This window comes from Brevundimonas nasdae, from assembly GCF_019395145.1.
Lineage (GTDB): Bacteria > Pseudomonadota > Alphaproteobacteria > Caulobacterales > Caulobacteraceae > Brevundimonas > Brevundimonas nasdae.
The window spans coordinates 1,630,106-1,687,776 of the sequence record NZ_CP080034.1; the positions used below are offsets into that span (position 1 = coordinate 1,630,106).

At 65.1% G+C, this 57,671-nt stretch carries 47 protein-coding genes, 1 pseudogene, 1 riboswitch and 1 other annotated feature (1 of these 50 cut by a window edge); of the genes and pseudogenes, 25 read left to right on the top strand and 23 right to left on the bottom strand.

The annotated features are described in order from the left end of the window. Positions 1-13 precede the first annotated feature (13 nt). Positions 14-1,285: an acyl-CoA dehydrogenase family protein gene (locus tag KWG56_RS07965; RefSeq protein WP_219354378.1), complete on the bottom strand. Its 1,272-nt coding sequence runs from the start codon at positions 1,283-1,285 to the stop codon at positions 14-16. A 347-nt stretch (positions 1,286-1,632) separates the two neighbouring features. Between KWG56_RS07965 and KWG56_RS07970 the strand changes: the two genes are divergently transcribed. From KWG56_RS07970 to KWG56_RS07990, 6 genes are all read left to right on the top strand, one after another. Next, the gene (locus KWG56_RS07970) at positions 1,633-3,408 is read left to right on the top strand and encodes a class I adenylate-forming enzyme family protein (protein ID WP_308384590.1); all 1,776 of its coding nucleotides are present in this window, start codon (positions 1,633-1,635) and stop codon (positions 3,406-3,408) included. A gap of 212 nt (positions 3,409-3,620) precedes the next feature. Next, the gene (locus KWG56_RS07975) at positions 3,621-4,220 is read left to right on the top strand and encodes a TetR/AcrR family transcriptional regulator (protein ID WP_201100223.1); all 600 of its coding nucleotides are present in this window, start codon (positions 3,621-3,623) and stop codon (positions 4,218-4,220) included. Between the two features lie 113 nt (positions 4,221-4,333). Next, the gene (locus KWG56_RS07980) at positions 4,334-4,945 is read left to right on the top strand and encodes a glutathione S-transferase family protein (RefSeq protein WP_219354379.1); all 612 of its coding nucleotides are present in this window, start codon (positions 4,334-4,336) and stop codon (positions 4,943-4,945) included. A gap of 229 nt (positions 4,946-5,174) precedes the next feature. Continuing rightward, entirely contained in the window at positions 5,175-6,194 is a 1,020-nt protein-coding gene (locus tag KWG56_RS18755; RefSeq protein WP_244999694.1) for a TonB-dependent receptor plug domain-containing protein, read from the top strand. Continuing rightward, positions 6,118-7,530: a TonB-dependent receptor gene (locus KWG56_RS07985; RefSeq protein WP_244999736.1), complete on the top strand. Its 1,413-nt coding sequence runs from the start codon at positions 6,118-6,120 to the stop codon at positions 7,528-7,530. Before KWG56_RS18755 ends, KWG56_RS07985 begins: the two co-directional genes overlap by 77 nt. A 46-nt stretch (positions 7,531-7,576) precedes the next feature. Further along, positions 7,577-8,374: a glutathione S-transferase family protein gene (locus tag KWG56_RS07990; protein ID WP_219354381.1), complete on the top strand. Its 798-nt coding sequence runs from the start codon at positions 7,577-7,579 to the stop codon at positions 8,372-8,374. A 74-nt stretch (positions 8,375-8,448) separates the two neighbouring features. On the opposite strand, the gene KWG56_RS07995 is transcribed toward KWG56_RS07990, so the two are convergent. Genes KWG56_RS07995 through KWG56_RS08015 form a run of 5 tightly spaced genes read right to left on the bottom strand, consistent with a single transcriptional unit; the run spans position 8,449 to position 16,574 of the window. Next, positions 8,449-10,512: a heavy metal translocating P-type ATPase gene (locus KWG56_RS07995; protein ID WP_219354382.1), complete on the bottom strand. Its 2,064-nt coding sequence runs from the start codon at positions 10,510-10,512 to the stop codon at positions 8,449-8,451. 46 nt (positions 10,513-10,558) lie between these two features. After that, positions 10,559-13,780: an efflux RND transporter permease subunit gene (locus KWG56_RS08000; RefSeq protein ID WP_219354383.1), complete on the bottom strand. Its 3,222-nt coding sequence runs from the start codon at positions 13,778-13,780 to the stop codon at positions 10,559-10,561. An 11-nt stretch (positions 13,781-13,791) separates the two neighbouring features. Next, the gene (locus KWG56_RS08005; protein ID WP_219354384.1) at positions 13,792-14,961 is read right to left on the bottom strand and encodes an efflux RND transporter periplasmic adaptor subunit; all 1,170 of its coding nucleotides are present in this window, start codon (positions 14,959-14,961) and stop codon (positions 13,792-13,794) included. Beyond that, on the bottom strand, positions 14,961-16,214 hold the full coding sequence (locus tag KWG56_RS08010) for a TolC family protein (RefSeq protein ID WP_219354385.1): 1,254 nt from the start codon (positions 16,212-16,214) through the stop codon (positions 14,961-14,963). The genes KWG56_RS08005 and KWG56_RS08010 overlap by 1 nt, the downstream gene beginning before the upstream one ends. Positions 16,215-16,271: 57 nt before the next feature. After that, positions 16,272-16,574, bottom strand: a complete 303-nt coding sequence (locus KWG56_RS08015) for a hypothetical protein (RefSeq protein ID WP_244999695.1) — start codon at positions 16,572-16,574, stop codon at positions 16,272-16,274. Positions 16,575-16,754: 180 nt separating this feature from the next. Here KWG56_RS08015 and ligD point away from each other — a divergent pair, with 180 nt between their 5' ends. After that, positions 16,755-19,331: a DNA ligase D gene (gene ligD, locus KWG56_RS08020; protein ID WP_219354386.1), complete on the top strand. Its 2,577-nt coding sequence runs from the start codon at positions 16,755-16,757 to the stop codon at positions 19,329-19,331. A gap of 27 nt (positions 19,332-19,358) precedes the next feature. Here ligD and ku read toward each other — a convergent pair whose 3' ends face one another. Next, positions 19,359-20,207 carry a non-homologous end joining protein Ku gene (gene ku, locus KWG56_RS08025; RefSeq protein ID WP_219354387.1) on the bottom strand — a complete coding sequence of 283 codons (849 nt, stop codon included), beginning with the start codon at positions 20,205-20,207 and terminating at the stop codon, positions 19,359-19,361. Positions 20,208-20,328: 121 nt separating this feature from the next. After that, positions 20,329-20,536, top strand: a riboswitch (cobalamin riboswitch). Between the two features lie 108 nt (positions 20,537-20,644). Between ku and KWG56_RS08030 the strand changes: the two genes are divergently transcribed. The 3 genes from KWG56_RS08030 to KWG56_RS08040 all read left to right on the top strand — a co-directional run bounded on the left by KWG56_RS08030 (position 20,645) and on the right by KWG56_RS08040 (position 23,292). Beyond that, positions 20,645-21,631 (top strand): DUF1852 domain-containing protein, encoded by a 987-nt coding sequence (locus KWG56_RS08030; protein ID WP_219354388.1) that lies wholly within the window; start codon positions 20,645-20,647, stop codon positions 21,629-21,631. Positions 21,632-21,659: 28 nt separating this feature from the next. Then, positions 21,660-22,688 carry a methionine synthase gene (locus tag KWG56_RS08035; RefSeq protein WP_219354389.1) on the top strand — a complete coding sequence of 343 codons (1,029 nt, stop codon included), beginning with the start codon at positions 21,660-21,662 and terminating at the stop codon, positions 22,686-22,688. 91 nt (positions 22,689-22,779) lie between these two features. Beyond that, complete coding sequence (locus tag KWG56_RS08040) at positions 22,780-23,292, top strand: flavin reductase family protein (RefSeq protein ID WP_219354390.1); 513 nt, start codon at positions 22,780-22,782, stop codon at positions 23,290-23,292. An 8-nt stretch (positions 23,293-23,300) separates the two neighbouring features. Here the strand turns inward: KWG56_RS08040 and KWG56_RS08045 are convergent, their stop codons facing one another. From KWG56_RS08045 to KWG56_RS08055, 3 genes are read right to left on the bottom strand one after another with little or no spacing between them, the layout of a single operon-like run. Beyond that, a complete protein-coding gene (locus KWG56_RS08045) occupies positions 23,301-24,527 on the bottom strand; it encodes an SAM-dependent methyltransferase (protein ID WP_219354391.1) in 1,227 nt (408 codons plus the stop codon). Positions 24,528-24,561: 34 nt separating this feature from the next. Beyond that, positions 24,562-25,365: a DUF1365 domain-containing protein gene (locus KWG56_RS08050; protein WP_219354392.1), complete on the bottom strand. Its 804-nt coding sequence runs from the start codon at positions 25,363-25,365 to the stop codon at positions 24,562-24,564. Further along, positions 25,362-26,699: an NAD(P)/FAD-dependent oxidoreductase gene (locus tag KWG56_RS08055; RefSeq protein WP_219354393.1), complete on the bottom strand. Its 1,338-nt coding sequence runs from the start codon at positions 26,697-26,699 to the stop codon at positions 25,362-25,364. Before KWG56_RS08055 ends, KWG56_RS08050 begins: the two co-directional genes overlap by 4 nt. 163 nt (positions 26,700-26,862) lie before the next feature. Between KWG56_RS08055 and KWG56_RS08060 the strand changes: the two genes are divergently transcribed. From KWG56_RS08060 to KWG56_RS08085, 6 genes are all read left to right on the top strand, one after another. Next, positions 26,863-27,441: a sigma-70 family RNA polymerase sigma factor gene (locus KWG56_RS08060; protein WP_244999696.1), complete on the top strand. Its 579-nt coding sequence runs from the start codon at positions 26,863-26,865 to the stop codon at positions 27,439-27,441. Further along, positions 27,438-28,079: a cadmium/peroxide/UV radiation responsive anti-sigma factor ChrR gene (gene chrR, locus KWG56_RS08065; protein WP_219354395.1), complete on the top strand. Its 642-nt coding sequence runs from the start codon at positions 27,438-27,440 to the stop codon at positions 28,077-28,079. Before KWG56_RS08060 ends, chrR begins: the two co-directional genes overlap by 4 nt. A 5-nt stretch (positions 28,080-28,084) precedes the next feature. Continuing rightward, positions 28,085-28,879: a DUF1295 domain-containing protein gene (locus KWG56_RS08070; protein WP_244999697.1), complete on the top strand. Its 795-nt coding sequence runs from the start codon at positions 28,085-28,087 to the stop codon at positions 28,877-28,879. 851 nt (positions 28,880-29,730) lie between these two features. Next, positions 29,731-31,620 carry a BCCT family transporter gene (locus KWG56_RS08075; protein ID WP_244999698.1) on the top strand — a complete coding sequence of 630 codons (1,890 nt, stop codon included), beginning with the start codon at positions 29,731-29,733 and terminating at the stop codon, positions 31,618-31,620. A 73-nt stretch (positions 31,621-31,693) separates the two neighbouring features. Continuing rightward, positions 31,694-32,071 carry a DUF1622 domain-containing protein gene (locus KWG56_RS08080; protein WP_219354397.1) on the top strand — a complete coding sequence of 126 codons (378 nt, stop codon included), beginning with the start codon at positions 31,694-31,696 and terminating at the stop codon, positions 32,069-32,071. A 139-nt stretch (positions 32,072-32,210) separates the two neighbouring features. After that, positions 32,211-32,276, top strand: a sequence feature (sul1 is cis-regulatory element that is thought to sense ions involved in sulfur or methionine metabolism; They are found in Alphaproteobacteria). A 7-nt stretch (positions 32,277-32,283) separates the two neighbouring features. After that, complete coding sequence (locus KWG56_RS08085; RefSeq protein ID WP_425331942.1) at positions 32,284-33,792, top strand: SulP family inorganic anion transporter; 1,509 nt, start codon at positions 32,284-32,286, stop codon at positions 33,790-33,792. A gap of 88 nt (positions 33,793-33,880) precedes the next feature. On the opposite strand, the gene KWG56_RS08090 is transcribed toward KWG56_RS08085, so the two are convergent. From KWG56_RS08090 to KWG56_RS08105, 4 genes are all read right to left on the bottom strand, one after another. After that, positions 33,881-35,194 (bottom strand): DUF2254 domain-containing protein, encoded by a 1,314-nt coding sequence (locus KWG56_RS08090; protein WP_219354398.1) that lies wholly within the window; start codon positions 35,192-35,194, stop codon positions 33,881-33,883. Continuing rightward, positions 35,195-36,025, bottom strand: a complete 831-nt coding sequence (locus tag KWG56_RS08095) for a mechanosensitive ion channel family protein (RefSeq protein WP_244999699.1) — start codon at positions 36,023-36,025, stop codon at positions 35,195-35,197. Between the two features lie 243 nt (positions 36,026-36,268). Next, on the bottom strand, positions 36,269-36,910 hold the full coding sequence (locus KWG56_RS08100; protein WP_219354399.1) for a response regulator: 642 nt from the start codon (positions 36,908-36,910) through the stop codon (positions 36,269-36,271). 256 nt (positions 36,911-37,166) lie between these two features. Beyond that, positions 37,167-38,441 (bottom strand): cation:proton antiporter, encoded by a 1,275-nt coding sequence (locus KWG56_RS08105; protein ID WP_219354400.1) that lies wholly within the window; start codon positions 38,439-38,441, stop codon positions 37,167-37,169. Between the two features lie 195 nt (positions 38,442-38,636). Between KWG56_RS08105 and nhaA the strand changes: the two genes are divergently transcribed. Then, entirely contained in the window at positions 38,637-39,953 is a 1,317-nt protein-coding gene (nhaA, locus tag KWG56_RS08110; RefSeq protein WP_308384591.1) for a Na+/H+ antiporter NhaA, read from the top strand. A 13-nt stretch (positions 39,954-39,966) separates the two neighbouring features. Here the strand turns inward: nhaA and KWG56_RS08115 are convergent, their stop codons facing one another. From KWG56_RS08115 to KWG56_RS08130, 4 genes are all read right to left on the bottom strand, one after another. After that, entirely contained in the window at positions 39,967-41,277 is a 1,311-nt protein-coding gene (locus tag KWG56_RS08115) for a cation:proton antiporter (RefSeq protein ID WP_219354401.1), read from the bottom strand. 81 nt (positions 41,278-41,358) lie between these two features. Then, positions 41,359-41,838, bottom strand: coding sequence for a DUF421 domain-containing protein (locus tag KWG56_RS08120; RefSeq protein WP_219354402.1), 480 nt, complete (start codon positions 41,836-41,838; stop codon positions 41,359-41,361). Positions 41,839-41,843: 5 nt separating this feature from the next. Then, on the bottom strand, positions 41,844-42,323 hold the full coding sequence (locus tag KWG56_RS08125; protein WP_244999700.1) for a DUF421 domain-containing protein: 480 nt from the start codon (positions 42,321-42,323) through the stop codon (positions 41,844-41,846). A 66-nt stretch (positions 42,324-42,389) separates the two neighbouring features. Continuing rightward, the gene (locus KWG56_RS08130) at positions 42,390-43,265 is read right to left on the bottom strand and encodes a hypothetical protein (protein WP_219354403.1); all 876 of its coding nucleotides are present in this window, start codon (positions 43,263-43,265) and stop codon (positions 42,390-42,392) included. 87 nt (positions 43,266-43,352) lie between these two features. Here KWG56_RS08130 and KWG56_RS08135 point away from each other — a divergent pair, with 87 nt between their 5' ends. Then, complete coding sequence (locus KWG56_RS08135; RefSeq protein ID WP_219354404.1) at positions 43,353-44,651, top strand: SLC13 family permease; 1,299 nt, start codon at positions 43,353-43,355, stop codon at positions 44,649-44,651. Between the two features lie 50 nt (positions 44,652-44,701). On the opposite strand, the gene KWG56_RS08140 is transcribed toward KWG56_RS08135, so the two are convergent. Beyond that, positions 44,702-45,706 (bottom strand): potassium channel family protein, encoded by a 1,005-nt coding sequence (locus KWG56_RS08140; protein WP_342393754.1) that lies wholly within the window; start codon positions 45,704-45,706, stop codon positions 44,702-44,704. Beyond that, positions 45,613-46,002: a hypothetical protein gene (locus KWG56_RS08145; RefSeq protein ID WP_219354405.1), complete on the bottom strand. Its 390-nt coding sequence runs from the start codon at positions 46,000-46,002 to the stop codon at positions 45,613-45,615. Before KWG56_RS08145 ends, KWG56_RS08140 begins: the two co-directional genes overlap by 94 nt. A gap of 356 nt (positions 46,003-46,358) precedes the next feature. Between KWG56_RS08145 and KWG56_RS08150 the strand changes: the two genes are divergently transcribed. Both KWG56_RS08150 and KWG56_RS08155 read left to right on the top strand, forming a co-directional pair. Then, a complete protein-coding gene (locus KWG56_RS08150) occupies positions 46,359-46,754 on the top strand; it encodes a PRC-barrel domain-containing protein (protein ID WP_219354406.1) in 396 nt (131 codons plus the stop codon). A gap of 100 nt (positions 46,755-46,854) precedes the next feature. Then, positions 46,855-47,490, top strand: coding sequence for a DUF4168 domain-containing protein (locus tag KWG56_RS08155; protein WP_219354407.1), 636 nt, complete (start codon positions 46,855-46,857; stop codon positions 47,488-47,490). A 51-nt stretch (positions 47,491-47,541) separates the two neighbouring features. On the opposite strand, the gene KWG56_RS08160 is transcribed toward KWG56_RS08155, so the two are convergent. Genes KWG56_RS08160 through KWG56_RS08170 form a run of 3 tightly spaced genes read right to left on the bottom strand, consistent with a single transcriptional unit; the run spans position 47,542 to position 52,229 of the window. Further along, positions 47,542-48,684: an osmoprotectant NAGGN system M42 family peptidase gene (locus KWG56_RS08160; protein WP_219354408.1), complete on the bottom strand. Its 1,143-nt coding sequence runs from the start codon at positions 48,682-48,684 to the stop codon at positions 47,542-47,544. Between the two features lie 10 nt (positions 48,685-48,694). Then, positions 48,695-50,464, bottom strand: coding sequence for an N-acetylglutaminylglutamine synthetase (gene ngg, locus KWG56_RS08165; protein WP_219354409.1), 1,770 nt, complete (start codon positions 50,462-50,464; stop codon positions 48,695-48,697). Continuing rightward, positions 50,454-52,229 carry an N-acetylglutaminylglutamine amidotransferase gene (locus tag KWG56_RS08170; RefSeq protein WP_219354410.1) on the bottom strand — a complete coding sequence of 592 codons (1,776 nt, stop codon included), beginning with the start codon at positions 52,227-52,229 and terminating at the stop codon, positions 50,454-50,456. The genes ngg and KWG56_RS08170 overlap by 11 nt, the downstream gene beginning before the upstream one ends. A 64-nt stretch (positions 52,230-52,293) precedes the next feature. On the opposite strand from KWG56_RS08170, the gene KWG56_RS08175 reads away from it, so the two are divergent. The 5 genes and pseudogenes from KWG56_RS08175 to KWG56_RS08195 form a co-directional block, all read left to right on the top strand. Further along, positions 52,294-52,779 (top strand): MarR family winged helix-turn-helix transcriptional regulator, encoded by a 486-nt coding sequence (locus tag KWG56_RS08175; protein ID WP_219354411.1) that lies wholly within the window; start codon positions 52,294-52,296, stop codon positions 52,777-52,779. A 634-nt stretch (positions 52,780-53,413) separates the two neighbouring features. Further along, a complete protein-coding gene (locus KWG56_RS08180) occupies positions 53,414-53,581 on the top strand; it encodes a TonB-dependent receptor (protein ID WP_219354412.1) in 168 nt (55 codons plus the stop codon). A 158-nt stretch (positions 53,582-53,739) separates the two neighbouring features. Beyond that, positions 53,740-55,902 carry a TonB-dependent receptor gene (locus KWG56_RS08185; protein WP_219354413.1) on the top strand — a complete coding sequence of 721 codons (2,163 nt, stop codon included), beginning with the start codon at positions 53,740-53,742 and terminating at the stop codon, positions 55,900-55,902. A 26-nt stretch (positions 55,903-55,928) separates the two neighbouring features. After that, positions 55,929-56,813: pseudogene (locus KWG56_RS19055) on the top strand (ABC transporter substrate-binding protein); the annotation flags it as partial. A gap of 113 nt (positions 56,814-56,926) precedes the next feature. Continuing rightward, a protein-coding gene (locus KWG56_RS08195) for a tannase/feruloyl esterase family alpha/beta hydrolase (protein ID WP_219354414.1) crosses the window boundary here: on the top strand, positions 56,927-57,671 show its 5' portion. It continues 257 nt past the right edge of the window; only the first 745 of its 1,002 coding nucleotides appear in the window; it begins with the start codon at positions 56,927-56,929; its stop codon lies beyond the right edge, outside the window.

Below are 57,671 nucleotides of genomic sequence, written 5' to 3' on the forward strand. Positions count from 1 at the left end.
ATGGCGGCGGCTGTTAGCGGTGGGTCCACTCTGGACGCGGCGCGGCGACGTCCTCGTACTTGCCCAGTTCGGCGCGGGCGATGGCGCGGTTGTGCACCTCGTCCGGACCGTCGGCGAAGCGCAGGGTGCGGATGCCCGCCCAGGCCGCCGCCAACTCGAAATCCCCCGACACACCACCGCCGCCGTGCGCCTGAATGGCGTCGTCCAGAATTTTCAGCGCCATGGTCGGCGCCTGCACCTTGATCAGGGCGATCTCCAGCTGGGCCGACTTGTTGCCCGCCCGATCCATCATGTCGGCGGCCTTCAGACACAGCAGGCGGCTGCATTCGATATCGATGCGGGCGCGGGCGATCCGCTCTTCCCAGACGTTATTGTCGCTGATCCGCTTGCCGAAGGCGACGCGGCTGACCAGTCGACGGCACATGGCCTCCAGCGCCATTTCGGCGGCGCCGATGGTGCGCATGCAGTGATGGATGCGGCCCGGGCCAAGCCGTCCTTGCGAAATCTCGAAACCACGCCCCTCGCCCAGCACCAGATTCTCGACCGGCACCCGCACATTCTCCAGCGCGATTTCGGCATGGCCGTGCGGTGCGTGGTCATAGCCATAGACCGACAGCATCCGCTCGATGCGGACACCGGGGGTCGAGAGGTCGACCAGAATCTGCGCCTGCTGCTGGTGACGCGCCGCCTCGGGATTGGTGCGGCCCATGACAATGGCCAGTTTGCAGCGCGGATCGCCCGCGCCCGACGACCACCATTTGCGGCCGTTGATGACATAGTGGTCGCCGTCCCGCTCGATCCGGGTCTGGATGTTGGTGGCGTCGGACGAAGCGACTTCCGGTTCGGTCATCAGGAAGGCCGAGCGGATTTCGCCGTTCATCAGCGGACGCAGCCAGCGCTCCTTCTGCTCCAGCGTGCCGTATCGATTCAGCACTTCCATATTGCCGGTGTCGGGCGCGGAGCAGTTGAACACCTCGGACGCCCATTCGACCTTGCCCATCTCTTCGGCGCACAGGGCGTATTCCAGATTGGACAGTTGCGTACCCTCGAACACGAAGCTGTCGTCCACATGGGGCGCGCCGCTGGTCGGAGGCATGAACAGGTTCCACAGCCCCTCGGCCTTCGCGTGGACCTTCATCTCCTCGATCACCGGAATGACCTTCCAGCGTTCGCCCTCGCGCTGCTGGGCCAGATAATCGGCGTGGCGCGGACGGATGCGGGTGTCGATGAACGCCTTCACCCGATCGCGGAAATGCGTCTCCCTGTCCGAAAGCTGAAAGTCCACGCGCGTCTCCTGAGGTTGAAGCGCCGCTGCGCTTCGGTTGCCATACCAAATATTCGATATTTGGAGTATCGGCTGCGGACGACGGACGCAAGCCCCGGATATGCGGCCTGAAACCCGGCGCCGTCACCCCGGTTCAATTCTCTTGTATCAATATTTTCAGCGCCTATGGCCCCGATGTGCGGTCTGCGTCCTGGGGCTTGGAACGGATTGGCTTGACTCCAATCTCGATCATACCTCAAGTTCGAAACTACAGCACATCCGGTCGCGGCCGCCATCGCTTCCGGGGAGGCTGTGCGTTCAAAATACTCAAGAGCCCGGCAAACGGGCCAGCAGTAGAGGAAACGACCGTGACGACCCAAAGCGCCCAATCCGCCTCGCCGTCAGGGTCCGCCCCCGCATGGCCAGCGATGAGCCTGCAGCAGGCGCACAGCCTGCTGACCCAGCCTGGCTCTCCGTTCGAAATCGAGGACGTCCAGATCGACGGCCGCACGGTCAAGTGGTGGAAAAACGCCCCTTCGACCCTGCGCCAGACCTTCCAGGTCGCTGCGTCTCACGGCGACAAGACCTTTCTGGTCTATGAGCAAGACCGGGTCAGTTTTGACGCCTTCAAACGCGCCGCCCTGGCCTTGGCGGCCGAGCTTCAGGCCCAGGGCGTCCAGCCGGGCGACCGCGTGGCTGTCATCATGCGCAACCTGCCGGAATGGCCGGTGGCCTTCTTCGCCGGCGCCCTGATCGGCGCGATCGTCGCGCCGCTGAACGCCTGGTGGTCGAGCGCCGAACTGCTGCATGGTCTGAACGACAGCGGCGCCACGACCGCGATCGTCGACCCCGAGCGTCTGGCGGCCATCCTGCCCCTGCTGGACCAGACCCCGGCCCTGAAGCGTGTCTATGCCTGCCGCACGGACGCCCTGCCGGAGGACGCGCGCGTCACGGCGCTTGAGGCCGTCATCGGCGCCCCGGTCCAATGGCCTGCCCTGCCCGAAGGCCTGATGCCCGATGTCGAACTGACGCCAGAGACCCCCGCCACCCTGTTCTACACCTCGGGCACCAGCGGTCGGGCCAAGGGTGCGCTGGGCACGCATCGCAACGCCGGATGCGGCCTGATGGCCATCCAGTTCTCGATCGTGCGCACCATGCTGCGTCGGGGCGAGACGCCCAAGCCGCCCGCCCCGGATGCGCCCCAGGGCGCCGGGCTGGCCTCCATCCCCTTCTTCCACACCACCGGGTGCAACGCCGTCCTGCTGGTCGCGATGGCCATTGGGCAGAAGCTGGTCTGCCAGCGCCGCTTCGATGCGGGCGAGGCCCTGGCCCTGATCGAGCGGGAACGCATCACCTCGGCGGGCGGCGTGCCAGCCGTAGCCATCGCCCTGATGACCCATCCCGACCGCGACCGCTACGACCTGTCGTCGCTGGAGTTGATGAGCTACGGCGGCGCCGCCGCGCCCACAGAACTGGTCCGCCGCATCGACGGCGACACGCCCCATGCCGCCCCCGGCTCGGGCTGGGGCATGACCGAGACCAGCGCCGCCCACACCCACCACGCGGGTCAGGACTATTCCCGACGCCCCGCCAGCTGCGGCCCCGCCCTTCCGGTCGGCGAGGTCAAGGTGGTGGATGAGGAAGGCCGCACCCTGCCCGTCGGCGAGCAGGGCGAGCTGCTGGTCTATGGCCCCAATATCGTGACCGGCTACTGGAACCGGCCCGAAGACACCGCCGAAACCTTTGTCGACGGCTGGGTCCGCACCGGCGACATCGCCCGCATCGACGAAGAAGGCTTCGTCTTCATCGTCGACCGCAAGAAGGACATCATCATCCGCGGCGGCGAGAACATCTATTGCCAGGAGGTGGAGGACGCCATCTACAGCCACCCGGCCGTCGCCGAAGCGGCCCTGGTGGCCCGCCCGCATCCCGTGCTGGGCGAAGAGGCCGTCGCCTTCGTCACCCTGATCCCCGGAGAGACGGCTTCGGCCGACACGCTGAAAGCCTTCGTCGCCGAACGTCTGGCCGCCTTCAAGGTCCCTGCCGACATCCGCATTCAAACGGCGATGCTGCCCCGAAATGCAGCGGGCAAGATCATCAAAACTGAACTCAAGGCCGCGCTGGTCGGCGAATGCGCGGCCTGACCCTCGCCATCGGAACAGACCTCCGGTTGGCGCGCCCCATTGCCACCGCCAAGCCGAGAGGCGTACTGCGGTCTGTCGCCCGCCTGCGCGCGGACGACCGCAGGCTGTTCGCAGGCGCGGAGAAACGGGTCACCATATGGCGCCTGAGCAGGGCGGCCATGTCCCCAGCTCCCTTCCTCGACAGCCGTCACATTGGCTCACCGAGGCAGGGCGTGAAGCAGACACGATTGAAGGGCGCCGAACGACGCACGCGGTTTCTGGACGCCGCTGCGGAAATCGTCGTTGAGGATGGCGTTTCGGCTGTGACCATGGACGGCGTCGCGGCGCGCTGCGGCGTGGCCAAGTCGCTGGGCTATCGCTACTTCAAGGACCGCGACGACCTGCTGGGCGCGCTGTTCGACCGTGAAATGCAGGCCTATGTCGACCATGCCCGCGAGAACATGAAGCCGGACGCCCGTCTGGAGGACTGGATACGCGGCGGTTGCCGACAGTGGTTCCGTCTGGCCGATGAACAGGGCCAATTGTTCACCCGACTGGCCGGCGACAACGGCCCCCTCGCCTCTCGCGCCCGCGCCGCCCAGCGCGCCACCGCCCAGGGCTGGGCGGCAGGCCTTCAGGCCGCCTATCGCCTGCCCCAGCGACAGGCCGAACACATGGCCTGGTTCATCGTCAGCGGCGCCGCCGGAATCCTGTCCGCGCGCAATGGCGAGGACGACGAAGCCCTGATCGAAACCCTGGTCGTTTCGGTTGTCGCGGCCTGCGAGGCGCTGAGGGCGAAATACGCCCCGCCCAGAACGAAAAATATCGCCTGAAACCCGGTTAAACCGCCAGTTTCCGATTGCCCAGCGCCACTAGGTGACGATACCGTCACTAAATGCCCCGCCGTCGTGGTCGGGCCGAAATCTGGCGATCAGCGCGAGTTCCGATGAAACTGTACGGCGACCAAAACCCCGCCCCGAATCCACGACGCGTCAGAATCTTCCTGGCCGAGAAGAACATTGAGGTTGAGCACGAGCGCGTGTCGCTGCGCGAAGGCGCGCACAAGACGCCGGAGTTTCTGGAGAAGAACTCCCTGGGCCAGGTCCCGGTGTTGGAACTGGATGACGGCAGCTACATCAGCGAAAGCGTCAGCATCTGCCGCTACCTGGAAGAGACGCACCCCCAACCACCCCTGTTCGGGCGGGACGCGAAGGACAAGGCCCTGATCGACATGTGGTGTCGGCGCATCGAACTGCGGCTGATGATCCCGATCGCCAACATCTGGCGCCACACCCACCCGCTCACAGCCGCCCTGCTGGTCCAGTACAAGGACTTCGGCGAGTCCAATCGACCCCGCATCGACGAGTTCTATCTCTGGCTAAATGGCGAGTTGGAGAGCCGCGATTTCATTGCTGGCGACGACTATTCGATCGCCGACATCGTCGCCCTGACCGCAATCGATTTCGGTCGAATGATCGGCGTCGACATTCCTGAATCCTCCACCGTCGTCTGGGCCTGGCACGCCCGCGTCTCCGCCCGCCCCAGCGCCCAGGCCTGACCAGAATATCATTGCCGCAGCCCATAAGTGACGTTAACGTCACTTAATGCTCAAAACGTTGTCCGGAAGGGAGAAAACCACCGGCACAAGCCGCCTGCACGGGCGCGGCGCGATCTCTGCCGCCCCCGTCAAAGCCTGCATCAAGACTGCGGACCGGCGGCTCAATCCGCCCGGCCTGCAACCAAGAAACTTTCAAAAATAAGTCGCACAGCGACAGGGAGAGAAATGCATGCCTAAAGGTCAAAACACGCCCCTCTATGCGCGCGGAAAACCCGCCATCGGCGCCGGACTGGTCGTCGCGGCGCTTTCCGCCGGCTCCGCCGCCTGGGCGCAGACTGCGCCGCCCCCGGCCAACACTGTCGACGACATCGTCGTCACGGCTCAGCGCCGCGCTGAAAACGTCCAGAACGTCCCGATAGCCATCACGGCGGTCCGGGGGGAGACGCTGCAGAACCTGAACATCACCCAGCCGTCGCAGTTGTCACTGATCGATCCCAGCGTTCGCTTCAAGCAAAGCTTGAGCAGCAGCGCCTCGGGCCTGTCCATTCGCGGCGTCGGCACCAGCAGCTTCTCGGCCGGCATCGAACAGAGCATCTCCACCGTCGTCGACGGCGTGGTTCTGGCGGTCCCGTCCGGCCTGTCCACCCTCAGCGACATCGACCGGGTGGAGATCCTGCGCGGGCCGCAGGGCATGTTGTTCGGCAAAAACGCTTCGGCAGGCCTAGTTCACTTCATCACCAAACGCCCCAAGCTGGACGCCACCGAGGGCGAGTTGGATGTTCAGATCGGCAACCGCGGCACACGCATCGTCCAGGCCATCGGCAACGTCGCCCTGACTGAGAACTCGGCCCTGCGCATCGTCGCCTCGCACCACGAGCGCGACGGTCTGATCCGCAACCTGTTCCAGGACGGCGTCAGAACCGACCCTCAGAATGTCTCCAGCCTGACGCTGAAATATCTCTGGAAACCCAATGAGGACCTGACGGTCTATATCTCGGCCGACCGCACCGAGAGCGACGGCTTCTGCTGCCAGTCGACCTATCGCAAGGTCACGCCCGGCTTTGCGCCCACCGTCATGAATGACCGCTACGGCGTCGTCGCTGGGCCCAAAAACCTGGACAGCCAGCGGCCCGGTCGTCGGCGACAGCTATGCGCAGGGTGCCTCGATCCAGGTGGACTACGCCCTGGGCGACCACACGATCACCTCCATAACCGCCTATCGCCAGTTCGATGCCCATGGCGCGTCTGACGGCGACATGACCGCCGTCAACTACATCGACAGCAACGGCGGGGCGAACAAGACGGACTGGTTCACCCAGGAACTGCGCCTGACCTCGCCCATCGGCCAGCATTTCGACTATGTGGCAGGCCTCTATTATTACAACTCGACCGCATCATCCCTGATCCGCCAGCGCGGCAATCTGAACTGGATCGTCCCCGCCTCGCAGGGGCAGGTCATCCCCATCGTTCCGGGCGCCAGCCTGAACACGGTGTTCGAAAACTCGACCTACAACGACGTCGATTCCACCAGTTTCGCCGTCTTTGGCCAGGGCACATGGCACGCCACGCCGCGTCTCGACATCATCGTCGGCGCCCGTTCGACCTGGGACGACGCCGAGCTGGATTACCGCCGCGCCCTGACGCCTGGGACCATGCCGATCCCCGGCTCTGTCCCGCTGCAGTTCAAACAGAGCGTGGACGCCCATAACCTGTCGTGGAGAGCCAGCGCCCGGTATAGTCTGGCCCAAGACATGATGGCCTACGCCACCATTTCGCGCGGCTATAAGGGACCGGGCTTCAGCGGCCTCAGCGCCGCATCCGCCACCGCCGACCAGCGGGTCCAGCCGGAAATCCCGACCAGCTATGAGCTGGGCCTGAAGACCGCCTTCCTGGATCGTCGTCTGGTCGCCAATCTGGCGCTCTACAGCACCACGGTCAAAGACTTCCAGGCCCAGGTGTCGGACCTGTCCAGCCCCACCTATTCGACGCGCATCACCAACGCCGGCGAGATCAAGACCAAGGGGGTCGAGTTCAACCTGATCGCCCGCCCGACTGCGGAACTGACCATCACGGCAGGCGGCGCCTACACCGACGGCCACTACGTCGATTTCAATGGCGTCCAGTGCTATTTCGGCCAACCCAAGGTGTCCCAGGGCGGACCCTGCACCACCCCTCCCGCCAATCCCACATCGCCAGACGGCTTCTTCAACGCGGGCGGCTTGTCTTTGGCAGGCGTCGCGGAATGGGTTTACGGCACGACCGTCACCTATCAACGCGACGTGGGCGCCGGGCTGCACATGGCCGGTCAGGTCAACTGGAACTGGCAGAGCGACGTCAACTTCGCGCCCAGCGGCGACCCCGGCACGATCCAGAAAGCCTATGGCCTGCTGGGCGCCCGCATCGCGGTCTCCAGCCAGGACGCCCGCTGGACCCTGGCCCTACTCGGCAGCAATCTGCTGGACGAACGTTTCGCCGCCATGATCGCCCCCTCGCCGTCCACGGCCCTGAACCCCGGCGGCTATGTCCAGTTCTTCAGCCCCGATTCCGTGCGCCGCTTCAGCGTCAGCCTGTCGACGCGCTTCTAGTCGCGCGCACCCCGACCGGCTTCAACCAGAACCACGAGAACAGATGATGAAAACCACCGCCCGCCTCCATCCGCCGACACGGCGCCGCGCAACGGCCTTGTCCAGCCTGGCTCTCGCCTGCGCCCTGGGCCTGGGTATGGCCGCCTCGCCATCGATGGCCGCATCCCAGCCCCAGCCTGCCGCATCCGAGACCAAGCCGATCCTGACCATCTATCACCTGGAAGGCCGCCGCTCCGAGCGCGTCGTCTGGCTGTGTGAAGAACTGGGCCTGCCCTATACGCTGGAATACAAGCGCGGCGACCTGCGCGGTTCAATGGCCCAGATCCGCGCCCTCAATCCCCTGATGCCGGTGGCGCCGACCGTCCTCTATGGCGATCAGGTCATCGTGGAATCGGGCGCCATTCTGGAGATGCTGCTCGCCCGCCACGGCGATGGTCGTCTACGCCCCGCCGTCGATTCCCCGGACTTCCCCTATTATCTGCAGTGGATGCACTATTCCGAGGGTTCGTTCGCGGCGCGGGTGATCGGCGACTATCGCGTCGAGATGATCCGCCGCTCGACCAGCCCCAGTCCGCTGGTCGACGCCGAAGACACCATCCGCTTCGCCGAAGACTATCTCAGCCGCCATCCCTACTTCGGCGGCGCCGAGTTCTCGGCGGCGGACATCATGATGCTGTTCCCGCTGAACGTCGCCACCTCGACCAGGATCGCCGACATCAGCCAGTTCCCGCACCTGGCCGCCTGGCGTGAAAAGATCGAGCAACGCCCCGCCTATCAGCGGATGCTGGCCGTCGCCCGCCCCGACGGCGTGATCGGGTCCCTGCCGCCCCTGCCGGGACGTTAGGAGCGCGTTTTCTTGGCGGGACGTCGGGAATCCGACGTCCCGCCAGTTTCAAGCGATTGCGAGGCCTGAAACCCTCATGCCGACTGTGGGGACAGGGCTGGACTGACAGCCCCCCGTTTTTCCGCACGGTTCCGATAGCCCAGCAGCCGCAAGGCGTTGATCACCACCAGCAGCGTCGATCCTTCGTGAAGGATGACCGCCGGACCGATTCCCAGGCCGAATATGGTCGCCGGCACCAGGAAGGCGATGACGCCCAGACTGACGATCAGGTTCTGCAGGATGATGGCCCGCGTGCGTCGGCTCAGGCCCACGGTGAACGGCAGTTGCGACAGATCATCGGACATCAGCGCGACATCAGCCGTCTCCAGCGCAACGTCCGAACCTGCCGCGCCCATGGCGATGCCGACCGTCGCCGTGGCCATGGCGGGGGCGTCGTTCACCCCGTCGCCCACCATGGCGATCTTGCCGTCTGCACGCAGGCGTTTGATGGCGTCCACCTTGTCCTCCGGCATCAGGTCGCCCCAGGCTTCGGTCAGACCGACCTGCCCGGCGACCGCCTGAACGGCCTGCTGGTGATCACCGGAGATCATGATCATTCGCTCGATGCACAGCGCCCGCAGCGCCTTGAGCGTCGGCTCGGCCTCAGCGCGCGGCGTGTCCAGCAGCCCGATCACGCCCAGGTCCTGTGCGCCGCGCCGCACCACCATCAGGGTCCGCCCCTGCTCGCGCAGTCGAGCGACGACCGAAGCCGTCTCATCACCCAGCGCCGCCACACCGTCGGCGCCGAACATCTCGGGCTTGCCGATCCAGATCGTCTCGCCGTCCAGCAAGGCCGTAACCCCCTTGCCCGTCAGGCTCTTGAGATCCGTCGCCGTCGCCATTGGGGCGTCGCCCAGACGTGCGCGCCCATCGCGCGCGATGGCCTCGGCCAGCGGGTGATCGCTCAGCCGTTCGACAGCGACGGCTGTCGCCAGCAGATCGTCCTGCGTGATCGTCGCCACAGTCACGATGTCGGTGATGCGCGGGCGTCCCTCCGTCAGTGTTCCGGTCTTGTCAAAGGCAACGGCGCTCAGGGAGCCCAGATTCTCCAGCGGCGCCCCGCCCTTGATCAGCACCCCGGCGCGCGCCGCACGAGCCACGCCGGACAGAACGGCGCTGGGCGTGGCGATGGCCAACGCACACGGACTGGCCGCCACAAGCACGGCCATGGCGCGATAGAAGCTGTCGCGGAACGGTTCGTCCACCACGACCCAGGCGAACAGCAGCAGGAAGGCCAGCACCAGCACCAGCGGCACGAAGACGCGCGCGAACTGGTCGGTGAACCTTTGGGTCGGCGACTTCTGCGTCTCCGCCTCGCTGACCATGCGCACCACCTTGGCCAGGGTGGTGTCGCTCGATTTCCGTGTCGTCTCGATCTCGATGGCGCCCGCGCCGTTGATCGTGCCGGCGAAGACCTGGGATGCGGCGCCGATCTGGGCCGGTCGCGCCCGCGCGCTGGCGGCGTCGGCGACGGGCTGTTTGTCGACAGGGATGCTTTCGCCGGTGACGGGCGCCTGGTTGATGCTGCTGGCGCCCGCCACAACGAAACCATCGGCGGGCAGCCGCTCATTGGGACGCACGACCACCACGTCCCCAACCTCCAGCGCCTCTACGGGCAGTTCGACGATCTGGCCGCCCCGCCGCACATGGGCGGTTCGGGGCGCCAGTTCCGCCAGCGCCTCAATCGCGCGCTTGGCCCGGCCCATGGCGTAGTGTTCGAGCGCGTGGCCGATGCTGAACAGGAACAGCAACAGCGCGCCCTCGGCCCAGGCCCCCAAGGCCGCCGCCCCCGCTGCGGCGACCAGCATCAGCGTGTCGATCTCGAAGCGCTTGCGCCGCAGGTTCTCGGCCGCTTCGCGCACGGTGAAGAAGCCGCCGAACCCGTAGGCCAGAAGGAACAGGGCCAGGGGCAGCCACGACGGAATGCCGGACACCCACTGCTCCAGCACAAATCCAACGCCAAGCGCCGCCCCCGAGGCCAGGGCGAAGATCAACTCCGTATTAGGGCCCAGGAAACCGCCGTCGCCGTGGTCGTGGCTTGCACCGCCTTCATGGTCATGGCGGTCGGCCGTTTCGCTGCATGGGATTTGGCGGGTCATTCGGCGATCTCCTTTGCGTGCGGGCGGTTGTTCTGAGTAGCGGCGGTCATTCTTCGTGCCCTTCGTCCTTGCGGCGGCGCACCGTCCTGGCTGCGAAGGTCGGCAGCACCAGCAGGGTCAGGGCCGTCGCCGTCAGCAGCCCGCCGATGACCACGGTGGCCAGCGGCTTTTGAACCTCCGCCCCGGCGCCATGGGCGATGGCCATGGGGATGAAGCCGACGATGGCGACCAGGGCGGTCGTCAGTACAGCCCGAAGACGGCTGGACGCCCCTTCAATCGCCGCGTCTCGGGGCGCCAGCCCCGCCTGAAGCCGCTCACGGATGGCCTGCATCAGGACCAGCCCGTTCAGGGTCGCCACCCCCGACACGGCGATGAATCCCACGGCGGCGGACACAGAGAACGGCATGCCGCGCAACAGCAACGCCAACGCCCCCCCGATCAAGGCCAGGGGCACGCAGGCGAACACCAGCCCCGCCTCCGTGAACGAGCCCAACGCCATGAACAGCAGCACCCCGATCAGGACGAAGACAATCGGGATGACCAGACCCAGACGTTGCTCTGCCCGCTTCAGATTCTCAAACTGACCGCCCCAGGTCAGACGGACGCCGGAGGGCAGCTGAATCTTCTCCACCTTCTGCTGGGCGTCGGCGACGAAGCCGCCCAGATCGCGACCGCGCACATTGGCCTGAACCACCATGCGACGGCTGCCATTGCTGCGGCTGATCTGGTTTGGCCCCTCGGCGCTCTGGATGCGCGCGACCGACGACAGGGGCGTGATCACGCCCGTGGTCGAGACAATGGGCAGGGCCGCCAGCGCCGCAGGATCATTGCGCGCGTCGTCAGGCAGGCGCACCACCACGTCAAAGCGGCGGTCCCCCTCGAATATCCGCCCCGCCTCCGCGCCGCCGATAGCGGCCGAGACCGCCTCGGACACGTCGGCTGCGGACAGACCGTAGTTGGCGGCCGCGATCCGGTCGACGCTGATTGTCAGGGTCGGCAGGCCGGAAGCCTGTTCAACCCGTACGTCGGCTGATCCCGTCGTCTCTCGCAGGGCCACGGCCACCTGATCGGCGACGCGCTGCATGGTGTCGAAATCGTCGCCATAGACCATGACCGCCAGATCGGTCCGCACCCCGGAAATCAGTTCGTTGAAGCGCAGTTCGATCGGCTGGCTGAACTCGAACGCATTGCCGATCTGCTGATTGGCCAGGGTTTCGAACCGCTCCAGCAGCGCATCCTTCTCCAGCCCGGAATCGGGCCAGTCCTTGCGGTCCTTCAAGACGATGACGCCGTCGGAGATGTTGGGCGGCATAGGGTCCACGGCGGCCTCTGCCGTGCCGGTGCGTGAGAACATGGTCTCCACTTCCGGCTGGGCGGTGATCGCCCGCTCCAGCGCCATCTGCATGGCCAGCGACTGCTCCAGCGACGCTGAAGGCACGCGCAGGGCCTGCATGGCGATGTCGCCCTCGTCCAGGGTCGGGATGAACTCGCGCCCCAGCGAAGAGAAGGCCAGTGCGCCGACGACTACGGCGCCCAATGCCGACGCCAATACGATCTTGGGCCGATCGACGGCCATGCGGATGGCCGGCTGCAGCCAGCGACGCGCGTGGCGCAGCAGGAAGGTCTCATGCTCGTGGGCGCGGCCTTGCGCATCCACCTCGACCTTCTTGGGATCGCGCACCAGCAGGGCCGTCATGGCGGGTACGAAGGTGAACGAGAAGATGAAGGCGCCGACCAGAGCCAGCATGACCGTCGCGCCCATGGGCACAAAGGTCTTGCCCTCCACCCCTTCCAGCATCAGCAGCGGGGTGAAGACCAGAAGAATGATCAGTTGGCCGAATGCGGCGGGCTTGACCATCTTGCGCGCCGCAGCCCCCGCGACCTGAAGCCGCTCGCGCCGAGTCAGCGCGCGGCCAAGATCAATCCGCCGCTGCGACAGCATCAACAGGGTGCTCTCCACCACAATGACCGCGCCATCGACCAGCAGGCCGAAGTCCAGCGCCCCCAGGCTCATCAAATTGCCGCTGATCCCGAACCGATTCATGCCGATCACGGCGAACAGGAAACTGATGGGGATCATCAGGGCCGTGATGCTGGCCGCGCGAATGTTGCCGAGCAGCAGGAACAGCACGACGATGACCAGCAGCGCACCCTCGCTCAGATTGCGCGCCACGGTGGCGATGGTCGAGTTGACCAGAGCGCTGCGGTCCAGAACCGTCACCGCCTCGATCCCGGCAGGCAGGGTCTTGCGAACCTCCTCCAGCCGCTCGCCCGCCGCCTGGGCCACGGTGCGGCTGTTGCCGCCCGCGATCATCAGCGCGGTTCCCAGAACAGCCTCGTGGCCGTCGCGGCTGGCCCCGCCTAGGCGCGGCGCCTGGCCGATTTCCACGGTGGCGACGTCGGCGACCCGCACGATCAGGCCGTTCCGATTGACCACCGGCGCCTGGGCCAGATCCTCAATGGTCGAGGCAAGGGCGTCTGTCCGAACCGTCAGCGCCTCACCGGCGCGCTGCACATATCCGGCCCCGGCCTGGGTGTTGGCCCGGTCCAGCGCCTGGATCAGATCACCCAGTCCCAACCCATAGGCGGACAGTCGGGCGGCGTCGGGCCGCACGGCGTATTCCTTGACGTAGCCGCCGACCGTATCGACGCCCGCAAGCCCTTGGGTCGTGCGCATCTGCGGGACGATGACCCAGTCCTGCACCGTCCTCAGATAGGTGGCGCGTTCCTGTGGGGTCGAAAGCAGATCGCCTTCCGGGGTCAGATAGGCGCCGCCCGCCTGCCACCCGGCCTGCCCCGGCTTGGCCAGGTTCGCGCTGTTGAACGGTTTGTAATCGACCGTCCACATCAGCACCTCGCCAAGCCCCGTGGTGATCGGGGCCATGGCGGGCTCCACCCCGTCCGGCATGGCCTCGCGCGCGCCCGCCAGACGTTCGGCGACCTGCTGACGGGCGAAATAGATGTCCGTCTGGTCGGTGAAGATGACCGTCACCTGACTGAACCCGTTGCGGCTCAGCGACCGCGTCGAGGTCAGGCCGGGGATGCCCGACATGGCGGTCTCGATGGGATAGGTGACCTGCCGTTCGATCTGTTCGGGCGCCAGCGCAGGGGCGACCGTGGTCACCTGGACCTGGCGATTGGTGATGTCCGGCACGGCGTCGATAGGCAGCCGGGTCAGCTCAAGCAGTCCATAGGCCGCGACCAGGGCCGTAGCCAGGACGACGAGCCACCGGAACTTTACTGATGCTTCAATGATGGATTTGAACATCGGCTTCGCCCCTAATGACCGTGCTCGGCCTCGCCCTTGGCGAGTTCGGCTTTGAGGAGGAAGGCGTTGGTTCCGGCGATCCGTTCAGACCCGGTCAGACCACGCAGGATTTCGGTCCGGCCGCCCGCCTGGCGTCCGGCCAGCACCGGACGGGACTGGAAGCCCTTGGCCACCTGAACAAAGACGACGGTGTTCCCGTCAACGGTCTGCACCGCCTCGCTTGGAACGGTCAGGCCGCCTGTCGTGTCGCCGGTGACGATGGCCCCGGATACAGCCGATCCGGCTGGCGGCAGGACAGACCCCGTAGGCCGAGCGCGTATGACGGCGCCGCCGTTCGCACCGCCCGCGCCCGCCGCGACCCCGGTCACGACGGCGTCGAAATCACCGCCGGGGCCGCTGACACGCAGCGGCGCCCCCGCCTGCACATCGACAGCCAGGGCGGGCGGCGCGGTGAAGACCAGTTCGACTCTGGCGGGGTTGGTGACCTCGGCGACGACGCCGCCCTGGGCGACGAACCCGCCCGGTCCGACCTGCACGCTGGTCACCACCCCGGCGATGGGGCTGGTGACGCTCAGTCGACCAGCGACATTGGGCGCACCGGCTGCGCTGGACCGAGCACGCGCCGCACGGGCGCCCGCTTCAGCGCTGAGCAGTTGCGCGCGTGACGCCTCCACCTCCTGTCGGGCCACCACGCCCTGTTCCGCCAGATTGCGGTTCCGCTCATAGACCTGACGCGCCGCCTCGGTCTGGGCGGCTGCGGCGTCAGCATCGGCGCGGAAGGTCGCCGCTTCACCGCTGACAAGACTGGCCAATGGCTGACCGATCCGCACCGTCTGGCCGGGCGACACCAGAACCCGTTCGACCCGTCCGCCGACCGAGGCCGCAACGGCGGCGCGCGCGTCAACCATCGGTTCGACGCGGCCAGCCAACTGCACTTCGGCCCCGCCTCCCCGTCCGACGCCGACGACAAGGATGTTGGCGCCCTGGATCTGGCTTTCGCTCAGCTCGACAAAGCCTTCCGGCCCATCGGCTTGGCCTTCAGCCTCTGCAGCATTGCTCTCAGCGACAGCGGGGGCCGCGTCCGGCCCGCGCGACAGCAGGTAGAAACCACCGGCGGCCAACAGAATGACGGCGGCGGCCCCGCCGATCAGCAACGTCTTGTTCGATGTGCGCTGGCGCATCATTCAGCTCCTTGGAAAGGGGCGCGGCCGTCCAGGCGCGCCAGTTCGATTTCCGCGCGGACGCGGGCGAGGCGCGCATCAACAGCGGTGGTCCGCGCAGAGATCAGGGCCGCGCGGGTGACGCGCAGCTCAAGCTGCGAGATGCGCCCAGCGTCAAAACCGATCCGCGACAGGCGATAGGCCTCCTCGGCGGACCCCACCCCGGCGTCGGCCGCAGAAACCCGGCTGACCGAGGCGGCCAGACGCGCCTGGGCCGCAGCACGATCAGCCTGTGCTTCCTGGCGCGCACTGGCCAGTCGCGCATCCGCCGCGCGGAAGTCCGCCTGGGCCGCTTCGATATTGCCCCGGTTTCGGTCGAACAGAGGCAACGGCATGCTGACGCCGAACGTCAGGGCGGTGGCGTCCTCCATCTCATAGCGGCGCACCCCCACGCTGGCGGTGATGTCCGGTCGTGTGCGGATGCGCTCCACGTCGATCCGCCGTTCTGCGGCTGTTCGCTCGGCCTGCGCGACACGGACAGTCGTCGGGTCCGCTGATCCGGCGAATGCGGCGGCAGGCGACCGATCCAGCAGGCTGGCGTCGATGCCGGTCACCGGCGAAGGCAGCATGGCCACGGCGGTCAGCCGTGCAAATGCAGCGTCCCGTTCGGCGACGGCCTCATCGCGACTGGCGCGCGCCGCTGCGGCTTCGCTTTCGCCCTGAATGCCGCGCAGCAGAGGCTCCCGTCCCTGCTCAACCAGTATCAGCGCCGCACGCGCATCGGCTATGGTCAGGCTCAGGCTGTCTTCCGCCAGCACCGCACGCCGTTGCGCCGCCTCGGCCTCGGCATAGACCTGGGCCAGGCGTCCCGCTGCATTCAGAACGGCCAGGTCCCGCTGCAGGGTCGCCGTCCCCGCGTCCGCCCGCGCCGCATTGATGCGTGCGGTTCGGCGTCCCCACAGTTCCAGATCCTGACTGAAGGACAGGGTGGTTTCGGCATTGTCGAGCCCCCGATAGGGCCCGCTTCCGAAAACATTCGAGGCATCAAGGCCCAGCGTCGGATTGGGTCGGACACGGGCTTGGCGAACCCGCGCCTCGGCGGCCTCCGAAAGGGCTTCGGCCTCCTGGCTTGCAGGGGTTTGATCGAGCCGCGCCAGCAAGGCGGGGAAGGAAGGCGCCGGGTCAGCCCAGGCGGGGCTGGCCAGAACGGCCGACAGTGCGGCCAGCGCGCAGCCGACCGCGAAGCGCGGCGGCCGACGATGAGAGGCAGACATGAGTCATTTTCCAGCAGTTTGACACGAGATCACGCGCACGACGGCGCAGACGTCGGGTCAGACTCTGGGAGGGCGCTTCAGACCGTCGGGCGAAATCGACGACGGGAAATCACTGGAGGGGAAGGCGTGGACGGGCCGCGCATGGATATGCACAGCGATGTCGTCGCTGGCGTCGGTTCGCGCCGTTCCGTTGTGATGGCAATGACCGTGGGCGCATAGGCCGTGACCTTCACCCAGCCCGCCCTGGTCGGCGTCGCCAGAGTCCTGGTCAATAACCGCGTGCGCATAAGGGCTTTCCGGCGCACAGACCTCGGCGTCAGCGATCGGGGCGACAAAGAACACGGCCGCGACCAAGGTCACCGCCAAAATCAGTCTCGCCCATGTCGCCATCGACCATGTCATCGCGGGCTGGATACTGTCATCCGAGCGCCCAGGCAATCCGTTATACTGTACGACCGCCGCGACTATTTGACGAACTCAGGGCTCGACGCCCAACTCAGGCGGCCCGCAACGCTTTCGCCCGGCAGGGATTACAACCCCATGCGCGGCGAACTGGACACCTATCAGGCCAAGCGACGGTTCGGGGAGACGCCCGAGCCCAAGGGGCGCAAGGCTGCGCGATCCAAGGGCGGCCTCCGCTTTCTGATCCAGCGCCACGCGGCGACGCGGCTGCACTATGATTTCCGCATAGAGGCGGACGGGGTCCTGAAATCCTGGGCCGTGACCAAGGCCCCGTCGCGTGACACCTCCGTCAAACGCCTGGCGGTCGAGGTTGAGGACCATCCGCTGGATTACGGATCGTTCGAGGGGACCATCCCCAGCGGCAACTACGGCGCTGGAACCGTGCAGATGTGGGACGTCGGAACCTGGGAGCCGCAGGAGCCGGACCTGGAAGCCGCTTGGGCCAAGGGGCAGATCAAGATGATCCTGCACGGCGAACGGCTGAAGGGAAAATGGGCGCTGATCCGGCTGAAAGCGGATCGGGACAAACCCCAAGGGCGCGGAAAGCAGCGCAACAACTGGCTTCTGCTCAAGGAAAAGGACGAATACGCCGTGGCGGGCGAAGGCGACGCCCTGTCCGAAATCGACGCCTCGATCACCACAGGCCGGTCGCTGGCCCAGATCGCCGATGGCGAGACCCAGTGGACGTCCTCCAAGCCGACGGGACGCAAGGGCCCCGACAAGCCAAAGCCCACCAAGGCGGCGGCGTCCACAGCGACCAAACCGCCGCCGTTCGTTCCGATCCAACTGTGCAAGGCCGTCGATCATCCGCCCGGCGCGGCGGGCTGGGCGCATGAGATCAAGTTCGACGGCTATCGCATCCAGATCGGCGTCGGCGGCGGCAAGGCGGTCTTGAGAACCCGCAAGGGCCTGGACTGGACCGACCGGTTTCCCGAACTGGCGTCGGATGCGTCGGGTTGGCCCGACGCGGTGATCGACGGCGAACTGTGCGCGCTGGATGACGACCACATGCCCGATTTCAGCGCGCTTCAGGCGGCGATCTCGGACGCCGACACGGACCGCCTGGTCTATTTCGCCTTCGACCTGCTGTTCGAGGGCGGCGAGGATCTGCGCAAACTGCCGTTGTCGCACCGCAAGGCGCGGCTTCAGGCTTATGTGGACCGGGTGGGCAAGTCGGGCGCGGCGCGGTTGCGCTATGTCGAGCATTTCGCCTCGACCGGTCAGGCGGTGCTGGAGAGCGCCTGCCGGATGCATCTGGAAGGCGTGATTTCGAAGAAGCTGGACGCCTCTTATCATGCCGGACGATCAACCAGCTGGGTCAAGTCCAAGTGCCGGGGCCGCGACGAGGTGGTGATCGGCGGCTGGTCGTCAGAGGGCGGCACGCGCTTCCGCTCTCTGCTGGTCGGGGTGCGGAAGGACGGGGGCTTGCGCTATCTGGGTCGGGTCGGAACGGGCTATGGCGAGGCCGTCACCCGCACCCTGGTCCCGGCCCTGAAGGCCGAGGCGGCGGACAAGAGCCCATTTTCCGGGCCGGGCGCACCCAAGGCGGCCAAGGACATCCATTGGTTGAAACCCGTGCTGGTCGCCGAGATCGAACACGGCGGATACACCGAGGCTGGGTCGCTGCGTCAGGCGGCGTTCAAGGGGCTGCGTGAGGACAAGCCCGCCGCCGAGGTCACCCAGGTCCCGCAGCCGCCCGCCGACATGAAGCCGCAGAAGAAGACGACCACGACAGTTCGCCCGACCTCGAAACCCGGCAAGGTCACGGTCGCTGGCGTCACTTTGTCCAGCCCTGACAAGGTGCTGTGGCCCGCTGTCGGCGACCGGCCCGCGATCACCAAGGCCGACCTGGCGCGGTATTACGAGGCGGCGGCGGAGCGCATCCTGCCTCATGTAGCGGATCGCCCTACATCCATCATCCGCGCCCCCGAAGGCATAGGCGGCGAGATGTTCTTCCAGCGGCACGCCATGAGCGGATCGAACCCGCGCCTGAAGCTGATCGACGTCAAGGCGCGGACCCCCTATGTCGCCGCCGTCGATGTCGGCGGTCTGGTCGCCATCGGCCAGTCGGGCGGACTGGAGCTGCATCCCTGGGGCTGCAAGCCTGGCGACCCGGAGACGCCGGAGCAGATCACTTTCGACCTCGATCCCGACGAAGGCCTGGATTTCGCGGACGTCATCGCGGCGGCCAAGGTGGTGAAGGCGAGACTGGAGGGCCTGGGCCTGACGCCCTTCGTCAAGACAACCGGCGGCAAGGGCCTGCATGTGGTCGCGCCCATCAAGACCGACGCCCGATCCCGGGTGACCTGGGACCAGAACAAGGCCTTCGCCAAGGCGGTTTCAGAGGCGATCCGCGTCGATGCGCCCGACCGTTTCACCACCACCCTGGCCAAGAAGGCGCGGGGCGGCAAGATCTTCATCGACTATCTGCGCAACGGCCGTATGGCGACGGCGGTCGCGCCCTGGTCGCCGCGCGCGCGGCCCGGCGCCGGGATCGCCTTTCCTCTGTCGTGGGACCAGGTGAAGCCGGGCCTCGACCCGGCGGCCTTCAACCTGTGGACCTACCCTGCCCTGCTGAAGAAGTCGGACCCATGGGCGGACTTCCGCGCGTCAGCGGCGAACCTGAGACCTGCGCTGAAGAAGATGGGCCTCTGAACCTCTCTCCTCCTTGCCCGTAAAGGATCAGGCGGCCGACTTCTTCTTGGCCGCAGGCTTCTTCGCCGGCACCTTCTTGGCAGCGGGCTTCTTGTCGCCTCCGCCGCCCTTGAGGCTGTTCTTCAGCGCCGCCATCAGGTCGATGACATTGGTGTCGTCCGGTTCTGCGATGTCGACCAGGCCCTTGCCGCCCTTGGCCTTGGCCTTGATCATCTCGCGCAGCGCCTCGTCATAGCGATCCTTGAACTGGGAGGCGTCAAAGTCGCCCTCCTTCTGGCCGATGATCCGCGCTGCGATCTCCACCATGTCGGCGTCCGCCTTCACCGTCGGGATATCGTCGAAATAGTCGGCGGCGTCGCGCACCTCGTCATGGGCGCGCAGGGTGTAGGCGATCAAACCCTTGTCGCGCACTTCCAGCGCCAACTGCCGTTCCTTGCCACGCAGCACCAGTTGCCCCAACGCCACCTTGCCCTGTTTCTTCATGGCGTCGCGGATGACGGCGAAAGCTTCGACGCCCGCCCCCTTTTCCGGCACGACAAAAAAGGGATCGGCCCAGTACAGGCGGTCGATGTCGGCTTCATCCACGAACCTGTCGATGGAGATTGTCTTGGTGCTCTCCAGCTTGACCTGATCGAAGTCGGCGTCGTCGAACAGAACATATTCGTCCTTGGACACCTCATAGCCGCGCACCAGATCGCTGCGCTCCACCGGCCCGGTGTCTGGGTCCGTCGGCACCATGCGGATGCGGTTGTTGGTGTCCGGATTGATCAGGTGAAACCGCACGTCATTGGTGCTGGTCGTCGCCGTAAAGAGGGCCACCGGACAGGTGACCAACGACAGTTTCAGATGCCCTTGCCAGGTCGGACGTGCGGCCATGTTGCTTCTCCCTTGGCCAATGGAATGCGTCAGGCGCGTTTCCGTTCGCGGCACGGGAACCGACATCGCATAATCACATAAAGATATCTTTATATCTTGATTGACATGAGCGGCGATTGTGGCAATTTCCAATGGTCGAGGTTCTTCACGTCGCTCTCGGGCGGCGCGAAGCTAAGAGGGAAGCCGGTGCGATGCCGGTGCTGCCCCCGCAACTGTAAGCGGCGAGCTAAGGGTCCATCTTGTGTCACTGAGAGCATTCGCTCTCGGGAAGGCCGGACCCGAAGCCGTGACCCGCGAGCCAGGAGACCTGCCCCGACAGATAACGTCCTCCGGCGGGGTGTCCGGCCAGGTCGCATGAATGCTGCGCTGGAACGATTCCGCGTGTGCGTTCGCGCGTCCCTGTCCGCTGTCTCGCCACAGCATCAACGGCAGAGACCATGGCGAGCAGCGAATTCACCTTCATCATCAAGCGCACGGCGCTCGACGAGGATTACCGCCCTGCCGAGAACACGCGGATCACGACCAACTTCGCCAATCTGGCGCGCGGTGAGAGCCGTCAGGAGAACCTGCGCAACACCCTGCGGATGATCGACAACCGCTTCAACTCATTGGCCCATTGGGACAATCCAAAGGGCGATCGCTACACGGTCGAACTGCAGATCATCACCGTCGAGATGAGCGTCGTCGCCGGTGACAGCGGCGAGGCCTTCCCCCTGATCGAAATCCTTCAGACGACGATCATCGACAAGAACACCGGTGAGCGCATCGAAGGGGTCGTGGGGAACAACTTCTCCTCCTACGTCCGCGACTATGACTTCAGCGTGGTTCTGCCGGAGCATTTGAAGACCCACCCCAATGCTGGTCCGCCAGCAGGATTCGGCGATCTGCACGGCAAGCTGTTCAAGCATTTCCTGAACTCACGCGCCTATCGTGATAATTTCAGCAAGCCGCCCGTCATCTGCCTGAGCGTGTCCAGCAACAAGACCTACCACCGGACCGGCGCCGAACACCCTGCCCTGGGCCTCGAATATGAGAATGACGAGTTCTCGCCGACCGATCAGTATTTCGCGAAGATGGGGATGAAGGTCCGCTACTTCATGCCGCGAAACGGCGTGGCCCCCCTGGCCTTCTACCATATCGGCGACCTGACGGCCGACTACACCGATCTCGAACTGGTCAGCACCATCAGCACGATGGAGACCTTCCAGAAGATCTATCGCCCCGAGATCTACAACGCCAACTCGCCCGCCTCGGAACAGTATCAGCCCAGCCTGAAATACCAGGACTATTCGCTGACCCGGATCGTCTACGACCGCGAAGAACGCAACCGCCTGGCCGTCGAACAGGGCAAGTTCGTCGAGGAACGGTTCATCAAGCCGCATCAGGCCGTTCTCGACCAGTGGTCCGCCAACTTCGCCGCCTGATCAGACCCAGAACAACAAAGTCGCCACCATGAAAACTCTTCTCCCCACCTCGACCGCCGGCAGCCTGCCCAAGCCCGCCTGGCTGGCCCAGCCCGAGACGCTGTGGTCGCCCTGGAAACTGCAAGGCGACGAACTGATCGAAGGCAAACAGGACGCCCTGCGTCTGTCCCTGAGCGATCAACTGAACGCCGGCATCGACATCGTCAGCGACGGCGAACAGACGCGCCAGCACTTCGTCACGACCTTCATCGAACACCTCGACGGCGTCGATTTCGAAACCCGCAAGACCGTCAAGATCCGCGACCGCTATGACGCCAGCGTCCCGACCGTCGTCGGCGCTGTCAGCCGTCCGAAGTCGGTCTTCGTCGACGACGCCAAATTCCTGCGCCAACAGACCAAACAGCCGATCAAATGGGCCCTGCCCGGACCGATGACTATGATCGACACCCTCTATGACGACCATTACAAGAGCCGCGAAAAGCTGGCCTGGGAGTTCGCCAAAATCCTCAATCAGGAAGCGCGCGAGCTTGAAGCCGCTGGCGTCGACATCATCCAGTTCGACGAACCCGCCTTCAACGTCTTCTTCGATGAGGTGAACGACTGGGGTGTCGCGGCCCTGGAAAAGGCCGCCGAAGGGCTCAAGTGCGAGACCGCAGTCCACATCTGCTACGGCTACGGCATCAAGGCCAATACGGACTGGAAGAAGACCCTCGGCTCGGAGTGGCGACAGTATGAGGAAGCCTTCCCCAAGCTGCAGCAGTCCAGCATCGACATCATCTCGCTCGAAGCCCAGAATTCGCGTGTGCCGATGGACCTGATCGAGCTTATTCGCGGCAAGAAGGTCATGGTCGGGGCCATCGACGTGGCCACCAACACCGTGGAAACGCCGGAAGAAGTCGCCGACACCCTGCGCAAGGCCCTTCAGTTCGTGGACGCCGACAAGCTCTATCCTGCCACAAACTGCGGCATGGCTCCCCTGTCGCGTCGCGTCGCGACCGGCAAACTGAAGGCCTTGGGCGCAGGCGCCGAAATCATCCGTAAAGAACTGTCCGCCTGACAGATGATCGAAGCGGGCGCTCGGGCTTGATGACAAAAGCCCGAGCGCTCGCCGACGCCGCTCTGAATGCGGCGCCCCAGGGTTCAAACACATGAATATGTTGAGCAACATCAGCGATGATGCTGAGCTGCGCCGCCTCTTCGGTCGCTTCCCCACCGGCGTGACCACCCTGTGCGCCATGGTGGACGGTCAACCTGTCGGCATGACCGCCAGCGCCTTCGTCGCCGTCTCGCTCAAGCCTCAGTTGGTGTCCGTCTGCATCAAGCGCGGCTCCGGCACATGGCGGCAGTTGCGAGCCCAAAAACGCCTTGGCATCTCATTCCTGAGCCATGGCCATTCTGGCGTTGCACGCCAACTGGCCCAGAAGACCGGCGACCGTTTCCTGGGACTGGACTACGAAACCACCCCCGACGGCGCCCTCTTTCTCGCGAACGCGACGGCCTGGCTGGAATGCTCAGTCGAGCAGGAAATCCCCGCCGGCGACCACGACATCGTCCTCTTCCGCCTCCACCGCGCAACCGCCGCCGACAACGTAATGCCGCTTGTCTTCCACTCCAGCGACTTCCACACCCTGGCGCCGATCCATCATTCATCTGCCACGTGACGCAGCGATCAGGACGCCCGATCCAACGAAAGTTGAATCACATCTGTGCGGCCTGACCGGAAACCGGCTTCGCAATAGGCCAGATAGAAGCGCCAGAGACGGCGGAAGCGGTCGTCGAAGCGTGAGTCTTTTTGACAGATGTCGTTCCAAGCGCCCTCAAATCGGCGGGCCCACTCGGACAAGGTGTCGGCATAGTCGCGCCCGAAACGCTCCGTCTGCCCCCATCGCAGCCCTGCCTCGGTGACAACCGACGCCATCTTTGCTTCCGACGGAAGCGAGCCGCCGGGGAAGACGTATTTCTGGATGAAGTCCGTGCGCGCGTCGTATTCGTCGAACAGCTCCTCCTGAATGGTGATGATCTGCAGACCCGCACGTCCTCCCGGCTTCAGAACCTGGTGAACCTTAGAAAAATAGGCGCCCCAATACTCTCGCCCGACCGCTTCGAACATCTCGATGGAGGCCACACGGTCGAACTGGCCCTTCACGTCGCGATAGTCGATCAGGCGGATGTCGGCCTTGTCGGCCAGCCCGGCATCGAACAACCGCCGACGGGCGAAATCATGCTGCTCTCGGGAAATGGTGACGCCGGTCACCACAGCCCCGATCTCCTTGGCAGCGAACTCGACGAAGCCGCCCCAGCCGCAGCCGATCTCCAACACGTTGTGGCCAGCCTGCAGGCCCATCATCCGCGCCAGAGAGGCGTACTTGGCGTGTTGCGCGTCCTGAAGCCCCTGCCCCGCAGTTTCGAACCGCGCCGACGAATAGGTCATCGAGGGATCAAGCCAGGCCTGGTAGAAATCGTTGCCGAGGTCGTAGTGGGCGTGGATGTTGCGGCGCGACCCGCGACGGCTGTTGCGGTTCAATCGGTGGCCGAACCTGTTGACCAGGTTCATCAGCGGATTGCCGTCAAACAGGCGTCGAATATGGTCATAGTTGTTGACCAGGGTTTCCAGCAGGATCGCAAGATCCGGCGTGTCCCATTCGCCGGCCAGATAACCCTCTGCAAATCCGATATCCCCTCCCCTCAGCACACGTGCGGCGAAGCGAGAGTCGTGGACGGTCAGGATGGCGGCATGGCCGGGCGTCTGACCCGTCAGGTGATGGTGTGAGCCGTCCGGCAGCACCAGCGTCAGCCGCCCCCAGCTCCAATTAGCCGACAGAAGCCGCACCAGAAGAGCCATGACCGGAGACGTCTTGCGCATGTCTTTCACCGCATCGCAGTAGGTGGTGGTCATTGGGTCAGTCGGCCGTGAGTTCGGGATGGCAGGGTCAAGGCGTAAGACGGCTCTCACGAGCCCGACGCTGGATTGTGACGGGTTCGGCGGCCGGCGGCGGCTGACGGGTCAGGTCTACACCCTTGATCCAGAGTTTCAGCGCCTCCCAGTGAATGGCGAGAACGACCTTCAGCGTCATCAGCGGCAGGGCCAGCGCGCCGGCGGACAAGGCCTTGTCGTCAAGCGTTCGGCGCTCGGCCGACATGGCGGCGGTGATCAATACGCCCTCTCTATCCCGGCCGTCGATTGTCATATCCAGGTAATCTGAGGGCGCGTGGCCGCGAAAGGCGTAGTCCATCTCCATCCCCATGAAAGGTGAAACATAGAGGGCCTTCGCCGCGCCCTGGCGGATCAGTCCCGCCGCCTGATCGTGGGGCGGAACAGGAATGACATAGGCGTGGCGTACGCCGAAGGTGCTGGTGACCTCATAGACCATGGCCGCCAGCCGCCCGTCGGCGTGATGGCAGTAATAGAGGCTGATCGGATTGAAGACATAGCCGAGCACACGCGGCATGGTCAGCAGACGAACCGGCCCGTCGCCGATGTCGATCCCCGCTCGCCCGAGGAAAACCTCGATCTGCGGCCGCAGCGCCGCCCCGGACCCATCGCCATGGTCCCGGTCGTGAAAGGACATCAGGTTGAAGCGATTGTGCGAGAACAGGCGCAGGCGGCGGTCCAGACCATCAATCTCGGCTAGGTCCAACAGCAGCCAAAAGACGCGATAGTTCAACCGATGCGCCTTTGGCCGAAGCCGCTGGTGCATGACGCCTCCGCAATAGAGAGCGGATGCCTGGGTCACGCCGCCCTCTCCAAGGCGTCCGTCGATATCGGCGACAGATGGATGCGACTGCTTTCGTTCTCGACCGACCAGGGACGGCGCACGCCGCCCAGTTGCTCTGCGACAGCCAGACCAGACTGCAATCCGTCTTCGTGAAAGCCCGCTCCGAAATGGGCGCCGCAGAACCAGACGCCGCCCTGACCCTGCAGGCTCCACAACTGCTTCTGGGCTTGAATGGCGGCAGGGTTGAAGATGGGATGTTCGTAGAGCTCGCTGCGCAGCAGGGTGTCGGGGCGCGGCGGACGCGGCGGATTCAAGGTGACGAACAGATTGTCGCCAGACAGCCCCTGAAGCTTGTTCATCCAGTAGGTGACGCACAGGCCGTCGTCCGCGCCCATATAGTTCCAACTGGCCCAGGCGCGACGACGGCGCGGCATCAAGGTAGGATCTGTATGCAGAACGGTCAGGTTGCGGCTGTAGCGGAAGGCGCCCAGCACCGCCTGTTCCTGATCGGTCGGCTCGGCCAGCATGCCCAGGGCCTGGTCCGCATGGGCGCCGATGACGACATGGTCGAACCGTTCGACGCCGCCCTGGCTGTCATGAACCATGACGCCTTGCTCGGTTCGGCGCACACTCGTCACGCCATGATCCAGGCGTACATCCTCGATCGCCCGGCTTAGGTGTTCGACATAGACCCGGCTGCCGCCTTCGACCGTCCGCCAGAGGGGCCGCCCCACCAGTTTCAGCAGGCCGTGGTTGCCGCAGAAACGGATGAAGGCCTCGGCTGGATAGTCCATCAGCGTATGCGCTGGCGAAGACCAGATCGCCGCCGCCATCGGCAGCAGGTGATCGTCGCGGAAGGCCTCGCTGAACCCTTCTCGCTTCAGATAGTCACCCAGCGTCAGATCGGGATCGGTCAACCCGCCGAGATCTATCGGAGCCTCGCGATAAAAACGAAGAATCTCGCCCAACATGGACCAGAAACGCGGGCGAAGAACATTGCGGCGCTGGGCGAACAGCCCGGGCGCGGCATACTCGAACCGCCCGTCGTCCAGGGATACCGCGAAGGACATGTCGGTGGCGCGGGTCTTGACCCCCAAGTGATCGAACAGGGCGATCAAATTAGGATAGGTGGCGTCGTTGAAGCAGATGAAGCCGGTGTCCACCTCGATGTCGCCAGACGCGACGCCGGCCGTGACCGTATTGGAGTGGCCTCCAAGGCGGTCCGCCTTTTCAAAAAGCGTCACAGTGTGACGCTGCGATAGAAGCCAGGCCGATGACAGAGCGGCAACGCCGGAACCAACCACAGCGATCTTTAACGAGCGGCCGGAAGGATGGGCGGACGACTGCGACATAGGAGCTCCAAAGCGCGCCTGCCTGGGACCTGGGAGGCTGGAACTATTACGCCGCCACATGAAGTTCGGATTGCGAATGATCCAGACATTTCAGTGAAGCGTATTAGGCTCCATGCATGCCGAGGCTTCGTCTTTCACATCCCACGCCAAAGGTTCGGCTTCCATGAGCCCGGACGCCCGCGAACACGACGCCTTCATGCACGACCGGCTGATCGAGGCGGTGGCGCTGAGGCGCGATCGCGAGGCCTTTGCTGATCTGTTCAACTATTTCGCGCCACGTCTGAAGGCTTGGCTGGTCAAGTCAGGCGCAACGCCCGGCGCGGCTGAAGATTTTGCCCAGGACGCCATGCTGGCCGTGTGGCGCAAGGCCGACCTGTACGACGCCCGCAAGGCGCGGGCCGCCACCTGGATCTTCACCATCGCCCGCAACCGGCGACTCGATATTCTGCGCCGCGACGCCCGCCCCCTTCCAACGCCCGAGATTGAACTGGTCGGTGAGGAGGTCCGTCGCCCCGACGATATCTTGTCCATGGCAGAGGATGCTGCGCGAGTGCGTGACGCCCTGTCGCGCCTCCACCCTGATCAGGTCGAGGTCCTGCGTCTCGCCTTCTTCATGGACAGCCCCCATTCCGAAATCGCCCGGCGCCTCGACCTGCCCCTCGGCACCGTCAAATCCCGTATTCGCAGCGCCATGAGCAAACTCCGCCTGATCCTCGAACCGTCAGAGCAGACATCTCGATGACCAACCCCCAAACCAATCCCTCCGAAGATCGCCTGCTGGCCTACGCCGCCGGCGTGCTCAGTCCGCCCGAAGCCGTGGTTATCGCCACCCATCTTGCGCTGCGTCCCGCCAACGACGCCTGGGTGCGCCAGCTTCAGGCCGTGGGGGGCGAGTTTCTGGACGGCGCGGCGCCCTCCCCGCTTTCAGACGGCTCACTGGCGCGGGCCTTGGCGCGCATTGAAACCGACACGGGCAAGGCGGCTGTTCCTCCACCGCTCAACGATATGCCCGAGTTGCCCGAACCGCTTCGGCGCTATGCGCTCGGTCCCTGGCGCTGGATCGGCCCCGGCATTCGGGTGCGCGATGTCCACGCCCCACGCGACGGCGACTGCCGGGTTATCCTGCTGAAGATCGACCCGGGCCGCCAAGCGCCGCGCCACACCCACGGCGGCGTTGAGTTGACCTGCGTCGTGTCGGGCGCCTACGCGACTGAAACCGCGCGGTTTGATGTGGGCGCCCTGGAAGAAGCTGACGACGATGTGCTGCACCAGCCGCGTGTGGTGTCAGACGAACCCTGCCTGTGCGTCGTCGCCTTGGATGGTCAGATCCAGTTGCCGGGGTTCCTCGGTCGGCTGTTGCAGCCGTTCGTGCGCCTATGATCCGTATGCTGCCACTCTGGGGGGCGGCGGCCCTTTTCCTCTTCCTGGTCATGACGGCGGCCTGGCTGGTCCAGCGGCGCACGGATCAGGGCGGCTGGGCCGACGCCTTCTGGTCGCTGGGTCTGGGGGCCGCTGGGATTGGCGTATCTCTGGCCCCGCTCAACGACGGATCACCCTCCCCTCGTCAGTGGCTGGCGGCTGTGCTGATCGGACTGTGGGGCCTGCGGCTGGGTCTGCACATCGCCGCCCGCGCCGCCCACGAGCAGGAGGACGCCCGTTACGCCAGGCTGCGCGAGGACTGGGGCGCGGATTTCCAGACTAAGATGTTCGGCTTCCTGATGCTCCAGGCGGCCGCCGCCGCCTTCTTGGCGCTCAGCATCCTGACGGCGGCGCACAATCCAACCCCAGGCCTGACCCTGCAGGACGGGCTGGCGGCACTGATCTTCGTGTCGGCCCTGCTGGGCGAAGGTCTCGCCGACCGCCAACTCGCCGCGTTTAAAGCCGAGCCCGCCAACCGAGGGCGCGTGTGCGACACCGGCCTGTGGGCATGGTCGCGTCACCCCAACTATTTCTTCGAATGGTTAGGCTGGTGCGCCTGGCCCGTGTTCGCCATAGACTTCAGGGGCGACTGGCCTTGGGGTTGGTTGGCGCTGACCGGACCGATTTATATCTATTGGCTGCTGACGCAGGTCTCAGGCGTGCCGCTGCTGGAAGCCCACATGCGCCGATCGCGCCCTGACGCCTTCGAGGCCTATGCCGCAAGCACCAGCCGCTTTTTCCCCCGCCCGCCCAAGCCTTAAAAGACCGTCAGGACACCCTGGAAGCAGTGACGGTATGGAACAGAGGCGGCGGAGGCAACGCGACGAGACCGTCAGAAAAGACGCCATCACAAAAAAATAGACCCTCCGAAAGGCTTCGAAGGGCCTCGTCAGAATTCACAATATCGTCAGCACCTTACGGGACTCTTTCGAAGCGATATCGAAAGCTCCCGAAAGGTCTGAATTATTCCCACTCGATCGTGCAATCGACCAGAAGGCGCTGATTTATCAGCGCTTTTTCTTTGACCTCCGAACCACACCGTCAGTATTACCGCCACCGGAGTAAGGCTTATGAAAACAAAGAAGAATTCCGCCTCGATAAAATTTGAGTGATGTCGGTGTCTATCGGCAGCGCGCGACAATGCTGTATCCGAAGGGCGCGGCGATCTACATCTCACCGCCGTTCAAAATGCCGACGACTCCATACCGACAGGTTGTAAAGCCTATTGAGACGATACCGTCATCTCAATCATTGGCCAACGTCGTCAGCGCGCAGTTGCAGAGGTTCGCCTCAAGACGAAAAGCGATCACCGGTCCCGCGCACGGCCGCCAAAGCATGACGTCCGAAGGCGTTTCAACTCACAGGCGGGCGTCTCCGCAAGCTTCATGAGGAATGATCACCTGGAGCTTTGACCAACTGCGTGCTTCACGCGCGCAAGCGGGAAGCGGAAACGTCCGTACACGGTGGTCACGCCCGGCTTGGCCGCCAATCCAGCGGCAGAGCATCGCGTTTGTCGGGCGGCGCCGCCGGGGCCCATGTCTTGCGGCCAGCCCTCGGGATCGGCGCAACCTTGGCCGGACTGTCACGCTATAGGTCCATGTTTAAGGCCAAGATGAACCCACGCGTCTTCTGGGGAGCCAGCCTGATCATCGGCCTGCTCTTGATGCTCGCCGTTGCCGCACCCGGCGAATCCGACCGTCTGTTCCAGACGGCTCAGTCATGGGTGATCGACACCTTCGGCTGGTTCTACATCGCCTCGGTGGCGGGATTCCTCCTGGTGGTTCTGACCTTGGCCCTGGGTCCGACCGGAGCGTTGAAGCTCGGCCCCGATGAGTCAGAACCGGACTTTCCCTATCTCTCGTGGTTGGCCATGCTGTTCGCCGCTGGCATGGGCATCGGCCTGATGTATTTTGCGGTCGCCGAGCCGATCCAACACTACGCCACTCCGCCCGAGGCGCAGCCCGGAACCGTCGACGCGGCGAGGGAGGCGATGGTCATCACCTTCACCCACTGGGGCGTCCATGCCTGGGCGATCTATGCACTGGTCGGCCTGAGCCTGGCCTATTTCGCGCACCGGAAAGGCCTGCCGCTGACGCTTCGATCCGGGCTGGCCCCACTGCTGGGTAAACGGGTCAACGGGCCGATCGGCGATGCCGTCGATATCTTCGCAATTTGCGGCACCCTGTTCGGCATCGCCACGTCTCTGGGACTGGGCGTGTCCCAGATCAACAGTGGCCTGACCTATCTGACCGGCCTGCCCAACACGGCTTGGATTCAGGTGGGACTGATCGCGCTGGTGATGACGGCCGCCACGGCTTCTGTTCTCACCGGCCTGGACAGGGGCGTGCGTCGGCTGTCGGAGCTGAATCTCGTGTTGGCGGTTCTGCTGATGCTGTTCGTTCTGGCGGTGGGGCCGACGGGCTTCCTGCTGAAGGCGCTGGTGCAGAATTTCGGCCTCTATCTGGACCACTTCTTTGTCCGCACCTTCAACCTCTATGCTTATGAGCCGCGGGGCTGGATGGCCAACTGGACGCTGTTCTATTGGGCGTGGTGGATCGCCTGGTCGCCGTTTGTGGGCATGTTCATCGCGCGGATTTCGCGCGGACGGACCGTCCGCGAGTTCGTCATCGGCGTACTGCTCGTGCCGACTGCCTTCACCTTCCTGTGGATGACGATCTTCGGCAACACCGCCATCAGCCTCGACATGGGCGCGGCGGCGGGGGCCATCTCGGAGGCGGTAACATCGGATCTGTCGACCGCCATCTTCCAGTTCCTCGAACAACTGCCGGGCACGGCGATCACGTCGACCCTGGTCGTGCTGCTGGTCGCCGTCTTCTTCATCACCTCGGCCGATTCGGGATCGTTGGTGATCGACACCATCGCGTCCGGCGGCGCGGACGATACGCCACGCTGGCAGCGGGTCTATTGGTGTTCGCTCGAGGGGCTGGCTGCCGCTGTCCTTCTGCTCGCCGGCGGCCTTGGAGCCCTGCAAGCCGCGACGCTCGTGGCCGCCCTGCCCTTCGCGGTCATCATGATTCTTCTGGCCGCCGGCCTTGTGCGGCAGATGAACGCCGATCTGGCCGGTCGCGCGGTTGAGACCGAGGGTCCCCCTCTGGCCAGCCAACTGCGGCGAATCCTTTCGCCCGCAAGCCGCCGCGACATCGACCGACAGATCCAACAGGCGGGCGCGCCCGCGCTTGATACCGTGCGGGAAGGCCTGCTGGCGGAAGGGCTGGACGCCGCCATCACCCAAAGCGGGACCGGTCTTTTCCTGACGGCCGCCGCAGAGGGAGGATCGGGGTTTGAGTACCGCCTGGACGCCCGGGAGCGTCCCCGTCCGGCCCTGACCGCCCTGGATGCCCCCGAAGGCCGCCGCGCGATGGAATGGCGATTGTCCGCCCGCTCCAATGGGGTCGAGCGACCCCGCGACCTCACCGGTTTCACGCGCGAGCAGATCGTCGCCGATGTTCTCGACCACTTGCATCGCTGGCGAACCGGCTGATGCTGTCAGCCACCATCCCGGACTTGATACAGCCTCCGACGTCTTTCCTGGCCGCGCCTGACGGGGCTCGCCCGTGAACGGTGCGCACGCCCTCATTCAGCCGTTCGTCCTGCTCCTTGAGCTGCTCGGCGCAGGAATCATCGTCGGCGCGGTGGGGCTCGCAACACTTGTGTTCCTGATCAACGGCTTCCGCGATCGCGACTGGCGAGAGGCTTACACAAACTATCGCGCCAACCTCGGGCGCGGCATACTACTGGGGTTGGAGCTCTTGGTTGGAGCCGACATCATCAGCACGATTACCGCTCCCCTCACCCTGCACACCGTCGGGCTTCTGGGCCTCGTTGTTCTGATCCGCACGTTCCTGAGCTTCGCGCTGGAGACAGAGATCGAGGGGAGTTGGCCTTGGCGGAGGGCGGAGCGTCGGGATGGTCGCAAGACCGATCATCGCTGATCCCTCGGCCTCCGGGGTGATGTCGCCAACGCGCTCCAAAAAAGTGTGCAGGGGCCTGTCTGGACAGGTGCGGGCCTTGGCAGCCTTCGCCCAAGGGCTTGCTTAAATCACTCTTTTGACGGCATGGACGCGCCATCACCTCGGACCCTCCCCTGCCATGCGGGACGGGGGGTGGCTATCCTGACCGCCGATCCGTCAGGAAATCGAGCCCGGTGCGGCTCCCCCTGCTGAAACTGAAAATGTCTATTATTGCCTCCGCGCGCCAGCAATGGCTCGCCAACCCACGCCGTGATCTACTGGCGGGCACCGTCGTAGCACTGGCCCTCATTCCCGAGGCGATCGCCTTTTCCATCATCGCCGGCGTCGATCCAGCTGTCGGGCTTTACGCCTCCTTCGTCATCGCCGTGACCATCGCCTTCGTCGGGGGCCGCCCGGCCATGATCTCCGCGGCGACCGGGGCCATGGCTCTCCTGATGGTCACCCTGGTCCGCGATCACGGCCTAGAATATCTGTTCGCCGCATCGCTGCTGTGCGGCATCTTCCAAATCGTGATCGGCCTCTTCAGGCTCGGCCGATACATCAAGTTCGTGTCCCGAAGCGTGATGACGGGCTTCGTCAACTCGCTGGCAATCCTGATCTTCCTCGCCCAGATGCCTGAACTGGTCGGCGCCAACTGGCAGACGTTCGCCTTGGTAGGCGCGGCGCTGGTCATCATCTACGGCTTGCCTCGTCTGACGAAGGCGGTCCCTTCGCCGCTGGTCGCCATTGTGCTGCTGAGCGGCTTTGTCGTCTGGACGGGGCTGGATGTTCGCACCGTGGGCGACATGGGTCAGATGCCCTCGACTCTGCCGATGTTCCATATCCCGGTCGTGCCCATGACCTGGGACACGCTCGTGATCGTCGGACCAATTTCGGCGACGCTCGCCTTTGTCGGCCTGCTGGAAAGCCTGCTGACAGCGAACCTGATCGACGACATAACCGACACCCCTTCCGACAAGGACCGCGAGACGCGGGGGCAGGGCATCGCCAACATCGCCTCGTCTCTTGTTGGCGGCATGGCGGGGTGCGCCATGATCGGTCAGTCGATCATCAACGTCACCTCCGGCGCGCGCGGGCGGCTATCAACGCTGTGGGCCGGTCTGTTCCTGTTGTTCCTGATTCTGGTCCTTCAGGATTGGGTGGCGCGGATCCCGATGGCCGCGCTCGTTGCCGTGATGATCATGGTCTCGGTGGGTACCTTCGACTGGAAGTCGGTCCTGAACCTGCGCTCGACACCCTTCCAGTCATCCGTCGTGATGGTTGCGACCACGGCCACCGTCGTCGCAACCCATGACCTGTCCAAGGGCGTGGTGCTCGGCGTCATCCTGTCGGCGATTTTCTTCATGCGGAAGGTCGGCAAGACGATCGTGGTCGAGGAGGCGTCCACGTCCGAAGACGGCGTGCTTCGATATCGTGTCAGCGGCCAACTGTTCTTCGCTTCCGCTGACGTCTTCGCGGCCGCTTTCGAACACCACGGCAGTCCCAAGCGGGTCGAGATCGACATGACGGGAGCCCACCTGTGGGACCTGACGGGCGTCGCGGCCGTTGATAAGGTGGTGTTCCGTTACCGCCGTCAGGGCGCGGACGTCCAGGTCATCGGCATGAATGAATCCGGGCAATCGCTCGTCGATCGTGTGGGCCAGTTCGATAAGGGCGCGCAGCCTGTGGGCACATCACACTGACTGGCTGCGAATGCCCCCCTCGGTCGAATGAATCGAGCGCAGTTTCTTTTGGCGTGATGAAGCCGATAACAATCCGGCATCCTGGTCGCTAGGTACCGACTGCACTCTTTCCCGCCATCGCACCGCGGGCCGCGATGAGGAAGGCCGCGTAAGCCTTGTCCAGCGCTTCCCTGTCATGAGAATTGACGAACTGCCCGTCGCCCTGATCGCGGGCCACGCGCGCGTTTCCTTTCAGGACTTCAAGACGCTCCGGTCGCCGCTCGACCTCGGCAACGGCGCCGAGCACATTGAGGAGGTGGATCAGCACGCTAGGCGACGATCCGGCATTCTGCCGGATCATGTCGAACATCACCGCTACGAGTTCGCGGTAGTCCAGGGCCCGAACACGAAGGCGGACGACGCCGTCTCTTTGGCGCACGCCATCGTCGAGATGCCGCGGCGAAAGCCAGGCCAGGGCTGCACCTAACCGGTTCAGCACGCTGACGGCTGTGCGGGGATCGTTGATCCCGGGCGAAAGGGCGCGAACAGCCACCTCCACCAGTTGGGCGATGGGGAAGGTGAAATCCGCTGACGAGCCGCCTTGCCGGCTCAAAGCGATCCGGCTCCATATTGCGGCTTCGGCGCTCTCCACAGCCGTTGACGTCAACGCGAATGGGGCGTGGGGGTAGACGAACTCACCCGGCCTCTTGAGCAGTTTCACGACGCAATGGTGCTCGGCTGCCCAGTCGGCGAGCGCGGACATGTCGACCTGCTGCAGATATCCTTGATGCGCGAGACACACAGGCGTCGCCTTTTCCCAGTCGACGTCGTCATCTGTGACCGGGCAGGCGGTGTCGAGCGTCAACCGCTCCATGTCCTCGACCACGTCGTCATGGACGAGATCGATCACAGTATCGACGTTGATGCGGCTGGCCACGTGGTGGATGAAATAGATGAGCAGCGCGACGCAGGTGGCCGCCAGGACGAGCCCAAGAGTCACCCCCAGCGCTGGAACGAAGGCTTCGTCCTCGCCACCGCGCACGGCGCGAAGGACGATCAGGGCGTAGCCAAACGTCCCCAGGAAGACGCCGAGGGTCAGCTGATTGCCTCGGTCACGCATGAAGTTGCGCAAAAGCCGCGGCCCCATCTGGCTTGAGGCCAGGGTCAGTGCGGCGATGGTGATGGAGAACAGCGTGCCCGCTACGCTGATCGTCGACGAGGCTATGGCTCCAAGAAGCGTGCGCGCGCCGGTGTCCCCTCCCCCGTAAACCCAGCTCTCGGGCAACCAGGCGGGAAGGCGGCCGACGAGCTGCAGATCGACGGCCGCGACGGCGAGGCCCGCCAAGGCCAGGACGATAATCGCCGGGAGAACCCAAAAGGCGTCGGCGATTTCCTGGATCAGTCGGAGAATGCGGGCGCGCATTTAGGAGTCGATGCCTTGCGTTGGGTCGGTGGAGGGTTGCAGGAGATCCTGCGCCGCATCGTTGACCGTGGGTCCCGTTGCCGGCTCGGGTCGCGGCGCGCCGCTATTCGTTTTCAGATGCTCGGAAAGGCCCAACGCCGAGAGCGCGTCGTCCCCTTCCCGCCCCAGGATGCTGCGGATTCGCAGGTCGGTCTGAGGGAATGGGATCTCGATACCTGCGGCGTCCAGAGCGTCCGCTATGGCCCAGGTGTAGGCCGCGTGCATGGCGGCGGGCCGCTTGACCGCTTCCTGTGTCGGCCAGACCAGAAGCTCGAAATTCAGGCTGCTGTCGCCAAACCCGACCAGCCAGACCTGGCTCGTGCGCGCCTCGGTCTCCGGCAGGGTGAAGGGGGAGGCTCTGGCTGCGGCCAGGACGGCATCCCGGACCTCGCCGCGGTCCGCCCCATAGGCGACCGAGAACGGAATGTGGATCCTTCTGGTGTCGCCCTTGAGAGTCCAGTTAGTCACCGGCCCCTCGATGAGATGAGAGTTCGGGATGATGACGTTGACATTGTCGTTCGTGCGTATGCGCGTCGCCCGCGGACCAATCTCGGCGATGGCGCCGCGCGTCCCGTCTTCCAGTTCGACATAGTCGCCCACGGACACCATGCGGTCGAAGATGAGGAAGATGCCTGACACAAACTCCTTGACCACGCCCTGAAGGCCCAGCCCTACGCCGATGCCGATGGCCCCGGCGAAGACCGCAAGCGAGGACAGGTTGAGGCCGGCCGTAGAGAGACCGGCGACCGCGCCGATGATGATGACCCCGTAGCCGGCCAGTTTTTCGAGCACACATAGAGAAGCTGGGCGCTGCGTTGCGCCCGCAGCCTTACGCGTCGGATCCCCCGCGTCAGCAGCCAGGAGATCAGGATGGCGATCGCCAGAATGACGGCGCCGGACGCCAGACCGCCCAGCGTGAGAACGCTGCCACCGATGTTGACGATTCTGGCGTCGTCCAGACCGCTGACGTCTGGCATCATCTCGCCACCCATCATCGTCCAGCGGCTCGGGCCCGGTCTGGTTCCGCAGCGAGCGTCATTCCGCCGACGCAGCCGTTGCTTTCGGAGGACCGGCCACCGTCTGGATCGCCACCCGAAGAGCTTGAGCGCTGAAAGGCTTGAGCATCACCGCATCCGCCAAGTCGCCCAAGGCGGAAAGCGCCGTGATGTCCCCCGACATGAGGATCGTCGGCACGCCCCATCGGCTCTTCAACGCGCGGGCGAGATCGATGCCGTTCGCCTCGCTGGAAAGGTTGATGTCCACAAGAGCCACATCGACCTGGTGAAGCGCAGCGGAGACCTCTGCTGCATCCGCGCTCTCGAACGGACCCACCAGGCGGTGGCCTGCTTCAACGAGCGCTGACATTATCCCGACCGCTATATCCGGGTCGTCCTCGACCACCATAATGGTCCGTGCATCCCCTGCGTCAGCGGGCTCCGAGGTTTGCTTCGGTACTAGCATCGTCCGCAGGTCCGACCAGACCTCCGCTGGTTCCCTGTTGGTTGTCAGATCGAAAATCCGCGCCAGGGCCGCGAGTTCGGTCTTCTGGTCAGCGAAGAGATTGTGGGAGGGGTCCTGCAGAAGCGGGTCGAAAATCTCACAGAGCCGGTCGATCCCGCGAATAGCCTCGCTGCGGACGTCGCCGTCGTGATGTGTCGGGTCGATTTTGTCGAACATGCGTCAGCCCCTGAAACAGTTCGCCGCCTCCTAGCAGTCAAGCTGACTGATCTAAACCCTGATCCCGACATCGTCATAACCCCTCACAAGATCGTGAGCATTCCTATCATTTCGAAGCGTGACCTCCGCGCCGTTTAAGCAATCTCCGGTCTACGATTACAGTCCTAAAGATCTTCTTTGTTACAATAACTCCGCCTCTACTTATCCTCCTATGAATGACGGGCAATCTATTCGACGACCAACACCCGAACGACGCTCAGGGCGTCGCCGACACCTTCAGCAGACCTGACCAGCGCTTGACCAGTCCACCGACGGTGCCGCCTTGCGCAAGGACGGAGAACAGCACAACCACATAGGTCGCAGCGAGGAGGATGTCCTTCATCGGGCCGGCCGGCAGTGACAACGCCAAGGCGATGGAAATCCCGCCGCGAAGTCCGCCCCAGGTCATGACCGGAAAGGCCAGGTTGAACGGCAGGAGCCTGCGCCAGAACAACAGCGGCGCTCCCACCGACACCGCTCGGGCGATCAGCACCAGGGGGATCGTGAGCACGCCCAGCCCCAGGAGACCCAAGCGGTCCGCCAGGACCACGGCTTCGAGACCGATGAGCAGGAACAGAACGGCGTTCAGAACCTCATCGATCAGCGCCCAGAACTTCAGAAGGTAGTCCTTGGTGTTGGCGCTCATAGCGTAGCTGACGCCGTGATTGCCGACGATCAGTCCGGCGACCGCCATCGCGACGGGCCCGCTGACATGGAGCGCAGAAGCCAGGGCGTAACCGCCCATAACGGTGGCCAGGGTGATCATCACCTCGACCGAATAGTCATCGATCGCCTTCATGGCCCGGTAGGCGATCCATCCGATCACTCCCCCAAGAGCTGCTCCGCCGAGCGCCTCGACGAGGAATAGCTCCCCGGCATGGATGAGGGAAAATGCCTCGCCGCCCACCGCACTGGCAAGAAGGATCGAGAAAACGACGACGCCCACGCCGTCATTGAACAGGCTCTCGCCAGCGATCGTCGCCTGCAGCGTCGGCGGCACGCTGGATGTCTTCAGGACCCCCATGACCGCCACCGGGTCGGTCGGGCTGACGATGGCGCCGAAGACGAAGCACCAGATCAGCGGCACGTCGATCCCGACCAGCCTGCCGAGACTCCAGAGCCCGAAGCCGACGATCAGGGTCGAAACCGCCACCCCGATGGTGCTGAGGATGGCGATCTGCCAGCGCCCCTTGCGCAGGTGTTCTATATCGACATGCAGGGCGCCCGCGAACAGCAGGAAGGACAGCATCCCGTTCATCAGGGTCTCATGGAAGTCGATGTCTTCCAGAAGCCGACTGACGGTCTCGGACACCCGGCTCGCCGGCAGCACGGCGTCGGCCGCGATCACGGCAAGCGATGCGATCGCTCCCATGAGAGTCATGGCGACCGTGCCGGGCAACTTGAAAAAGCGATGGTTGAACCAGCCGAGCGTCGCGCTGAGCACGATCAGGATCGCGGCGGCCTGGAAGGGCGAAAGTTCGAGGTCGCTCATCATGCGTCCCATATCCCCAAGGTTCGAAAACTCATCGTAGGAAGTTTCGCCGTCTCCTGACAGCTCCGCTCCATGGTCGTGACCAACGGCCATCGGGCCCTACCGATGGGTGCGCTTTGAGCTCAACCGGCTATAGTGCGCCGCAGATATCAGGCGAACATCAGTTCGCCAGGCTGGCGTCGTCCTGAGGGATCGATGAACCCGGTCCGACGCCCGTCGATAACCTGGCGTCACGACAGCTTCATCTTCTCTATGGAGGCCGCCGTGGCGCGCAAACTGACCATCGATTTCCTGCGGACCGAAGCGGCATCCGGGACCGCGCTCGCCCTGGCGGCGGTGGCGGCCCTGGTGGTCGCGAACTCTCCACTGGCCCCGGACTACTTCGCCTGGCTGAAGAGCTATCACGTCCTTCAGATCGGCCCGATCCGGCTGGAGGAGACGATCTCCGACTGGATCAAGGAAGGCCTGATGGCCATCTTCTTCCTCGTCGTCGGGCTGGAGATCAAATATGAGGTCATGCGCGGCGAGCTGAGCGATCCGCGCAAGCTGGCCACGCCGGTTCTCGCCGCGCTCGGGGGGATGGTCGGGCCCGCAGCGGTCTATCTGGCGCTGTCTCAGACCATCGGCGCGCCCCATCAGGGTTGGCCCATCCCCCTGGCGACCGACATCGCCTTCGCCCTGGCGATCTTCGGTTTCGTCGGCAAGGGCCTGCCCTCCTCGCTGCGGGTCTTCCTGCTGACCCTGGCCATCGTCGACGACCTGGGCGCCATCGCCCTGATCGCTGTCCTGTTCAGCGACGGCGCGAACTGGACGCCGTTGATCGCCGCGGTCGGTCTGCTGATCGCCGGAGGTGTCGCCGCTCACAAGATCCGGATCGCGGCGCCGTTCTGGGTTCTTGGTTTCGCGCTGGTCTGGTACCTCACGGTCCTTTCGGGGATCAGCACATCGCTGACGGCGGTTGCCTTCGCCATGATCGTGCCGATCACCGCGCGCCGCGAAGATCATCAGAGCCCCCTCAAGGAAGCGATGCACGATCTGCATCCCTGGAACGCCTTCCTCGTCCTGCCCTTGTTCGCCTTCGCCAAGGCCGGGGTCGCGTTCGGCGGCCTGTCCCTCTCGCAAGCGTTCGCCCCTCTCGTCGTCGCCATCGCCTTGGGGCTCTTCTTCGGCAAACAGATCGGCGTCTTTGGCGCAGCCTGGCTGGCGTCGGCGCTGAAGATCGGCGCCCGTCCGACCGGCGCGAGCTGGCTGCAGGTCTATGGGGTGTCGCTGCTGTGCGGGGTCGGCTTCACCATGAGCCTGTTCATCGGGGTGTTGGCCTTCCCGGGTGCAGTGGATTCTCCCGAACAGATCGAGGTGAAGCTCGGCGTCATCGGCGGATCCATCCTCTCGGCCGTAGCCGCCGGCCTGGTGCTCGCCTTCGCCGGTCGCGAATGGCAGGGGCGGCCACGCGCCTCGGCACCCGACGACACGGGCGGACCGGACGCTCCCCTTCCGTGGGACGGCCGCTAAGCCCCGACTGTCGTCATGCGGCCGGACCGGCGAGTCCCGGCGGAGGAACGGCCTCGCGATCCGGCGCGTCTGGATCGCGTCCCTGACGACGATCGAGACCGCGCATCACTGGTGTCACGGTCAGACCGTGGAGCAGGATCGACAGAAGCACGACCAGCCCGACGATCGCCCACAACCGTTCCGCAGCGGGAAAGGCGGCGTGGTTCAGGGCATAGGCGACATAGTAGATCGAGCCGACGCCCCGGATACCGAAGAAGGCCAACGTCAATTTCTCGCTTCGTTCAGCCTTGAGGCCTATGAGGCCCGCCAGACCGGCCAGAGGACGGACGACGACCAGGCAGGCGATGGCGAGCGCGACGTCGATCCAGGTCAGGGGCGCCAGAAGGCCGCTTACCAGAGCGCCGCCGAACAGCAGCAGGAGGACCATCATGGCCAGTCGCTCGACCTGTTCAGTGACGTCGTGCATCTCCCGCTGGAAGTCATGCTCGCGATGGGCGTGGCGAAGGGTCAGGGCCGTCACGAAGACGGCGATGAAGCCGTAGCAGTGGACCATCTCGGTCAGGCCATAGGACACGAAGGTCGCGGCGATCGCGATCAGGCCGTCCCCGGTGCTGGCGAGCTTGCTCTCCGCCGGCACCCGAAACGTCAACCATCCGAAGAGACGCCCGACCAGCCATCCTCCGAGAACGCCGACGGCGATCTCCCAGAGCACGTTGTAGGTTAGCCATTTCAGCAACCACGGCTCGCCGGTGACGCCGGCGATCGCCAGCACGATGGCGAGGTGCACGAAGGGAAAGGCCAGACCGTCGTTCAGACCGGCCTCGGATGTGAGGCCGAACCGCACTTCGTCCTCTTCACCGCTCTTGGGCGGCCCCACCTGGACATCCGCCGCCAGAACCGGATCCGTCGGCGCGAGGCTGGCGCCGAGCAGAATGGCGACGACCCAGGGAAGCCCGGCCCACAAACCAAGCCCGGTGATGGCCGCGATGCTCAGCGGCATGGTGATCCCCAGCAGGCGCCAGGTGACAGCCCAGCGGCGGATGTGGAAGACCCGGTCGATCTTCAGGCCGGCGCCCATCAGGGCGATGATCACCACGAATTCGGTAAACCGCTCGGTGATCTCCGGATAGGAGAGCGGCAGGGGCCGGATACCGAGCTGCGGGATCGAGAAGATCGCCGCGCCCATCGTGATGCAGATGATTGGAAGGGACAGGGGCAGGCGCTTCAACGCCAAGGGCAACCACGCGACGAGGGCAATCAGGACGCCAGCCCCGGTCAACGCAAGGATGTAGGGCACCGGTGCGAGTTCGGTCAGGTCGGGCATCGGCCTCCAACGCTCCGATGGCGCCGGGGTTCGCCCATCGCGCCCCGCCCTCTCTGTTCGGACGAAAGGTCGCGCCGGCCGTTACCGGGTGATGATGGTGATGTCGCCGTTCCGCTCCAGCGAAAGGGTCCTGACCTCATCCAGGCCCTGATGCCCTTCGGCGCGCAGCGCCATCCTCAGGTCCCCTTCCCCGATGCCCGCCCGCCGCATGCGGTCGCGGTTGACGACACCGTCCTCCACGAGAACCACCGACCGGCCTTTGGTCAGGGCGCTGAGCCACGACCACCTCGCCGACGCCCGGGCCAGAACACCGTGCAGGACGACCAGGACAACCGTCGCGACGAGGGTGGCCACGAAAGGCGCGCTGCCGGTCATGGCCCGGCCGAGATTGGATCCGACGACGACGGCGAAGATAATGTCCAGCGCGCTCCACTTTCCGAAGGCCCGCGTCGCGGCGAACCGGACGATGATCACGCCCAGGAGGAAGATGAGGACCGCCCGCACCGCCATCTGGCCGACGCTGATGTCCTCGCCTTGCGTTCCGATCAGGGTGTGCAGCATCTCCATCAGATCGACCGCAGGACCCCCGTCAGGGACCCGTCCGTTTCAAGAATGACGACGTCGGCGTCTTGCAGCACCCTGCCGCCGGCCTGCCTCACCGCGGCTTCGAGTTCGTCCACTGTGATCCTTTCACGTTTCATCGCGGCGACAAGCGGGGCTCCATTGCGCAGCAACAGGGTCGGCTCGGCCGTAACCGCCCTGTGGAAACCTTTCCAGCGGACGGAGGTCGCTGTGACGAGATACTGCAATCCCACCAGAAGGCCGAGCGCGGTGATCCCCTCCAGAAGCGGGAGGGATCGCGTGGTGATGACCGACGCCAGGGTCGAGCCGATCGCGATCGTGACGATGAAGTCGAAGGCGTTCAACTTGGACAGCGTTCGCTTGCCCGACAGGCGAAGGATCAGCACAAGCGCCACATAGGCTGCAGGAGCGACCAGGAGCATGCGCAGAACGCCGCTCCAGCCGCTGAAGATGAAGTTCGGCACGGCTTACTCCTTCACAAGCCAACGGCTGCGAGGCAGGGACGTTGCCTTGGGTGTCGTCGCTTGGCGTCAGCCTGCCCGCCATTCCGTGAGCACGGCGCCATCGGCATCTTCGAACGCCACCCGGTCCATGCGCGCGGCCGCGACGCAGACCGGACGCTGATCCGGTCCGGCGGCCTTGCAACGGATCGCCCGCCCCCCGGGGAAGCCCACGATCCGACCTTGCAGCACCAGCCGATAGCCGCCGACCGGCGGCACAAGCGCCTGCCCGGCTGCGGGCCGAACCGTGAAGGCGTAGGCCCGACCATTCCGCCTACCCACGCGCGAGCCGTCGGCTTCAAACACCGCCGCGATCCCCAACGTCTGGGGCGAGGCGGTCGGTTCAACGGTCAGTAGAGGATCGGTCGGCGCGGACGGGCAGGTTTCGGCCGCCATCCATGGACGGGGAACCCAGAACCCCTCGACCGCCTCCCAAGTCGCAGCCGAGCGGGCGCCGAGTGGAGCCGCGATGAGCGCGGAATCCGTCCAGTCGCCGGGCGTCAGGCTGAGCTGAAGAGTCTTGTTGTCGTCAGTCCAGGACCAGCGGGCTAGGCCCTGCTCCGCCTCGGCTGCGCCTGATATCGACGGCCCGGCGCAACCGAACGGCATCCGAACGGTGAAACTGCGACCGATCAGGGGATCTGTCGCTGTCGGTGTCCGGCCCTCAGCATAGGTCGAAGCCGCCTGGGCGGCGGCGGCGATCAGATCGCTTCGGCTGAGCGTCGCCTGTGCCGGGGCTGCGACAGGGTTCGCCTTCTCAGGCGCAGCGACGGGGGCATCGGCCTGCGTGGGCGCGGTCGGTGCGTCAGCCACCCGGTCACACTGGACGAGCGGCAGAGCGGCTGCGGCCACGAGAGCCGCCGTCATGATCGACCGGCGACGCGACATCGGAACGAGGCGTGACATGGGCAGACCCTAGCACAGGAAACCTCCGGAACGCGACTTCGAGCGACAAGACTTGACCCGGCGCCGTTCGGGGGGTCAGCAAGGGAGATGGAATTCAATCAGATCGCGGCTCTGGTCGTCCTGGTCGCCGTGGTCGGCGTGCTGATCCATGGCAAGGTCCGGTCGGACGTCGCGGCGCTTGCGGCGGCGGCGGCGCTGCTTCTGATGGGGGTGATCCGGCCGGTTGAGGTCCAGGGCGCCTTCGCCAGCCCTGCGGTCATCGCCCTCGCGTGCCTGTTCGTCATCGCCTACGCCATCGAGCTGTCGGGCCTGCTGGGTCTCTTGATCCGACAGGCGACCGCCTTGTGTGCGCGGCTGGGCGCGACGGGACTCTGGCTTGTCATCGTCCTCTGTGGGGGCGCTTCGGCCTTTCTCAACAATACCCCGATCGTCGTTCTGGCGGCGCCCGTTGTGAAAGATGTCGCGACCTCGCTGAACCTGTCGCCGAAGCGGTTCCTGATCCCGCTCAGCTACATCACCATCATGGGCGGCGCCTGCACCCTGATCGGGACCTCGACCAATTTGCTGGTCAACGACATGGCGCGGAACGCAGGCCAGCCAGTCTTCGGCATGTTCGAAATCACGCCCGTGGCGCTGATCATCGCGGCGGTGGGCGGCCTCTACCTGTTCCTGATCGGCGGCCGACTGCTTGCCGGTCAGAAGGACGAAGAGACTTCGGTTCACGGCCCCCACGAGCAGACTGGCGACGGACTGATGGGCGACGTCGAACTGTTCGCGGTCGATCGCGCTTTCGACCTGCGCCGGGCCTCGCTCTCTCTGTTGGTGTTCGTCGGCGTCATCGCCGCCGCCGCTCTGGGTATCGCGCCGATCGCGGCCTCGGCTTTCGCGGGGGCGGTCATCCTGATCCTGCTGCGCGTGATCAGTCCGGAGGAGGCCTATGCGGGGTTGCGCCCTGAGGTGCTTCTTCTGATCGCCGGCATGGTTGTGGTGGGCCTCTCGATCGAGGTGACCGGACTGGCCGCCTCGGGCACGGCGCTGCTGATCGACTTCATCCGCCCGTTCGGGCCGCTGGTGGCGCTGGCGATCCTGTACGGCGTGACCCTGTTCGCGACCGAACTTCTGTCGAACGCCGCCGTCGCGGTCCTGATCACTCCTGTCGCGGTCGCACTGGCCGAAAGCCTCGGCGTCGACCCCAGACCGTTCCTGATTGGCGTGATGATGGCCGCATCCGCCGCCTTCGCGACCCCGTTCGGCTATCAGACCAATGTGCTTGTCTTCCAGGTTGGCAAATACAAATACATGGATTTCGTCCGCGTCGGCGTGCCTCTGAACTTCGTGACCTGGGTCGCTGGGGTCATCGCCATTCCGATCTTCTTCCCTTTCTGACAGCTCCCTTCACGAAGCGCACCCAAGCCCCACTGGCGGTTCGGCGTCCGTTACGATTCCGCGTTCGGGATGTTCAAAAGCAACCCGCACGCCTTGCAATGAACGGCATCGGGTTCATGGCGGGCCAGACCGCATCGAGGGCAATCGAAGCGCACCTTATGAGGTCGGAAGATCGCCTGGGCGAGGCGCACGAACAGCGTGATGCCCGTGATCATCGTCACGATGGAGATGATCATCCCCCAGTCTCCTGGCAGGACAATGTCGCCGAAGCCCGTGGTCGTCAGGGTCGCCACGGTGAAATAGAGAGCGGCCAGATAGCTGTCGACCCCGACGCCCATGCCGGCGAAGCTGGTGTAGACGAAGCCTGTGACGATGAAGATGAAGGTGAGGAGGGTCGCCGCAGCGCGCGCCGCCTCCTCGATCCGGGTGTTGTTGAAGCGACGCCCGAAGGTCTGCCAGAAAAAATCGCTGTGGAAGAGCGTCCAGAGCCGCAGCACCCTCAGGAAGGCCAGGCTGAACAGCCACTGGGGGGCGAGAAGCGTCAGCAGGACGAAGAAATCGACCCAGACGATAGGACGCCGGATCCACGAGCGGAAAGAGCCCCAGGCGAGACAGCGCGCCGCCAGATCAACGGCGAGAAGCAGCGCGACGAGGTAGTCGACGGTCAGGAAGAAGGCCGTGGCGCGGATGGTCGGGGTGGCGATGAAGAAGGCGATCAGGGCCAGATCGACGACGATAACGGCGAACCGGAAGCGTACCGCATGGGCGGATTGTCCATGATAGAGTTCGCGCAGATGAGCGCGAAACCGCTTCATCCCGGCACTCATGGTCGCGCCGCTCTCGCCGGCCAAAGGGCCGTCGGGGCCGCTCTCACGCTTTTGATCATGCATCACCGTAAGGATGCGGGCCGACGCCGTCAAAGAACGGCGCCACGACGAAGCGGTCGATAGACGATGACTGACTAGAGTGCGCCCCAGATGAGCAAGCCGCCCATCGTCCACGAAACCGGAGCGATGACCCGCACCGCAGTGCGAGGCAGGCGGCCCGCCCACCACGTCGAATAGGCGCCATGCCAACGCCGCGGGAGAATAAGCAGAGCCACGGCGGACGTGATCAGGAAGGCTCCGATCACGATGAAGATCGTGGGGTGGCGGGACCCATCGGCTGCGACGATCATTGCGACGCCGATCAGGCCCCGTGCCGTCATCTCGCCGAGATGAAGGGATTGCGAACCACCCATGCGCCCCAAGGCCGCCAGCGCACTGCCAGGCGCTAGAAGCATGATAAATCCCAGGCCGATCAGCCAGCAGCCGGCGGCTATGACGATCCCCACGGCCATCTGATCACCCATCCCTGCGGCTCTTCCCGATTCGCCCTGCGCGTCTTGCCTACACCTTACACACCCGGCTTACCCGGGCTTCTGGAACCGCGCCCGCCAGAGAATCGGTCATGTATCCGGCCCCGGCATCGATGATTATTACGCTTTTCCCAAACCGTTTATCAATAGAATTTCAAGTATTCAGTCAGGTGCCCCCCACTCACTCTCGTATCGATCTCGATGACCGCTCACGCACATGAGTTGGCGCGTGACCATTTCGTGACTGCGCTCGGAGCACCTCCCAGACGCCCTATGCGTTATAGATTTGAGACGTCGCTCAACGCGAAACTCACCCACACATATAAATATTGGAATGAAGGATATTCTCTATGTCTGAGCAATCCGTCTTGACCCCCGCAATCGATGACATCGACCATCCCTTGGTGCCTGCGCGGCGCGTGAACGGCGCCGACGTCTATAACCAGGCCGGGGAGAAGATCGGCACGATCGAGGACGTCGCAATCGACAAGCGCAGCGGCAAGGTCGCCTACGCGATCCTGAGCTTCGGCGGCTTTCTGGGCCTCGGAGGCAAGCACCAGCCCCTCCCCTGGTCGGTCCTGTCCTACGACACCAAGGTCGGCGGCTATGTCGTCGACATCACGCAGGAGTTCTTGCAGCTCGCTCCCAAGCTGGACGTCTCAGAACTCAGCGGTTGGGACGACAGCGCAGAGCGGGAAGCCTTCCACAACTACTACAGCGCCAGAGGCGCCCAGCCCTACTGGTGACGTGAGGTCTTCGACCCGAAGCCAACTTGGCGTCCACGCCCATCAACGGCCCCGCTCGTTCCAAAGCGCGCGGTGTCCCACTTCGCGAAAGAGGAAACCAATGACCCATGCAACAAAGCCCTTCATCGTCGCGCTCGCCGCCGGAACTCTTGCTGTCGGTGCGTTCGTGCAAGACGCGCAGTCCCAATCCGCGGCCGGGCCGTTGCAAACGCCCTTGGTCTCTGAGGCGCCCGCGCCGTCGGAGTTCACCGATGCTGAGCTTATGGCCTACGATGGCGCAATCACACGCCTGCGGGTTCTCAGCGAAGCGTTGAACGGCGCACAGCCGACGGCGGAACAACAGGGTGAAATGGCGACCGTGGTGCAGCAGTCCGGGCTGGCCGTCGAGCGGTACAACGCCATTGCTCGCGCCTCGGCGGACAACCCCGCCATCCGGGCGCGCATCCGTGTCTTGAAGGCGCCGATGCCCGCCGCTGACTCTGTCGCCGCCAATGTGACCGAGGACGAGCTGCGCCGATACGTCGTGGCCGTTGACCAGATCCGCGACATCACCGGCGACGTCGAAAATGGCCGCGCCAGTCCCGAAGAGGCCGCCGCGCTGGCGCGCGCCGTCCAGGGGTCAGGCCTGTCGACGGAACGCTACAACGCCATCGCGACCGCGGTGTTCGAAAGCGACTGGCTGAGAGCGAGGGCGAACGTGATCCGCGCGAAACAGACCGGCGAGAACCCGGCCTGACCGCCGCACGGCGGCAACAACCCAGGCCGAACGCGCCGGTCAGCGGCGTCTTCAGGTCCCCGACGCCTGCTCTTCCGGCAGGTCAATCGAGGGCTGGTGCGTGAAGCCGCGCAGCCCCCCGACCGCCTGGGCGTCTCGACTGATCTCGACATCGCTCTCGGCATAGGCGACCAGCAGACGGGCGACGTCGACCAGTGCGCTCTCATGGATCCGCTCATAGCCGTGGCTCGCGTCGATGCCGAAGGTGACCAGCGCCGTTCGAATGTCGGCGCCCGACTCCAGCGCCGAGGCTGAGTCCGAGCGGTAGTAGCGAAAGACGTCCTTCTGGTGCGGAATGTCGTGGTCGCGGGCCAGCTGGACCAGCTTGCGCGACAGGTGCCAGTCGAACGGGCCGGTCTGATCGGCCATGGCGATAGTGACGCCGAACTCCGAAGAATTCTGACCCGGAGCGGTCGTGCCGTTGTCCACCGTAACCATGGCGGCGACGTCCGGGATCAGGACGGAGGACGCGCCCAGCCCGACCTCCTCGGCGATCGTGAACAGCCACCAAGTGTCAACGGTGGGCGTGCGTTGCTCCCGGATCATACACTCCAGCGCGGCCAGTAAGGCGGCGACTCCGGCCTTGTCGTCGAGATGGCGCGAGACGATGAAGCCGGTGTCTATGAACTCAGGCTGGGGGTCGATGGCGACGATGTCGCCGACGTCCACGCCCAGTGCCAGGGTGGCGTCCCGGTCATGGGTCACGGCGTCGATGCGCAGCTCGACCTGTCGCCAGCTCACCGGCTGGGTGTCGACCTCCTCGTTGAAGGTGTGGCCCGATGCCTTCAGCGGCAGAATGGTGCCGCGAAAGGCCCCGCCCTCGGAAAAGATCGTCGCCCGGGCCCCCTCGGCGAAGCGTGAGGACCAGTGGCCGATGGCGACCAGCTCCAGCCGCCCGTTGTCCTTCACCAGTTTGACCTGGGCCCCCAGTGTATCGACATGGGCGACAACGGCGCGCGCGGGTTTCGGGTCCCGTCCCGGCAAGCGCGCGCGGACCGCGCCCCTCCGGGTCAGTTCATAGTCCAACCCGAGCCGATCCAGCTCCCGACACAGCAGCCAGACCGCCTCGTCCGTATAGCCGGTCGGGCTGGGCGTGTTCAGTAGATCGGCCAGACGGGCCTTCAGGTAGTCGAGATCGATCGAGGGGCGGGCCAAGGGGCCTCCTTCAGGCTTCGGGGGTCGGGAAAGTCCGCGCGGCGGCCGGGGCGGACAGCGGAAACAGGAGGTCGACGAAACGCTCGGCGGTCGGCCGCGGTTCGTGGTTGGCCAGACCGGGTCGCTCGTTCGCCTCGATGAAGGCGTAGTGGGGCTCGCCCGGCGACCGGACCATGAAATCGATCCCCGTCACCGGGATGTCGATGGCACGGGCAGCGGCGATCGCGGCCCGGATCAGGTCCGGGTGAACCTCCTCCGTCACGTCGTGGATGGTGCCGCCCAGATGCAGGTTGGCCGCCTTGCGCACCAGGACCTCGAGGCCCTGCGGAGCGACGTCGTCCAGGCCATAGCCGGCCTCGGCGAGCGTTCGCTCGGTTTCATCGTCAATGGGGATGGTGGACTCGCCGCCCGTCGCGGACGCGCGACGCCGGCTCTGGTGTTCGATCAGGGCGCGCACGGTGGAGCGGCCGTCGCCGATCACGCGCGGCGGACGTCGCAGGGCGCAGGCGACGACCTTGTAGTCGATCACCACCAGACGCAGATCCTCGCCCTGGACCTGTTCCTCGATCAGCACTTCGGCACAGATGCGGCGGGCGCGGGTCAGGGCCGTTTGCACCGCCTCGATCGTCGTCAGGCCCACGGCGACGCCCTGGCCTTGCTCGCCCCGCGCTGGTTTGACGACCAGGCTGCCGTATCTCTCTAGCGCGGCGTCGATGGCGGACGGATCATCAGGGTCGATCCGATCGGGAACCCGAACGCCGGCCGCCTCGACGATGCGCCGCGTCATCCGCTTGTCGTCGCAGATGCTCAGGGCGACCGCCGAGGTCAGCTCCGAGAGGCTCTCGCGGCAGCGCACGGACCGCCCACCCCAGTTCAGACGGAACAGCCCGCCTTCGGCGTCGATTATCTCGGTGTGGATGCCGCGCCGCCGCGCCTCGTTGACGATGATCCGGGCATAGGGGTTGAGCGCATGATCGTCGGTCGGGCCGACGAACAGGGCTTCGTTGATCGGGTTCTTCCGCTTGACCCCGAAGAAGGACACCCGGCGGAAGCCCAGCTTCTCGTACAGCGCGATGGCCTGGTCGTTGTCGTGCATGACCGACAGGTCCATGTGCGCCAACCCTTGCGTCTTGAAATGCTCGGCCAGACGCCGGACCAGGGCCTCGCCGACGCCCGGCTGGGTCGCCTGGGGATCGACCGCCAGACACCAGAGCGACGATCCGCATTCGGGATCCTCGAACGCCCGCACGTGATTGACCCCGGTCACCGTGCCGATCACGTCCCCGGTCGCCGTGTCCTCGGCGACGAAATAGGTGATCGTGCGATCATCGCGCCGCGCCCAGAAGAAGTCGGGCGGAACCGGCACCATCCGGCGCCTCGCGTAGATGTCGTTGACCGCCAGCGCGTCCGCTTCCGACGTTAGCCGCCGAACTGTGAAGCCCCTCGGCTGGCGACGGCTGGCGCGATAGGTGGCCAAGTCCAACCGATAGGTGTGCGACGGGTCAAGAAACAATTCCTGAGGCGCCGCAGCCAGCAGGACGTGCGGATTGCGGACGTACATCGCGATGTCGCGCCGGTCAGGTCCCTCGGCGCTGAGGGCTTCGACAAGAGGCTCTGCCGTCTCGAAGGTCTGGGCGAACAGCAGTCGGCCCCAGCCGCAGTCCAGCACCGCGTCGCGGGTCGGTCCGTCGCCGGAATGCACCGGCGGTTTCAGGCCTTCGTGACGCAGGCGCTTGAGCCGGTGCGCCTTGGATCGTTCGGGGCGGAGATCAGACGCCATGGGTCTGCATCCACATCTCAAGGACCGCAACCTGCCACAGCTCCGAGCCGCGCAGGGGCGTGATGTGTTCGGTCGGATCGGCGAACAGGGTGTCCAGATAGCCTTTGTCGAACAGGCCGCGATCGCGCGCCGCCTTATCGGTCAGGGCTTCGCGCACCATCTCCAGATACGGGCCCTGGATGTATTTCAGCGCCGGAACAGGGAAGTATCCCTTCTTGCGGTCGATGACCTCGGACGGGATCACCAGACGCGCCGCCTCCTTCAGCACGCCCTTGCCGCCCTGGGCCAGCTTGTGCTCGGGCGGAATCCGCCCCGCCAGCTCGACCAGTTCGTGGTCGAGGAAGGGCACCCGCGCCTCCAGCCCCCAGGCCATGGTCATGTTGTCGACCCGCTTCACCGGGTCGTCGACCAGCATCACCTGACTGTCCAGGCGCAGGGCCTGATCGACCGGCGTCGCCGCCCGCCCTTGCGCGAAATGAGCCTCGACCAGGGCGCGGCTGACGTCGGTGTCTGCCATATAGGCGCCGTTAAGCTGGGTCTTCAGCGTCGCATGGCTCCGGTCGAAGAAGGCCTTGGCGTAGGTCTCCACCGGATCGCTCGCCCCCAGCATCGGCGGGTACCAGTGATAACCGGCGAACACCTCGTCGGCGCCCTGGCCTGACTGCACCACCTTGATGTGTTTCGAGACTTCCTGGCTCAGAAGGTAGAAACCGACGTTGTCGTAGGAGACCATCGGCTCCGACATCGCGCCGATGGTGCCCGGCAGGGCCTCCATCAGCCGCTGGTGCGGCACGAAGATCTGATGGTGCTTCGTTCCATAGTGTTTGGCGATCAGGTCGGAATAGACGAACTCGTCGCCCTTCTCGCCATTGGCTTCCTCGAACCCGACGGAGAAGGTCATCAGGTCGCTCTGGCCCAGCTCGGACAGAAGCCCGACGATCAGGCTGGAATCCACCCCGCCCGAAAGCAGCACGCCGACCGGCACGTCGGCGACCATGCGGCGCTTCACCGCCTCGCGCAGACTGTCCAGCACCCGGTCGCGCCAGTCCTCTGCGGTCAGGGACGCGTCCTCGGCGTGGCGGGTCATGTCGGGCTGCCAGTAGAGCCGGTCCTTGGCGGCGCCGTCCGACTCGATCACGCGAATGGTCGCCGGCGGAAACTTCTTCACACCCTTCAGGATGGTATGCGGCGGCGGCACCACGGCATGGAAGGTCATGTAGTGGTGCAGGCCCACCGGATCGATCGTCTTGTCGATATCGCCCGCCGCCAGAAGAGCCGGCAGGGTCGAGGCGAAACGCAGCCGTTTGCCCTGTTCGGCCAGATACAGCGGCTTGATGCCGAACCGGTCGCGCGCGATCACGGTGCGGCCGGTGTCGCGCTCATGCAGGACGAAGGCGAACATGCCTTTGAACCGCTCGACGCAGGCCTCGCCCCAGGCCTTCCAGGCCTTGATGATCACCTCGGTGTCCCCCTCCGAAAAGAAGCGGAACCCCATCCCCTGCAGCTCTGCGCGCAGTTCAGGATAGTTGTAGATGCAGCCGTTGAAAGCCAGGGTCACGCCCAGGTCGGCGTCTACCATCGGCTGTTGCGCCTTCTCCGAGAGGTCGATGATCCTGAGGCGTCGATGGCCCAAGCCGACCGGGCCTCGCATTACGATGCCGGACCCGTCAGGTCCTCGAGGCGAGAGCGCATCCGTCATGCGTTGAACGGCCCCGGCATCCGCCGGCCGTCCGTCGAAGTTGATCTCGCCGCTCAGACCACACATGGGTCCTCCTTGAATTGTGGAAGCAGCGTGTACAAATGGTTAGTGTACGAAAGAGTTCAACCCGATGACGGACATTTCTCCTGAACCGATGCCGGATCCGACCGCCTCCCTGGTGCGGTCAGTCCGTAGGATCGCGCAGGCAATCGATGTGCGATCCCGCGAAATCGCGCGGCTGACAGGCCTGACCCTGCCCCAGCTGGTGGTGCTGCAATCGATCCGCGCCCAAGGTGAAGTCAGCACCAGCGCGATCTCTCGCGACGTCTCGATGTCGCCGCCCACGGTGGTCGCGGTGCTGGACCGGCTGGAGACGCATGGCATGGTCGTTCGCTACCGCTCAACGACGGACCGTCGGATCGTTCATGCCCGGTTGACGGATCAGGCACGTGCAGCGCTGGCCACTTCCCCGGGCCTGCTCCGCGCCGATGCGCTTGTGCGCTGGTCCGCCCTGCCCCTGGACCAGAAGCAAGCCCTGGCGGACGCCATGGAGTTGTTATCGACTCTCATGGCGACAGGCCCGTCCCCAGAAAACCCCTCAGCCGTTCAAGACTGAATTTCTGGACGCAGACCTGGTCTGTGTCAGAGGTGAGTCAGGAGCAGTCCACCCCGACAGCTACGTGCGAAGACCGAGACATACCGTCAGAAATACCGTCTAACCGATCTGCATGCCCCGCTGAGAAAGCGACGCTCTTGCTCGAAGACTTAATGATAATCAGCATCTTGGGGCCAAGCTCAATGCTGATTGATAATCGAGACGAGAAGATTCAGTTACGATCTCAAGTTATTGAACCATAATAACTTTAAGGCGTGATGAGACCACTCCCTCACTCCCACTCGATTGTTCAACGGTTCAGAAGGTGCTGATTTATCAGCGCCTTTTCCTTGGCCATAGAAGCATACCGTCAGCATTTGCGTTATCAAAGTGAGGCTTATGAAAACAAAGACGAATTTGCTCGCGATAAAATTCGAGTGATGTCGCTGTCGATCGACAGACGCAGACAAAGGTGGGTTCTGCAAGCTGCAGCCATCGAGATCTCAAAGCCGCATCTTATACCAACCTATCCATACCGACACGCTGGAATTCGCCTTAAGCCGAGACCGTCATCTCAGTCATCGGGGATCGTCATCAATGCGCCAGTTGCCCACGTTGGCATATTGCCGAACAGCTACCGGGTCCCGCCTATGCCGTGGCCGACGCCCTGGCGAGCTACCGGATCGATCGCTGGCGCGTCCAGCTGAACGCCTACAACCTCTTCGACGAGAACTATGTGGACTCCGGCTCGCCGACGGGCACGCGCACGGTTCTGCTGGGCGAACCCTTCACGATGAAGCTTTCCGTCGGATTTGCGTTATAGGCGCCGCGACGCTGGCGAAGTGAGACCCAGGTGAGACAGAAGACCAGCCCGGCCGGGAACGGCGCCGATCTGCGCCAGAGCGTCTGGCGCTGGCATTTCATGGCCAGCCCTCGTTGAGGTCGGCGCACGAGGTGCGGCTCACCCGGGGGGTCTGTTTTATGCTGCGCAAGTCACTGCTGCTTTCGAGTTCGATATGGCTGGGCGCGGCCCTGCCGGGGCAGGCGCAGGAGCCGGCCGAACCCGCCCTCCTCGACGAGGTGGTCGTCACCGCCACGCGAACCGAACGCAATCTGCTCGAGGTTCCTGCCAGCGTGACGGTGCGCAAGATGGAACAGCTCTACAGCGAGGGCTTCCTGTCCAGCCCGGACGAGCTCCGCGGCGTTCCCGGAGTCTTCTTCCGCCGCGGCGAGGGCGACAACGACGAATTCCCCTCGGTCAGCATCCGCGGCGTCACTGGCAATCACGGTAACGACACCTTCCTCGCCCTCGTTGACGGCATCCCCTTCATCAGCGGCAATGAAGAGGTCTTGCTGAGCGAAGTGCCTTTCGCCGCGGTGGACCAGATCGAGTTCGTGCGAGGCCCGGTTTCGGCGCTCTATGGCCGCGGCGGCATCTCGGGCGCGGTGAACTATATCACCCGGACGCCGCGACGCGACGCGACTACCCTGGCGGTTTCCGCCGGCTCGGACGACTACTATCGCGCCGGTCTGACGGCGGAACGGGTGTTCGACGCCGGCAGCCTGCTGGCCGACGTCAGTCACGAAGAGTCGGAAGGCTGGCGCGAGTCCAACGCGCGGCGGATCTTCAACGTCTTCGTCAAGGGCGTGGCGGATCTGACGCCGGACACCACCCTGACCGCCTATGTGAACTACGGCGACCGACGTCATGAGGTCGGCAGCGTCATTCCGACTTTCGCCGACGGCACGCCCGTCGATATCCTGGGCGGGCGGGAAGGCGCGATCCAGTATGGCGCGCCCTTCAGTGTGACCGAGACCCTGATGGGCGCGGTAAGGCTTGATCATCGGCTCAACGACGACCTCAGTCTGCAGCTTACGGCCCATGCCCGACGCGCCGACAGCAACAACCTCCTGAACTTCTATGACGCCTGGCTGTTCGATCCGGCCAACGACATCTTCGGGGTCAACGGGTTCGAGGCTACGACCCGGTCAGACACCGCCTTCCTGGAAGCGACGGCGAACTGGACGACCGGCCGTCACGACATCGTCGGCGGCGTGAACATCGAACGCGTCGATCTGGTCGGCCAGAGCATCTGGTCCGGTCAGAACGGTTTCACTTTCGCCTGCGGCTTCAACTTCTTCGCCATCAATCTCAACTATCAGACCGGCGAGGTGGTGAACGCCGGCGCGCCCTGTTTCGTGCGCCAGCTCGAGGACGACACCGACACCACCAACCATTTCTGGTCCGCCTTCCTCCAGGACGAGATTCGCCTGACCGACCGGCTGACCCTGACCCTCGGTGGACGCTACGACAGTTTCGAACGGGAGACCCTGTTCAAGCCGACCTTCGCCGGCGACGTCGCGCGCACCCTGAACGACGACGAGAGCGCCTTCTCCCCCAAGGCCTCGCTCAGCTACGATTTCAGCGGCGGGATGATCTACGCCGCCTATGGTCGCGGCTTCAGTTCCAACTTCGGCCCCACCTTCCAGTGGGACGCGAACCAGTATGAGCGCGACAGCCGGCCGACCACGCTGGACAGCTATGAGGTCGGCATCAAGGGCCGCCCCCTGGAGCGCCGACTCACCTACACCCTGACGGGCTTCTATCTGGAACAGAAGAACCGGCTGTTCATCATCGACAACGACGATCCGGCGGGGCCGCCCAACCTTGCGACGACCGGCCAACTCTATACCTCCCGGGGCATTGAGGCGACAGCGGATCTCAGGCTCGACGAGGCCACCTCCCTGCGCGGCAGCTACACCCTCACCCAACCGGAATGGCAAGAATATGAGGTCGGCGGCCTGGTCCTCACGGGCCTGACGCCTACGGGCGTGCCGGAGCACATGGGCTTCGTTGAGCTGGGGCATCGGGTGAACGACCGGGTCGAACTCAAGGCCTCCTGGGAGATGTACGGCGACTATTTCGTCACCCGCGACAATGGCGTGAAGGCCGGGGGGTACGCTCTGCTGAACGCCTCGGCGCGAATCGACCTTTCGCCGTCCCGGGGCCTCTCGCTCGACCTGGCCGCGACCAATCTCCTCGACGAGGCGTACGACTATCTGTTCGGCGGTCAGAGCGCGGCCACCCATCTGACGCCGGGGGTTCTCCGCCAACTGCGCGCCACCCTGCGGGCGCGCTTCTGATGAGCAGAGCGATCGACCGTCGCCGGATGCTGGCCGCCTCCGGCATCGGCGGCCTGGCGCTCGCCCTCGGCGCCTGCGATCCCCGGGCGGCGGAGCCAGGATCGGGACCCGCGGCCGGCGCGGGCGAACAGATCCCCCTGCGTCACGCGCGCTACCTCAAGCTGGAGCGCCACGACGGCTTCATCGTCGCCCGATTGCGCGCCCCGGTCGCCGACCAGAGCGGCGGTCAGGCGCAGGAACAGGCGTTCGTCCTCGTCCTCGCACCGAAAGACGGCCCCGCCCCTGTGCTGACGGGCGAACTGCGGCAGGCGACCGTGATCCGCACGCCGGTGCAGCGGATCGCGGCCAACGCCAGCCCCGATGAAGCTTTTCTGGCCCAGTTGGGGGTCAAGGACCGGCTGGTCGCCGTGGGCGGTCTGACCTCCTACGACGACGAGATCCGCGCTCGCGTGGTGGCGGGCGAGATCGGTCAGATCGGCTACAACTGGCACGCCCCGCCCAACCTCGACGTTCTGGTGGCAGCCGATCCCGATGTCTTCCTGATGCGGCTTTCGGACCTGTCGCACACTCCCGCGCTCGATCGCGCACAGGCGTTGGGCGTCACCGTGGCCCCGACGTTCGCCGAGGACGAGCCGACCTATATGGGCCGGGCGGAGTGGATCCGTCTGCACGGGATCCTGACCGGTCGCGAGGCCGAAGCTGAACGGCTGTTCGGCGAGATCGAGGCGCGGGTCGCGGCCCTCAAGGCCATGGTCGCCGACCGGCCCCGGACGCCGGTCCTGTGGGCCTATCCAAACGGCGGCGACCGATGGATCGCCACGGTGCGCGGCAGCGAACACGCCTATCTGCAGGATGCCGGCGGCGAGAACCTGCTCGCGCGGCAGGAAGACCCGGCCCGCTATTCCTCCGAAACGATTTCCACCGAGACCCTGCTCCCACTCGCCGACCGGGCCGACGTCTGGATCGTCGGCGACATTCACGCCGTGCCCCCGCGAAACCCCGCGATCGCCGGCAGCTTCCGCGCATGGCGCGAGGGACGGCTTTTCGGCAACACCGGGCGTATCAATCCGCGGACCAACGCCTGGGCGCGTTCAACGCAACAGCCCGAGCCGCCGCCCCCGGGGGCGGCGCCTTTGGCCCAGCCAAGGCGGCGCTGCTGGCCCGGCATGTGCGGGACGCCTGTGACGGACTCGACGGCGTCGCGGACGGCATTGTCGCCAACCGCGCCGCCTGCACGGCGGAGCGGACAAGGCTGGAGTCCCTGCGCTGCGTGGACGGCGTCGATGCCGGCGACACCTGTCTCTCGGACGCCCAACTCGCCGTCGTCAACGCCTGGACCGCCGACCACGCCTTCCAGGGATCGAACGCCACCTATTCAAGCAAGGGGTATGCCTTGTCCGGCAATGAGGACGACCCGTCCGGCTTCGGCCTTTGGGCCACCGGAAACGGCGATGTCCGCCAGAGCGGCTACTTCGTCATGCAGGACAGCACGGTGCAGTACTATCTCGCGAAAGATCCGAAGGCCGATTCGCTCGGCTACACGCCCTGGGACCGCAACCCGCAAGCCCTGGACGCGATGGCGGCGCTCAACGATGCCACGGACCCGGACATCGGCGCCTTCATCGCGCACGGCGGCAAGCTCATCGTCTGGCAGGGTGGGTCGGACGCCGCGCTCAGCGTCGACTCGACGATCGACTACATGATGCAGATGGCGCGGGCCGTGGGCCCGGAGCGTGCGGCGGCAGCGACCCGTTTCTACGTAGCGCCCG

Bases quoted from the DNA above. Each gene is read 5' to 3' on its own strand.
- KWG56_RS07980 (WP_219354379.1), top strand. From the start codon at position 4,334: ATGAAACTGTACGGCGACCAAAACCCCGCCCCGAATCCACGACGCGTC.
- KWG56_RS18755 (WP_244999694.1), top strand. From the start codon at position 5,175: ATGCCTAAAGGTCAAAACACGCCCCTCTATGCGCGCGGAAAACCCGCC.
- KWG56_RS07990 (WP_219354381.1), top strand. From the start codon at position 7,577: ATGAAAACCACCGCCCGCCTCCATCCGCCGACACGGCGCCGCGCAACG.
- KWG56_RS07995 (WP_219354382.1), bottom strand. From the start codon at position 10,512: ATGACCCGCCAAATCCCATGCAGCGAAACGGCCGACCGCCATGACCAT.
- KWG56_RS08000 (WP_219354383.1), bottom strand. From the start codon at position 13,780: ATGTTCAAATCCATCATTGAAGCATCAGTAAAGTTCCGGTGGCTCGTC.
- KWG56_RS08005 (WP_219354384.1), bottom strand. From the start codon at position 14,961: ATGCGCCAGCGCACATCGAACAAGACGTTGCTGATCGGCGGGGCCGCC.
- KWG56_RS08010 (WP_219354385.1), bottom strand. From the start codon at position 16,214: ATGTCTGCCTCTCATCGTCGGCCGCCGCGCTTCGCGGTCGGCTGCGCG.
- ligD (WP_219354386.1), top strand. From the start codon at position 16,755: ATGCGCGGCGAACTGGACACCTATCAGGCCAAGCGACGGTTCGGGGAG.
- ku (WP_219354387.1), bottom strand. From the start codon at position 20,207: ATGGCCGCACGTCCGACCTGGCAAGGGCATCTGAAACTGTCGTTGGTC.
- KWG56_RS08030 (WP_219354388.1), top strand. From the start codon at position 20,645: ATGGCGAGCAGCGAATTCACCTTCATCATCAAGCGCACGGCGCTCGAC.
- KWG56_RS08035 (WP_219354389.1), top strand. From the start codon at position 21,660: ATGAAAACTCTTCTCCCCACCTCGACCGCCGGCAGCCTGCCCAAGCCC.
- KWG56_RS08040 (WP_219354390.1), top strand. From the start codon at position 22,780: ATGAATATGTTGAGCAACATCAGCGATGATGCTGAGCTGCGCCGCCTC.
- KWG56_RS08045 (WP_219354391.1), bottom strand. From the start codon at position 24,527: ATGACCACCACCTACTGCGATGCGGTGAAAGACATGCGCAAGACGTCT.
- KWG56_RS08055 (WP_219354393.1), bottom strand. From the start codon at position 26,699: ATGTCGCAGTCGTCCGCCCATCCTTCCGGCCGCTCGTTAAAGATCGCT.
- KWG56_RS08060 (WP_244999696.1), top strand. From the start codon at position 26,863: ATGAGCCCGGACGCCCGCGAACACGACGCCTTCATGCACGACCGGCTG.
- chrR (WP_219354395.1), top strand. From the start codon at position 27,438: ATGACCAACCCCCAAACCAATCCCTCCGAAGATCGCCTGCTGGCCTAC.
- KWG56_RS08070 (WP_244999697.1), top strand. From the start codon at position 28,085: ATGCTGCCACTCTGGGGGGCGGCGGCCCTTTTCCTCTTCCTGGTCATG.
- KWG56_RS08075 (WP_244999698.1), top strand. From the start codon at position 29,731: ATGAACCCACGCGTCTTCTGGGGAGCCAGCCTGATCATCGGCCTGCTC.
- KWG56_RS08090 (WP_219354398.1), bottom strand. From the start codon at position 35,194: ATGCGCGCCCGCATTCTCCGACTGATCCAGGAAATCGCCGACGCCTTT.
- KWG56_RS08100 (WP_219354399.1), bottom strand. From the start codon at position 36,910: ATGTTCGACAAAATCGACCCGACACATCACGACGGCGACGTCCGCAGC.
- KWG56_RS08105 (WP_219354400.1), bottom strand. From the start codon at position 38,441: ATGAGCGACCTCGAACTTTCGCCCTTCCAGGCCGCCGCGATCCTGATC.
- nhaA (WP_308384591.1), top strand. From the start codon at position 38,637: ATGAACCCGGTCCGACGCCCGTCGATAACCTGGCGTCACGACAGCTTC.
- KWG56_RS08115 (WP_219354401.1), bottom strand. From the start codon at position 41,277: ATGCCCGACCTGACCGAACTCGCACCGGTGCCCTACATCCTTGCGTTG.
- KWG56_RS08120 (WP_219354402.1), bottom strand. From the start codon at position 41,838: ATGCTGCACACCCTGATCGGAACGCAAGGCGAGGACATCAGCGTCGGC.
- KWG56_RS08130 (WP_219354403.1), bottom strand. From the start codon at position 43,265: ATGTCACGCCTCGTTCCGATGTCGCGTCGCCGGTCGATCATGACGGCG.
- KWG56_RS08135 (WP_219354404.1), top strand. From the start codon at position 43,353: ATGGAATTCAATCAGATCGCGGCTCTGGTCGTCCTGGTCGCCGTGGTC.
- KWG56_RS08145 (WP_219354405.1), bottom strand. From the start codon at position 46,002: ATGGGTGATCAGATGGCCGTGGGGATCGTCATAGCCGCCGGCTGCTGG.
- KWG56_RS08150 (WP_219354406.1), top strand. From the start codon at position 46,359: ATGTCTGAGCAATCCGTCTTGACCCCCGCAATCGATGACATCGACCAT.
- KWG56_RS08155 (WP_219354407.1), top strand. From the start codon at position 46,855: ATGACCCATGCAACAAAGCCCTTCATCGTCGCGCTCGCCGCCGGAACT.
- ngg (WP_219354409.1), bottom strand. From the start codon at position 50,464: ATGGCGTCTGATCTCCGCCCCGAACGATCCAAGGCGCACCGGCTCAAG.
- KWG56_RS08170 (WP_219354410.1), bottom strand. From the start codon at position 52,229: ATGTGTGGTCTGAGCGGCGAGATCAACTTCGACGGACGGCCGGCGGAT.
- KWG56_RS08175 (WP_219354411.1), top strand. From the start codon at position 52,294: ATGACGGACATTTCTCCTGAACCGATGCCGGATCCGACCGCCTCCCTG.
- KWG56_RS08185 (WP_219354413.1), top strand. From the start codon at position 53,740: ATGCTGCGCAAGTCACTGCTGCTTTCGAGTTCGATATGGCTGGGCGCG.